Origin of the sequence: Cupriavidus sp. a3 (assembly GCF_051015765.1) — a bacterium.
GTDB classification, from domain to species: domain Bacteria; phylum Pseudomonadota; class Gammaproteobacteria; order Burkholderiales; family Burkholderiaceae; genus Cupriavidus; species Cupriavidus oxalaticus_A.
The window spans coordinates 685,412-741,159 of sequence record NZ_CP170643.1; the positions used below are offsets into that span (position 1 = coordinate 685,412).

Sequence of the window (55,748 nt, forward strand, 5' to 3'; positions counted from 1 at the left end):
CACTAGCCACATCGAACGGAAATCACCACCGCCCGAACCACCCACGCCGATAACTTGATAGCCAGCCGCTCAGGCGACACGTTTTTTGGTTACTTTTTGTCGCTCGGACAAAAAGTGACCCGCCCAGGAGGGCGGAACCAGGCGCTTCAACGGCCGCAGCATGTCACCAAGCGACAGCGGACACCTAAACGCCCGACAGCATGTCATCAGCAGCGAAAGCCCACGAGCACTAGTCCTTCCCAAACTCCCCCCCCATCTCCGCCCCCCGAGCCGCGGCAGCATGCATCGCGCGCACGAAAGCATCACCAATCCCAGCCGCCTCCATTGCCGTCAGCGCGGCATAAGTCGTACCGCCCTTTGAAGTCACCCGTTCCCGCAGCGTCGAAACCGCCTCCGAAGACTGCCCAGCCAGCGCCGCAGCACCGCGAAAAGTCTCAACCGCCAGCTCGCGCCCCTGCTCCGCACTCAGTCCCAGCTCAGTAGCTGCCCGCTGCATCGCCTCGATGAAATAGAAGACATAGGCCGGGCCACTACCGGAGATGGCGGTGACGCCATCGATCTGCGCATCATTCTCGACCCACACACACTTGCCCACAGCCTGCGCCACGGCGCTGGCAACATCCCGGTCAGCCGACGACAATCCTTCCGCCGCCGCCAGGCCAGTCATCCCCATCCCCGCCAGTGCCGGCGTATTCGGCATCGCCCGCACCAGCCGGTTGCGTCCACCCAGCCACCGCTGCATGTCCTGCAACCGGATCCCGGCCGCCACGCTGATCACCAGGTTGCCATCGCCCGCCGGCAGGTATGGCAGCAGCTGCGCCGCAGCCTCGCGGAACTGCTGCGGCTTGACCGCCAGCACCAGCACGTCACTGGCGCCGAATGCCGCATCCGGCGCCCCCGCGGCATGGACGCCGAGATCGCGCGACAGGCGCTGCTGCGCCTCCGGGAAAGGATCGACCACGCGGATCGAACCAGCGGGAACGCCGCGGGCGATCAGGCCGCCGATCAGCGCGGAGGCCATATTGCCGCCGCCGAGAAAGCCGAAGGTGAGGGTATCGAGCATGGGTGTCTCTGCAGTGTCTGGATTGATATTGGCGCCGGCTCAGCCGCGCGCACCGAAGATCGCGGTGCCGATCCGCACCAGGTTGGCGCCCTCGGCGATGGCGGCTTCCATGTCGCCCGACATGCCCATCGATAGCGTGTCGAGGTCCAGGCCGTTCTCCCGCAGCCCGCCCAGCAGCGCGCGCATGGCGGCAAACGGCCGCCGCTGGGCAACGGGATCGTCTTCAGGTTCGGGAATCGCCATCAGGCCCCGCAGCCGCAGGCCGGGCAGCGCGGCCACGGCCTGTGCCAGCGCCGGCACCTCAGCCGGCGCGACGCCGCTCTTGCTGGCTTCGCCACTGATATTGACCTGGAGGCAGACCTGCAGCGGCGCCATCCCGGCCGGGCGCTGCGCCGACAGCCGCTCGGCGATCTTGAGCCGGTCGATGGCATGCGCCCAGTCGAAATGCTCCGCCACCGGTCGCGTCTTGTTGCTTTGCAGCGGGCCGATGAAATGCCACTGCAACCGGCCCCGCAAATCGGCCAGCGCGGCGATTTTCTCCACCCCTTCCTGGACATAGTTCTCGCCAAAGGCGAACTGACCGGCCTCGGCGGCGGCGCGTACGCGGTCAGCGGATACGGTCTTGGAAACGGCCAGCAGGGCGATGTCGCCGGGCTGCCTGCCAGCCTGTTGTGCGGCCGCCGCAATGCGCTGGTTCACGGCTTGCAAGTTGGCGGCAATCACAGACATAATCCGGCGGACATATAAGAAGTACTTAAAGTACTGATAACTATTTCAGGGTGGGGTCATTATAGATGGACATCGCGCAGCTATTGGCTTTCGCCGTCAAGAACAAGGCGTCCGATCTTCATCTGTCATCGGACATGCCGCCGATGGTCCGGATCCACGGCGACATGCGCCGGATCAATGTCGCGGCGATGGCGCACAAGGATGTCCACGCCATGGTGTACGACATCATGAGCGACACCCAGCGCAAGCTCTACGAAGAACGGCTGGAAATCGACTTCTCGTTCGAGATTGCCGGCCTGTCGCGCTTCCGGGTCAATGCCTACAACACGCAGCGCGGCGCCGCCGCGGTGTTCCGTACCATTCCCTCCAAGGTCCTGACGCTGGAAGAGCTGCGCGCGCCGGCGGTGTTCGCCGACCTGTGCATGAAGCCGCGCGGACTGGTGCTGGTGACGGGGCCGACCGGTTCAGGCAAGTCCACCACGCTGGCGGCGATGGTCGACCATCGCAACGAAAACGACATGGGCCACATCCTGACGGTGGAAGACCCGATTGAATTCGTCCACAACTCCAAGAAAAGCCTGATCAACCAGCGCGAGCTGGGGCCGCACACGCATTCGTTCGCCAACGCGCTGCGCTCGGCGCTGCGTGAAGATCCGGACGTCATCCTCGTGGGCGAATTGCGCGACCTGGAAACCATCCGCCTGGCGCTGACCGCGGCCGAAACCGGCCACCTCGTCTTCGGCACGCTGCACACCAGTTCCGCGGCCAAGACCATCGACCGTGTGGTCGACGTGTTCCCGCCGGAAGAAAAGGACATGGTGCGCACCATGCTGTCCGAATCGCTGGAAGCGGTGATCTCGCAGACGCTGCTGAAGACCCGCGACGGCAACGGCCGCACGGCCGCGCACGAAATCATGATCGCCACGCCGGCAATCCGGCACCTGATCCGCGAGAACAAGATCGCGCAGATGTACTCGATGATGCAGACCAGCAGCGGGCTGGGCATGCAGACGCTGGACCAGTGCCTGTCGGACCTGATCAAGCGCAGCGCCATCAGCTACAACGACGCGCGCGCCATTGCCAAGAACCCCGACGCATTCATGGGCTGAGGCCCGCACCGACGCTTGCCTCCTGGCCGCCGCACGCATGCGGCTGCCGCACTCCTGCAGGACACCGCCATGCTCGATCGCGAATCCGCCGCCAAGTACATCAACGACCTGCTGGAGCTGATGGTCAGCAACCGCGGCTCGGACCTCTTCATCACCGCCGACTTCCCGCCGGCGATCAAGGTCGACGGCAAGATCACTCCGGTGTCGCAGCAGCCGCTGAACCCGACGCAGGCGCTGGGCCTGGTGCGCTCGGTGATGAACGAGCGGCAGGTGCAGGACTTCGACACCAGCCGCGAATGCAACTTCGCCATCACCGCGCCCAAGGCGGGGCGCTTCCGGGTGTCGGCGTTTATCCAGCAGGGGAAGGCCGGCATGGTGGTGCGGACCATCAATACGCGGATTCCGTCGGTGGCGGACCTGGACCTGCCCCCGACGCTGCATGACATCGTGATGTCCAAGCGCGGCCTGGTGATCGTGACCGGCGCGACCGGGTCGGGCAAGTCGACCACGCTGGCGGCGATGCTCGACCACCGCAACACGCATTCCTACGGCCACATCATCACCATCGAGGACCCGATCGAATACGTGCATGCGCACCAGAACTGCGTCGTCACGCAGCGCGAGGTCGGCATCGATACCGAGTCTTGGCACGTGGCGCTGAAGAACACGCTGCGCCAGGCGCCCGACGTGATCCTGATCGGCGAAATCCGCGACCGCGAGACCATGGAGTACGCGATGCAGTACGCGGAAACCGGCCACCTGTGCCTGGCCACGCTGCACGCCAACAACGCCAACCAGGCGATCGATCGCGTGGTCAACTTCTTCCCCGAGGAAAAGCGCCAGCAGTTGCTGATCGACCTGTCGCTGAACCTGAAGGCGATGGTGTCGCAGCGGCTGCTGCCGCGCGCCGGGCGCAAGGGCCGCGTGCCGGCGGTGGAGATCATGATCGGCACGCCGCTGGTGGCCGACCTGATCTTCAAGGGCGAGATCCACGAGCTGAAGGAAGTCATCAAGAAATCGCGCGAGCAGGGCATGATCTCGTTCGACCAGGCGCTGTTCGACCTGTACGAGGAAGGCAAGATCACCTATGAGGATGCGCTGCGCAATGCCGACTCGCTCAATGACCTGCGCCTGATGATCAAGCTGCACAGCGCGCGCGCCAAGGACACCGACCTGGGCGCCGGCACCGAGCACCTGAACGTGATCTAGAGTCCGGCTGCCGTGCACGCCAGCGCGCATGGGCGTATGCTTCGGCCACGAGCAAGCAGTCCGCAGGAGTCTGCCATGAGCAATATCTACCAGTTCGATGCCAATTCGCTGTCGGGGCAACCCGTGCCGCTGTCGCAGTTCCACGGCAAGGTGCTGCTGGTCGTCAATACCGCCAGCGAATGCGGCTTTACGCCGCAGTATGCCGGCCTGCAGAAGCTGTATGAGGAGTATCGCGAGCGCGGGCTGGAAGTGCTGGGCTTCCCGTGCAACCAGTTCGGCAAGCAGGAGCCGGGCGATGCGCAGCAGATCGGCCAGTTCTGCGAATCGCGCTTCAGCGTGAGCTTCCCGATGTTCGCCAAGATCGACGTCAACGGCGAGCAGGCGCATCCGCTGTACCGCTGGCTCACCACCGAGAAGCGCGGCGTGCTGGGCACGCAGGGCATCAAGTGGAATTTCACCAAGTTCCTGGTGCGGCGCGATGGCACGGTGTACGAACGCTACGCCCCGACCACCAAGCCGGAAGAGCTGCGCAAGGATATCGAGACGCTGCTGTCCGATCCGGCGGCCTGAGCTACGCGCCGCTGGCGCGCACCGCGCGCAGGAAGCCGTTGAGCGACCGGTCCGGGGTTTCATGGAAATGGTCGTCCAGCATGCGGATGGCGCGGCAGCGGTCGAGGCGGAAGCTGCGGTAGTCCGAGCGCGTGCTGCACCACGCCGCCAGCAGCCACGCATTGCCCCAGAAGAACAGGCCCAGCGGCATCACCACGCGTTCGGTGATGCGCTGCTGCGCGTCGCAGTAGTCGAGCAGCAGCAGCTTCTGCTCGCCCAGCGCGCCGTGCACCACGTCGAAGGCCTCGCGCACGTGCGACTGGTTGACGTACTCGGGTGCGAACACGCGGCTTTGTTGCGCCGCCAGCCGGCGCGGCGGGGGCAAGGCGGCGACCAGCTTCTCCAGCGCCGGATCGGCCGCGGCGGCGAGCGCGCCGCCGCCCCAGGCTTTCAGCAGCCGCAGGCCGGCCACCAGCGCTTCCACTTCCATGGCACTGAACATCAGCGGCGGGACATCGAAATCGGCGCGCAGCCGGTAGCCGATGCCGGCCTCACCCTCGACCGGCACGCCTGACAGCGACAGCGCCTGGATATCGCGATAGACCGTGCGCTCCGACACGCCGAGCCGCTGCGCCAGCAGCGCCGCCGTGGTCAGGCGGCGGCCGCGCAGGACCTGGACGATCTGGAAGAGGCGATCGGCGCGGCGGCTCATCCGTGGCGGCTTCCCTTATGTGGCACAGGTTCCCTTATCCGGCAAATGGCTCGTGCAGCCCGATGCGGTTGCCTTCGCTGTCGATGATATGCGCGATGCGGCCGATCTCGCCCGGCAGGCGCAGCGGCCCGAACACGGTCTTGCCGCCGGCGCGCGCGGCGCGCTCCAGCAGCGCGTCCAGCTCGGGTGCGTGCAGGTAGGGCACCGTGCCGTAGTAGTTGCTGGGACGGTAGCCTTCGCCGGCAACCAGCGCGCCGCCGGGATCGGGGTGCGGGAATACGGCCATGTCGACCTGGCTCATGGTCTCGCGGCGCAGCCTGGTATCGAAGACTTGTTCGTAGAATCCGATGGCGCGGACCATGTCGACGACAGGGATCTCCAGCCAGTTGATCAGACGGTTGCTCATGACGGGCTCCTTGGTTCCGGTTGATGGGGAGTGAGGAGCTCGCATCATGCGCGGGGGCTGCTGACAGCGTGCTGTCAGGAGGCTGTCAGTGTGGCATCCACGCCGCCATCACCGGCACCAGGATCGCGGTCAGCACGCCGTTCAGCCCCATGCCGAGCGCGGCGAAGGCGCCGGCTTCCTGGTTCACCTGGAACGCGCGCGCGGTGCCGATGCCATGCGCAGCCACGCCGGTGGCAAAGCCGCGCACGCTGTAGTCGCGGATGCGCAGCAGGTTCAGCAGGCTGGTGGCGCTGACCGCGCCGATGATGCCGGTTGCCATCACCAGCACCGCGGTCAGCGACGGCAGGCCGCCGATCTTCTCGGCCACGCCCATCGCAATCGGGATGGTCACGGATTTTGGCGCCAGCGAGCGCACGGTCTCGGGCGAGGCACCCAGCAGCCAGGCGATGCCGACCGCCGATACCACCGCGACCACCGAGCCGGCCACCAGGCCGGCCAGCAGCGGGAACACATGGGTGCGCAGCTTGGGCAGCTGCATGTACAGCGGCACCGCCAGTGCCACGGTGGCCGGCCCGAGCAGGAAGTGCACGAACTGCGCGCCGTCGAAGTAGGTCTTGTACGGCGTGCCGGTGACGGTCAGCACCGTGACCAGCAGCGCCACCGCGATCATCACCGGGTTGGCCAGCGGCGAGAACCGCGACTTCTCGTAGATGCGGAAGGCAAAGACGTAGGCGAGCAGCGTGGCGGTCAGCCCGACCAGCGGGCTCGCGGCCAGGTAGACCCAGATCTCGTTGAGGCGTGGCGTCATCATGCCTGCTCTCCCTCCGCACCGGCGTTGGGCGCGCCGGTGCGCTTGCGCATCAGCAGGCGCGTGACTACCGCGGTGGTGGCGATGGCGAGCCAGGTGGAAATCACCAGCGCCACCAGGATCGGCATCCATTCGCCTTCGATGCGGTTGGCGTGCACCATGATGCCGACGCCGGCGGGGACGAACAGCAGCGACAGGTGCTTGAGCAGTTCGCTGGTGGTGCCCTGGATGATGGGCAACAGGCGGTCGTCGAAGACGAGCCAGCCGAACAGCAGGATCATGCCGAGCACGGGGCCGGGTACGGGAAGGCGCAGCGCGTAGCTGATCACCTCCCCGACGGATTGGAAAACCAGCAGGATGGCAAAGGTCTGGAGCATGGGGGCGGTCGTGGTTGCGCATTTCGCCCCTCTCCCGCAAGCGGGAGAGGGGAGACAACCACGGCCTTGCTCCGGCCGGGGGATGTTATCCCAGCATCCGGTCGACCAGTTCGACCCAGTGCATTACCGGCGTATCGGTACCGCTTTGCAGGTGCGTGATGCAGCCGATATTGGCTGACACGATGGCTTCGGGCTGCGTGGCCTGCAGTTTGCCGAGCTTGTCGTCGCGCAGGCGGTAGGCCAGTTCCGGCTGCAGCACTGAATACGTGCCCGCCGAGCCGCAGCACAGGTGGCTGTCAGCGCAGAGTTTGACCTCCACGCCGAGGTCGGTCAAGAGTGCCTCCACCTTGCCGCGGATCTGCTGGCCGTGCTGCAGCGTGCAGGGCGGGTGGTAAGCGACGCGCCGGCTGTCGCGCGGCACCGCGCCGGCCAGGGCGTGCAGGTCGTCGGCAAAGTCCGGCAGGATCTCGGACAAGTCGCGCGTCAATGCGGAAACGCGTCGCGCGCGCTCCGCGTACTTTGGATCGTTGCGCAGCAAATGCCCGTAGTCCTTGACCATCGCGCCGCAGCCGGAGGCGGTCATCACGATAGCCTCGGCGCCGGCTTCGATATGCGGCCACCACGCATCGATATTGCGGCGCATATTGTCGAGGCCGCCGTCGTGGTCGCCGGTGTGGAAACGGATTGCCCCGCAGCAGCCCGCCTCGCGCGCCACCACCAGTTGCACGCCGACACGGTCGAACACGCGCGCGGTCGCGGCATTGATGTTGGGCGACATCGCCGGCTGCACGCAACCGTCGAGCAACAACATCTTGCGTGCGTGGACATTGCGGGGCCAGGTGCCGGCTTCGGCGGCTTGCGACAGCGCCGGCACCTTGTTGCGCAGCGCGCCCGGCAGCATCGGCCGCACCATCTGGCCAAGCCGCAGCGCGGTGCTGAACAGCTTCGGGCGCGTCAGCCCCTCGCGCAGCACCCAGCGCGCCATGCGCTGGCCGGCGGGGCGCTGGATGCCTTCGGCTTCGAGCTTGTCGTCGACCACCTTGCGGCCGATGTCGACCAGGCGCCCGTAGCGCACGCCCGACGGGCAGGTCGACTCGCAGTTGCGGCAGGTCAGGCAGCGGTCCAGGTGCAGGCGCGTGCTTTCGGTGATGGCATTGCCTTCCAGCACCTGCTTCATCAGGTAGATGCGCCCGCGCGGCCCGTCGAGTTCGTCGCCGAGCAGTTGATACGTCGGGCACGTGGCGGTGCAGAAGCCGCAATGCACGCATTTGCCGACGATGGATTTGGCTTCCTCGCCTTCGGGCGTGTTGCGGAGAAAATCGGCCAGGGTCGTTTGCATGGTGTGGGGAGGTCTTTGCCTGGGCGTGGGAACGCTTGGGTGGTCCGGATCAGAGTCCGGGATACATGCGCTGCGGATTGAAGATGCCGGCCGGGTCGAAGGTCGCCTTCAGGCGGCGGTGGATTGCCGCCAGCGGCGAGGCCAGCGGCGTGAACACGCCCACCGACTTGTCGCCGTTGCGGAACAGCGTGGCATGGCCGCCGGCGGCCTGGGCCACGGCGCGCACGCTTTCGGCATCGGTCCTGGTGGCGCCATCGGCGGGCAGCCACCAGCGCTGGCCGCCGCCCCATTCCACCAGTTGCTGGCCCGGCAGGTCCAGCGGCGCGGCGACCGGCGGCACCGCCAGGCGCCACAGCGCGCGGCCCGCGTGCGCCGGCGCGAAGAAGGCATGGGTCTGCTCGCGCAGCGATTGCCACAGCGCGGTGGCCACGGCGGCATCGACACGCTCGCCACCCAGTCGTGCGCATGCGGCGCGCACCGCCGCGGTGGCGCCTGCCAGGCGCACGTGCAGCACGCCGTCATGCCAGGCTGACGCGGCCAGCGGCAGCGGCTGGCCGCCCCACTGGTTCAGCTGCCGGATCGCATCGACCTGCGCCAGCTCGAAGCGCAGCGTGGCTTCGTCGAACGGCGCGGGCAGCACCTTGAGCGACACTTCCAGCACCAGCCCGAGCGTGCCCAGCGAGCCCGCCAGCAGCCGCGAGACATCGTAGCCGGCCACGTTCTTCATCACCTGGCCGCCGAAGTTCATCACCTCGCCCTTGCCGTCCATCAGCTGCGCCCCCAGCACGAAGTCGCGCAGCGCGCCGACCGACTGCCGGCGCGGGCCTGACAAGCCGGCGGCCACCGCGCCGCCCAGCGTGGCCGCGCTGGCCTGGCCGGGCAGCGCGAAGTGGGGCGGCTCGAAGGCCAGCACCTGGCGCTTCCCGGCCAGCGCGGCTTCGACTTCCGCCAGCGGCGTGCCGCAGCGCGCCGTGATCACCAGCTCGGCCGGGTCGTAGTCGACGATGCCGGCGTAGGCGCGCGTGTCCAGCACCTGGCCTTCAGGTGCCTGGCCGTAGAAGTCCTTGCTGCCGCCACCGCGCAGCCGCAGCGGCGTGCGGGTTTCGGTGGCTTGCCTGACGGCGTCGCGGAAGGCGTCGAGGGTGGCTTGCATATGCGTGGGTGGTGCGTGGCTGATGAGGAGGAGATTGTTTCCGTCGCGGCTCAGGATCCGGGCTTGCCGTCGCGGCCGCCGGGGACTTCAGGCCTGTCGTTCTGGTAATCCGGCAGCGCGCTGCCGCAGTGCTTGCAGTACATCGCGTCGGGCTCGTGGCCCTCGGTCAGGCAATGGGTGCAGGTGCGCGTGGTCAGCGGCTTCTTCAGGATGCTTGCGGCCAGCTCGGCGCCGACGATGCCGGTGGGGAAGGCGATGATGCCGTAGCCCAGCAGGATCGTCAGCGAGGTGATGAACTGGCCCAGCGGCGTCTTCGGCACCATGTCGCCGAAGCCGGTGGTGGTGAGCGTGACCACCGCCCAGTACATGGCGAGCGGAATGCTGTGGAAACCGTGCTCGGGACCTTCGACCACATACATCACCGTGCCCAGGATCACGGTGATGATGAACACCGTGCCCAGGAACACGAAGATCTTGCGCCGGCTGTTGATCAGCGCGTTGTACAGGATCTCCGCTTCCTCGAAATACACCGTCAGCTTGAGGATCCGGAAAACGCGCAACAGCCGCAGCAGGCGCACGTCGATCAGGAAGTGCAGTTCCGGCACGAAGAACGCGAGCCACGTCGGCATGATCGAAATGAAGTCGATGATGCCGTAGAAGCTGAAGACATAGCGCCATGGCCTGCGCACCACGAGGATGCGCATCACGTACTCGGCCGTGAAGATCAGCGTGAAGCCCCACTCCAGCACGGTGAACAGCGTGCCGAGCCGGTCATGGACGGCGGGCAGGCTGTCGAGCATCACCACCATTACGCTGGCGACGATCGCGATCAGCAGCGCGACGTCGAAAATGCGCCCTTCGCGCGTGTCGGCCTCGAAGATGATGGTGTACCAGCGCTGGCGCCAGCCGGTCTCGGGCTGGCCCAGGCGCTGGCGGACCACCGCTTCCTGGTACTGGCGTCGGCGTTCGTTGGCCATGGCGCGGGCTTCAGAAGCGCGGCAGGTCCGGATGCGGCAGCAGTCCCTTCCTGACGTGCATCTTGCCGTATTCCGCGCAGCGCGCCAGCGTGGGGATGGCCTTGTCGGGGTTCAGCAGGCGGGCCGGGTCGAAGGCTGCCTTGACGCCGAAGAACGCCTCGCGCTCGCTGGGCGAGAACTGCACGCACATCGAGTTGAGCTTCTCCACGCCCACGCCATGCTCGCCGGTGACGGTGCCGCCGAGCTCGACGCACGCTTCCAGGATGTCGGCGCCGAACAGCTCGGCACGGTGCCATTCGTCCTGGTCCGAGCCATCGAACAGGATCAGCGGGTGCATGTTGCCATCGCCGGCATGGAACACGTTGATGCAGCGCAGGCCGTACTTGCGCTCCATCTCTTCGATGCGGCGCAGCAGCGTGCCGATGTGCTTGCGCGGGATGGTGCCGTCCATGCAGTAATAGTCCGGCGAAATGCGGCCCGCGGCGGGGAAGGCATTCTTGCGCCCGCTCCAGAAGCGCAGGCGCTCGGCTTCGTTCTGCGAGACCACGATGCGGGTGCAGCCCGACGCCTTCAGCACCGCGCTCATGCGCTCGATCTCTTCCGCCACTTCCTCGGGCGTGCCATCGGATTCGCACAGCAGGATGGCGGCGGCATCGAGGTCATAGCCGGCGTGCACGAACTCTTCCACCGCGGCGGTGGCGGGCTTGTCCATCATCTCCAGCCCGGCCGGGATGATGCCGGCGGCGATCACGTCGGCCACCGCATTGCCGCCTTTCTCGACGTCGTCGAAGCACGCCATGATGACTTGCGCCAGCTGCGGCTTGGGGATCAGGCGCACGGTCACCTCGGTGACCACGGCCAGCATGCCTTCGGAGCCGATCACCGCGGCCAGCAGGTCCAGGCCGGGCGAATCGGGCGCATCCGAACCGAACACCACCACCTCGCCTTCCATGGTCACGGCGCGCACGCGCAGCACGTTGTGCACGGTCAGGCCGTACTTCAGGCAATGCACGCCGCCGGAGTTCTCGCTGACGTTGCCGCCTATGGTGCAGGCGATCTGCGAGGAGGGATCGGGCGCGTAGTAGAGGTTGTGGGGCGCGGCGGCATCGGAGATGGCCAGGTTGCGCACGCCGGGCTGGACCACCGCGGTGCGCGAATACGGGTCGACCGACAGGATGCGCTTGAACTTTGCCAGCGACAGCACCAGGCCCTCGGCGATCGGCATGGCGCCGCCGGACAGGCTGGTGCCGGCGCCGCGCGGCACCACCGGCACGCCCAGCTTGTGGCACAGGCGGAGGATTGCGCAGACCTGTTCCTCGGTGTCGGGCAGGGCCACGGCCATCGGCACCTGGCGGTACGCGGCGAGGCCGTCGCACTCGTAGGGCACGGTGTCCTCCGGCCTGGACAGCAGCGCGGCGTCCGGCAGGATCTGCGCCAGGCCGGCTAGCAGCGCATTGCGGCGGCCTTCGGCGGTGGCCTGCGCGCCTGCGGTGCCTTCGGTGGCGAGGGTGCGGGCTTCGTGCGGGGCATTCATGGCGACTCCTGGACTCTGGTCGGGCCGGCGGGCGGCCCGCCGTGGGGACGGCTGACGGGACGGCTGACTATAGCGCAGCCCTCATGCCGCGGGCACCACCAGGCACGTGAATTCCGCATGGCAAGCCGATCAAAAATGCTCATCATGGCCAGGCAGGCACCGGCCCCGGTTTCAGCGTAGCACCGGCCGGCGAGTGCAGGAAATGCGGCGCCCCCGCCTCAGCGTGCCGGGGCCGGCAGCCGCAGCACCATGTCGAGCTTGTCGTAGAAGTGCGGCGCGACATACAGCGCGTCGGGCTCCAGGCCGAAACGCTCGAAGCCAAGCGATTCGTACAGCCGCACCGCACCGGCGCTGCCGGCATTGACGCACAGGATCACCTGGCGCACGCCTTCCATGGCGGCGGCCTGCTCCAGCACGCGCTCCATCAGCGCGCGCCCGAGCTTCCTGTCGCGCCAGCCCGGCGCCACATACATGCCGAAGATCGATGCCTTGTGCCAGTGCTTGCGGCGCGGCTCGCGCATGATGCCGACCACGCCGGCCAGTGCGGTGCCGTCGAAGGCGCCGTATACGGCCTTGTCGGCGCTCGGCGCGAGGCGCTGCGCCACCACTTCCGGCGACAGGTCCCGTTCTTCTTCCAGGCTGGCGGCAAAGGCTTCCGGCGCCTCGGCCAGGCCCTGCAGGCGCAGCGCATGGAAGGCTTCGGCATCGGCGGGGGTCAGCAGCCGGATCTCCAGGTTCTGCATACGTGCGGTCTCCTACCAGTCCAGGCTTAGCAGCCAGTCGACGAAATAGCGTGCCTCGGGCTTCAGCGGCGCCTGCTCGCGCTCGACGATGTAATAGCCGTGCGGCGATACCGACTCGATATCGAGCAGCCGCACCATCTGCCCCAGCGACAGCCAGTGCCGCGCCATGCGCTGGCGCACCAGCGCCACGCCCTGGTTGGATGCGATCGCTTCCAGCATCAGGCCGATGTCGTTGAACTGCGGCCCGGTCTGCGGCTCGGGCCAGTCCAGTCCGGCGGTCTCGAACCACGGCTTCCACGGCTCCAGCGGGCTGCGCAAAAGCACCAGGCCATGAAGGTGCTCGGGTTTGGTGATGGCGCGGCCGTTGACGCGCTCGTAGTATTCGCGCCCGCATGCCGGGAACACCGGTTCGACCAGCAATTTCGTGGTCTTCAGGTCGGGGTAGCGGCCGGTGCCGTAGCGGATCTCGACGTCGGTGTCCTCGGCCTTGACGTCGAGGAACGGGATCGCCAGGTGCAGTTCCAGGTCGATATGCGGGTACAGCGCGCCGAACTCGGGCAGCCGCGGCACCAGGTGCTGGCGCCCGAACGTCGGCGGGATCGCCACGCGCAGCCGCGTGCGCAGCTTGTTGTACTCGGGCCGCGCCAGCTCGTTCAGCGACTTGAGCGCGTCCTGCACGTTGCGCAGGTAGCGCGTGCCGGCCGCGGTCAGCCGCAGCGCGGCGTTGGCGCGCACGAACAGGTCTTCGCCCCACAGCTCCTCGAGGTTCTTGATGCGGTGCGATACGGCGCTGGGCGTGACCGACAGCTCCTCGGCCGCGCGCGCGAAGCTGCCCAGCCGCGCGGCGGCCTCGAAGGCGATCAGCAGGTGCAGCGGCGGGACGCGGTTGAACATGGAAGCCATGCCGGCCGGTTCAGTGCGCGCCGCCGCGCGTGGCACTGAAGATCTTGCCCGGGTTGAGGATATGGTTGGGATCGAGCGCGTCCTTGATCACGCGCATCAGGTCGAGCGCATCCTCGCCGTGCTCCTTCACCAGGAAGCGCTGCTTGTGCAGCCCCACGCCGTGCTCGCCGGTGCAGGTGCCGCCCATCGCCAGCGCGCGTTCGACGATGCGCTGGTTGATGGCCTCGGCCTCGGCCATTTCCTCCGGCTTGTCCGGGTCGACCAGGATCGCCACGTGGAAATTGCCGTCGCCGACGTGGCCGACGATCGGGCAGGGCAGGGCGGAGGCGTTGAGGTCCTTTTCGGTTTCAGTCACGCACTCGGCCAGGCGCGAGATCGGCACGCACACGTCGGTGGTGACCGACTTGCAGCCGGGCTTGAGCTGCAGCATCGCAAAGTACGCGGTATGGCGCGCGTTCCACAGCCGGCTGCGGTCCTCGGGGCGCGTGGCCCACTCGAAGCCCTGGCCGCCGTGCTCGGCGGTGATCTGCTGCACGGTCTCGGCCTGCTCGCGCACGCCGGCCTCGGTGCCGTGGAATTCGAAGAACAGGTGCGGCGTCTCCGGCAGCGTCAGGTTGTCGTGGCGGTTGATGGCGCGGATCGCCAGCGCATCGACGAATTCAACACGCGCCACCGGCACGCCAAGCTGAATGGTCTGGATCACGGCCTGCACCGCGCTGCCCATGCTGGGGAAGGCGCACACCGCGGCCGAGATCGCCTCCGGCTGCGGGTAGAGCCGCACCGTGACCTCCGTGATGATGCCGAGCGTGCCTTCGCTGCCGATGAAGAGGCGGGTCAGGTCATAGCCGGCCGACGACTTGCGCGCGTGCGTGCCGGTGCGGATCACGCGGCCATCGGCGGTTACCACGGTCAGCGCCAGCACGTTCTCGCGCATGGTGCCGTAGCGCACCGCGTTGGTCCCGGAGGCGCGCGTCGCGCACATGCCGCCCAGCGACGCGTCCGCGCCCGGGTCGATCGGGAAGAACAGGCCGGTGTCCTTGATTTCCTGGTTCAGCTGCTTGCGCGTGACACCGGGCTGCACGGTCACGGTCAGGTCCTCGGGCTGCACCGCCAGCACGCGGTTCATCTGCGACAGGTCGAGGCTGACGCCGCCGGCGACGGCCAGCAGGTGCCCTTCCAGCGACGAGCCGGCGCCGTAGGGAATCAGCGGCACGCCGTGGTGGTTGCACAGGCGCGCCACCTCGGCGACTTCGTCGGTGCTGTGGGCGAACACGACCGCATCCGGCGCGGCCGGCGGGAACGGCGATTCATCGTGCCCATGGTGCTCGCGCACGCCGGCCGAGGTGGTGAAGCGCTCGCCGAAGCGCGCCGCGAGGGCGTCGCTGAAGGCGGGCGGCAGGGGGCGGCGTTCGAGCGCGGCGGGCGGCGTGGGGTGGTTCATGCGGGTCTCCGGCGGGTCGGCGCGGCGAGGTTGCCGGCGGTGGCGTTCCGGTTTTGTGGTCCGGAAAGGCAGGCGGGGCGCGACCCGGTTGGCGAATGGACGAATAACGGCATTCTACGCCGCGCGGCGGCTCATGCACCCTTGGCCGGCGCCGGGCTGGCCGATAGCCGCACAAGCGGGCGGAAGCGGGGGCAGCCCCTCGCGCGCATGGCGCATCCCTGCGCTCCGGCGCGATAATGCCCCATTTCCCCCCACACGCTTACCAGCCAAGAGGAGACCGGCATGGGCAACCGCCTGTCCAAGATTGCCACCCGCACCGGCGATGCCGGCACCACCGGCCTGGGCGACGGCACCCGCACCGGCAAGGACAGCCTGCGCATCGCCGCCATCGGCGACGTCGACGAACTGAACTGCCACGTCGGCGTGCTGCTGACCGAGACGCTTCCCGACGACGTGCGCGCCGCGCTGCTGCATATCCAGCATGACCTGTTCGACCTGGGCGGCGAGCTTTCCATCCCCGGCTACACCCTGCTCAAGCCCGAGCAGGTGGCGCAGCTCGACACCTGGCTGGCGGACTACAACGCCAACCTGCCGCGGCTGGCCGAATTCATCCTGCCCGGCGGCAGCCGCGCCGCGGCCCAGGCCCACGTGTGCCGCACCGTGTGCCGGCGCGCCGAGCGCGCGCTGGTGACGCTGGGCGCGGCCGAGCCGCTGAACGAGGCGCCGCGCCAATACCTGAACCGGCTGTCTGACCTGATGTTCGTGCTGGCGCGGGTGCTGAACCGGGCCGGCGGCGGCTCCGACGTTCTGTGGCAGCGCGACCGGCAGGGAGGCTGAGTCGCGGCCAGTTACGCAGCAAGCCAGGCAGGAAGCGGGGCGGCAAGTTAAGTCGGCGGCATTTTTTTGTCGCCGGCCGAGGGCTTGGGCTCAAGCCCCGGCCGCAAATGCCGTTGAGGAAACGCAAAATCCGAGAAATTTACTCGGATTTGCCGTTTCTGCCCTTGAAAAGACCCCGGGCGGCCACATTTCGGCCTCAGGTTGAATTGCAGCCGCGCGGATGGCGATGGCTCAAGAGGAGAGAATAATGGGTAAGATCATCGGTATCGACCTCGGTACCACCAATAGCTGTGTGGCGATCATGGAGGGCAATACCCCCAAGGTCATCGAAAACTCGGAAGGTGCCCGCACCACCCCGTCGATCATCGCCTACATGGAAGACGGCGAGATCCTGGTCGGCGCGCCCGCCAAGCGGCAGGCCGTGACCAACCCGCGTAACACGCTGTACGCGGTCAAGCGCCTGATCGGCCGCAAGTTCGAAGAGAAGGAAGTCCAGAAGGACATCGGCCTGATGCCGTACTCCATCGTCAAGGCCGACAACGGCGACGCATGGGTGTCGGTGCGCGACCAGAAGCTGGCGCCGCCGCAGGTGTCGGCCGAAGTCCTGCGCAAGATGAAGAAGACGGCCGAGGACTACCTCGGCGAGCCGGTGACCGAAGCCGTGATCACGGTGCCGGCGTACTTCAACGACTCGCAGCGCCAGGCGACCAAGGACGCCGGCCGCATCGCCGGCCTGGACGTCAAGCGCATCATCAACGAGCCGACCGCGGCCGCGCTGGCTTTCGGCCTGGACAAGAACGAGAAGGGCGACCGCAAGATCGCCGTGTATGACCTCGGCGGCGGTACCTTCGACATCTCGATCATCGAGATCGCGGACGTTGACGGCGAGAAGCAGTTCGAAGTGCTGTCGACCAACGGCGACACCTTCCTGGGCGGCGAAGACTTCGACCAGCGCATCATCGACTACATCATCGCCGAGTTCAAGAAGGACCAGGGCGTCGACCTGTCCAAGGACGTGCTCGCGCTGCAGCGCCTGAAGGAAGCCGCGGAAAAGGCCAAGATCGAACTGTCGAGCTCGCAGCAGACCGAGATCAACCTGCCGTACATCACGGCCGATGCCTCGGGTCCGAAGCACCTGAACCTGAAGATCACCCGCGCCAAGCTGGAGTCGCTGGTCGAAGAGCTGATCACCCGCACCATCGAGCCGTGCCGCACCGCGATCAAGGACGCCGGCGTCAAGGTCAGCGACATCGACGACGTGATCCTGGTCGGCGGCATGACCCGCATGCCCAAGGTGCAGGAGCAGGTCAAGGAGTTCTTCGGCAAGGAAGCGCGCAAGGACGTGAACCCGGATGAAGCCGTGGCCGTCGGTGCCGCGATCCAGGGCTCGGTGCTGTCGGGCGACCGCAAGGACGTGCTGCTGCTGGACGTGACGCCGCTGTCGCTGGGGATCGAGACCCTGGGTGGCGTGATGACCAAGATGATCACCAAGAACACCACCATCCCGACCAAGCATGCGCAGGTGTTCTCGACCGCCGACGACAACCAGCCGGCCGTGACCATCAAGGTGTTCCAGGGCGAGCGTGAAATGGCCTCGGGCAACAAGCTGCTGGGCGAGTTCAACCTGGAAGGCATTCCGCCCGCAGCGCGCGGCACGCCGCAGATCGAAGTCTCGTTCGACATCGACGCCAACGGCATTCTGCACGTGGGCGCCAAGGACAAGGCCACCGGCAAGGAAAACCGGATCACCATCAAGGCGAACTCGGGCCTGTCGGAAGACGAGATCCAGCGCATGGTCAAGGACGCCGAGGCCAACGCCGAGGAAGACAAGAAGGCCCGCGAGCTGGCTGATGCCCGCAACCAGGCCGACGCGCTGATCCACTCGACCAGGAAGGCCGTCACCGAATACGGCGACAAGCTGGAAGCCGGCGAGAAGGAAAAGATCGAAGCCGCGATCAAGGAACTGGAAGACGCCGCCCGCGGCGGCGACAAGGCCGAGATCGATGCCAAGGTCAACGCGCTGTCGGAAGTCAGCCAGAAGCTGGGCGAGAAGGTCTACGCCGACATGCAGGCCAAGGCCGGCGAGCAGGGCGCGGCGGGTGCGGCAGGTGCCGGCGCGCAGCAGCAGGCCCAGCCGCAGGACGACAACGTTGTGGACGCCGAATTCAAGGAAGTCAACGACAAGAAGTAATCGGGACACGCGGGCGGCGGTGCAGGCACTGGCCGGCACCGCTCCCGCCCCGACGCCGGGCGCGGCCATCGGACCCAGCGGGAAACCGCCGTCGGATGCCTCGCTCGGCTTTTTTGCTATTCGCCGGTGGAGCGCCGCATGCGCGTGCCGGCCAAAAAGGTTTGAGCCACCATGGCAAAACGTGACTATTACGAAGTGCTCGGGGTAGGCAAGAACGCGAGCGACGACGAAATCAAGAAGGCTTATCGCAAGCTCGCGATGAAGTACCACCCGGACCGCAATCCGGAGGGCAAGGACGGCAAGGTCGCCGAGGAAAAATTCAAGGAGGTCAAAGAGGCCTACGAGATGCTTTCCGACTCGGAGAAGAAAGCGGCCTATGACCAGTACGGCCACGCCGGCGTCGACCCCAACATGGCCGGCGGCTTCGGCGGCGCGCAGGGCTACGGCGGTTTCGCCGAAGCCTTCGGCGACATCTTCGGCGATATCTTCGGCCAGCAGCAGGGTGGTCGCCGCGGCGGCGGCGGCCCGCAGGCCTATCGCGGCGCCGACCTGCGCTACAGCATGGAGATCAGCCTGGAGCAGGCCGCGCACGGCCACGAGGCGCAGATCCGCGTGCCGCACTGGGACGACTGCGACCACTGCCACGGCAAGGGCGCGGAGCCGGGCTCCAGCGTCGAGACCTGCCCGACCTGCCACGGCGCCGGCCAGGTGCGCGTGTCGCAGGGCTTCTTCACCATGCAGCAGACCTGCCCGAAGTGCCACGGCAGCGGCAAATTCATTCCCAAGCCGTGCACCAAGTGCCACGGCCAGGGCAAGCTGAAGTCGCAGAAGACGCTGGAAGTGAAGATCCCGGCGGGCATCGACGAAGGCATGCGCATCCGCTCGTCGGGCAACGGCGAGCCGGGCATCAACGGCGGGCCGCCGGGCGACCTGTACGTGGAAGTCCACATCAAGCAGCACGCGGTGTTCGAGCGCGACGGCGACGACCTGCATTGCCAGATGCCGATCTCCTTTGCCACCGCGGCGCTGGGCGGCGACCTGGAAGTGCCGACGCTGAACGGCAAGGCCACCTTCCCGGTGCCCGAGGCGACGCAATCGGGCAAGACCTTCCGCCTGCGCGGCAAGGGCATCAAGGGCGTGCGCTCGGGCTATCCGGGCGATCTCTACGTGCATGTGAACGTGGAGACGCCGGTCAAGCTGACCGAGTCGCAGAAGGAACTGCTGCGCCAGTTTGACCGCTCGGTGCACGAGGGCGGTTCGCGGCATAGCCCGCAGGAGCAATCATGGCTGGATAAGGTGAAGAGTTTCTTCAGCTGATCCGGCCTGGCGGTATGAGACCGGCCACGTGAGAGCGTGGCCGGTTTTGTTTTTGGTGCGGCGCTGTCCCTCAAAAAGCCGCCGGTTTTCTCCCCTCTCCCGCCTGCGGGAGAGGGGCCGGGGGAGAGGGCAGGCGCCTCCATCGCCCACCACCCCGTCGCGCGCGATAATGCATCCTAGTACTTCATGCCGGCCGTGCCGGCAGTCCAGTTTTCCCTGACGATTTCCCGTGGTAGCCAGCATCCAGCCCCCGCTCTTACCCCTGGCCCCTCTCCCGCAAGCGGGAGAGGGGAGCACGCCCTCAGCCCAAGGAGAGGTCTTCGTCCTTCTCGATGACGCCACTGCCCCGGTGCCACAGGCCGCATCGCGTCTCTACACCAGCTTCCTCCACGAAGACGTACTGCCCGCTGGCAGCGATACCGCCCGGCTCGACGCGATGCTCGCCGAAGGTTGGCGACAAGGCTGGCACGCCACGCTGTTCGCCCCTTACGAGTTCGGCGGCGCGCTGGTCGACGCCCCGGTCCACACCGGCGGGACGATGCCGTGCCATGACGGTGCGCTGCGCCTGCTCTGGTTCCGCGAGCTGCGCCACCTCGACGGCGCGGCCGTGACTGAATGGCTCCAGGGTAACGCCACGCCTGCGCCTGCCGGCCTGATGGACGTCGCCTCCGATACTCCGCGCGAAGCCTTCGACGACGCCATCGCCCGCATCCACCAGTGGATCGAGGCCGGCGACACCTACCAGGTCAACTACACCCAGCGCCTGCGCTTCCATGCCTTCGGCGATCCGCTGGCGCTGTACGCCGCGCTGCGCGCCGCGCAGCCGGTGCCCTACGGCACGCTGGCACGGCTGCCGGGCGACGCCTGGGTGCTGTCGCTGTCGCCGGAGCTGTTCGTGCGCCACGACGGCGGCGGCCACCTGCTGACGCGCCCGATGAAGGGCACCGCGCCGCGTTCGGGCGATGCGCAGCGCGACGCGCAGGCCGCGGCCGCGCTCGCCGCCGATGCCAAGAACCGCGCCGAGAACGTGATGATCGTCGACCTGCTGCGCAACGACCTGGGCCGGATCGCGCAGCCGGGCAGCGTGGCGGTGCCCGAGCGCTTTGCCGTGCAGCCGTTCGGCGCGGTACTGCAGATGACCTCGACGGTCACCGCCACGGCGCGTCCAGGGACCGGCTTCGGCGCGCTGATGGCGGCGCTGTTCCCATGTGGCTCGATCACCGGCGCGCCCAAGCGCCGCACCATGGAGATCATCGCCGCGCTGGAAGGCACGCCGCGCGGCCTCTACACCGGCGCGATCGGCTGGATCGATGCCCCGCAAGCCGGTGCCGCCATGGGCCCGTTTGCGCTGTCCGTGGCAATCCGCACCCTGGTGCTGGCGCCGCCAGCGGCCAGCGGGCTGCGTTCCGGCGAGATGGGCGTCGGCGGCGGCATCGTCCACGACAGCGTGGCCGGCGAGGAATTCGCGGAATGCGGCTGGAAGGCGCGCTTCCTGAGGCGGCTCGATCCCGGCTTCACGCTGTTCGAGACCATGCGCGTGCAGGACGGTGAATGCCTGCACGCGGACCGCCACCTTGCGCGCCTCGGAAATTCGGCGCGTGCGTTTGGGTTTGCCTTCGATGCCGACGCTGCACGGGCAGCGGCGGTGACGCAGGCCGGGCAACTTGGCGCCGGTACCTGGCGCCTGCGCATGGCGCTGGACAAGGCGGGCACGCTGTCCTTCTCCAGCGGCGCGGTTGTGCCGTTGCCGGTGCCCGTCACGGTCGACCTGGCGCCCGAAACATTGCCCGACGTCGATCCGTTGCGCCGCCACAAGATCAGCGCCCGCGCCGTCTACGACGCCGGCTGGCAAGCCGCGGAGCGCGCCGGCGGCTTCGACCGCCTGTTCTTCAATGCCCGTGGCGAGTTGCTGGAAGGCGGGCGCAGTTCGGTCTTCGTCCGCATCGATGGCCGCTGGCTGACGCCGCCGCTGTCGGCCGACATCCTGCCCGGGGTGATGCGCGCGGTCGTGCTGGAGCAAGGCGGCGCGGCACTTGGCGCGCCCGGTGAAACGGTAGAGGAGGGCGTCATCACTCGCGCCATGCTGGCGCGTGCCGACGCCGTCGTGGTAGTCAATGCACTGCGCGGCGCAATGCCGGCAACGCTCATCTAGGCGCTACGGGTGATGCGTGTCCAGCACGCCGTCGCCCAGCTTCCAGCGCACCACGCCCGGCAGGTTGATCAGCTCGCGGTCGTGGCACACCATGATCACGGTGCGGCCTTCGGTGGCGAGGTCGCGCACCAACGCAATCACCTGTTCGCGTGCATGGCCGTCGAGACTCGAGGTCGGTTCGTCGAGCAACAACAGCTCCGGCTCCAGCACCTTGGCGCGCGCCAGCGCCACGCGCTGGATCTCGCCGCCCGACAGGTATTCGGGCGCGGTGTCCTGCAGGTGTGACACGCCGGCCCAGCCCAGCGCCTCGCCCACGCGCCGCGCGATCTCGTCGTGCGGCAGGCGGCGCGCATGCAGGCCGTAGGCGATGTTCGCGCGCACCGAAGTGCGGAACAGGTAGGGGTGCTGGTGCAGATAGGCAATGCGCTGGCGCACCGCCAGCGGCAGCGGATCGAGCGGCGCGCCATGGGTCTGGCCGTTGGCATCGGTCCATTGCACGGTGGCGCCGGGCGCGCGTTCCAGCCCGGCCAGCATGCGCAGCAGCGTGGTCTTGCCGGCGCCATTCATGCCGGTCAGCACGATCGCGGTGGCGCGCGGGATCAACAGCGTGTCGATGGCAAACAGGCGGCGCAGGCCGATGGTGCGGGCCAGCCCGCGCACGGTCAGCAACGGGGAGGCCGGTGGTTGGGATGCCGCTGTCATCGCCGGAACCCTCCTGCGCCCTGCAGCCACGCCATGCCGATATTGACCAGCAGCGCCAGCGCCACCAGCACGATGCCCAGCGCAATGCCCTGCGCGAATTCGCCCTTGCTGGTTTCCAGCGCGATCGCGGTGGTGATGGTGCGGGTCGAGCCTTCGATATTGCCGCCGATCATCAGCGCCGAACCGACCTCGGCGATCACGCGCCCGAAGCCCGCCACCACCGCCGCCATCAGCCCGAAGCGCAGCTCGCGCAGCACGGTAAAGAAGGTGCGCCAGCGCCCGGCGCCCAGCACCCACGCGGTTTCGCGCAGGCGTACATCGGCACCCTGCAGCGTCGACAGCGCAAACGCCAGCACCACCGGGAAGCCGATCACCGCCTGCCCCAGCACCATGCCCGACGGCGTGAACAGCAGGTGCAGGCTGCCCAGCGGCCCCTGGCGCGTCAGCAAGAGATAAAGGATCAGCCCGACCAGCACGGTCGGAAACGAGAGAAAAGCCTGCACCACCACCACCACCGCGCGCCGCCCCGGGAACTGCCGCGTGGCGATCAGCCAGGCGGCGGCGATGGCGGGCACGGTGGCGAGCGCCAGTCCCAGCACCGCGATGGCCAGCGAGGTCCAGACGATGAACCACAGCCCCGCGTCGCCGCTGCCGAGCAGGCGGAATGCGGCGGCGGTGGCGGCAGCGATCTCCACCGGGTCAGGCGGAGAAGGTGTGCTCGGGAGCGGGGAAGCTGCCGTCCTTGACCGCGGCCACGTAGGCACGCACGGCGCCTTCGATCGAGGTCTGGCCTTCCATGAAGTTGCGCACGAACTTTGCCTTGCGGCCGGGGTAGACATTGATCATGTCCTGCAGCACCAGCACCTGGCCGGTGCAGTCGGCGCCGGCGCCGATGCCGATGGTCGGCACCTTCAGCAGCTGCGTGATCTCGCCGGCGAGCTTGGCCGGCACCGCTTCCATCAGCACCACCTGCGCGCCCGCTTCCTGCAGCGCCAGCGCGTCGCGCTTGAGCTGCGCGGCGCCCGCGTCGGTCTTGCCCTGCACCTTGAAGCCGCCCAGCGCATGCACCGACTGCGGCGTCAGGCCGATATGCGCGCACACCGGGATGCTGCGCTCGACCAGGAATTTGACGATAGGCGCGAGCCAGTCGCCGCCTTCGAGCTTGACCATCTGCGCGCCGGCCTTCATCAGCGTGACGGCGCTGGCAAACGCGGTTTCCGGCGTTGGGTAGGTGCCGAATGGCAGGTCGGTCACCAGCATGGCGGTCTGGTTGCCGCGCGCCACGCATTCGGTGTGGTAGGCCATGTGTTCCAGCGTCACCGGCAGCGTGGTCTGCTGGCCCTGCATCACGTTGCCCAGCGAATCGCCGACCAGGATCATCTCGACGCCGCAGTAGTCGAGCAGCGCCGCGAAGCTGGAGTCGTACGCGGTCAGCATGGCGATTTTCTCGCCGGCGTCGCGCATCGCCTGCAATTTGGGGATCGTGATGGTCTTGCGGGAGGGGTCGAGGAGGTAACTCATGGCAGTGCCCGAAGGTGACGGCGGGTTGTGCCGCTAAACCACCCGCGATACCACGCAGGGCAACGGCTGCCGTCGTTATTGTGTTGTGGCTGGCAGGCGGGGCCTGTCAGGGCGCAGCGAGATTGAGAAAGGCCTTGCGGCCGCGCATGATTTCAATGCGCGACAGTAGTGTACGGAAATCGTTATCGTTGTCCACCGGATTGAAGTGGGCGGTATCGACGACCAGTACCGGGGCCTCGTCGTAGCGGTGGAACAGTTCGCCGTAGGCGTCGGCCAGCCGCTGCAGATAGTGTTCGTCGATGCCGGCCTCGCCCGGCTCGCCGCGGCGCACGATGCGCTCGCGCAGCAGCGACGGCGTGGCCTGCAGCACGATGACCAGGTCGACCCGCTGCGGCGGCAGGCTGAAACGCGCGGCAATGGCGTCGTACAGCGCCAGTTCGTCAGGCGCCAGCGTCAGGGCCGCGTGCAGGCGGTCCCTGGCCATCAGGAAATTGCTGACCATGCGCTGGCCGGCCAGCAGCGCGGCCTGCCATTGCTGCAGCTGCGCGGCGCGCTGCGTCAGGCACCACAGCTGCATTGCCAGCGCGTGGCGCGCGGGATCGCGGTAGAACGGTTCCAGGAAGGGGCTGCGGCGCGCGCAGTCAGGCAGCTCGTGCGCCTGCAGCGTGTGCGCCAGGCGCTGGGCCAGCGAGGTCTTGCCCGATCCGACGGGGCCTTCGACGACGATGCGGCGCAGGTGGTCGAGCATGGCGCTTTGCGCGGATGACCCGGGAGCCTCAGCCGTTGCTGCCGGCCCTGCCTTCGGCCTGCAGGCGCAGGCACTTGCAGGTGGAGACTTTCTCGATGCGCTGGGACGTCACGCCGGCCAGGAAGTCGGCGGCGCGGCCGCGCCCGGGGATCGACAGTTCGGCGTCCAGCTCCACCAGCGGCACCAGCGTGAAGGCGCGCTCGGTCACGCGCGGATGCGGCACGGTCAGGTGCTCGTCGTCGTATTGTTCGTTGCCGAACACAAGGAGATCCAGGTCGAGCGTGCGCGGCGCGTTGCGGAACGGGCGCTCGCGCCCGAACTGGTCCTCGATGTGGTGGCAGATGCGCAGGAGCTGCGACGCGGTGAACGAGGTCTGCACCTTGACCACCGCGTTGTAGTAGTCGTCGCCGCCGGCATCGACTGGCGCGGTGCGATAGAGCGAGGAACGCGCCAGCACCGTGATGCCGACCTGCTGGGCCAGGCACACGATGGCGTCCTTGATGGCCTGGCGGGCATCGCCCAGATTTGCGCCGATGCCGATGAAGGCGAGAGTCATTTACGTTTCCTCCGGCTGGCCGGGGCCGGCATGTGCTGCCTGGCCCGCGTCCGAGTCGCTCCGGGAAGAAACTTTATCCGATTTCCGCGGACTGCGTCGGCGGCGCTTCTTGCGCGCCGGGCCTTCGCCTTCCGCACCCTGGGCTCCGCCCTGGCCGCCACCCTGGCCCCGCGCGCCGCGCACGGCGTCGATCAGGTCTTCGCGCTCATGTGGCTCGGCGTTCTGGAAGTCCTGCCACCAGGCGGCCAGCTCTTCCGGCAGCTCGCCGGACTGGCAGCGCAGCTGCAGGAAATCGTAGCCGGCACGGAAGCGCGGCGACTCCAGCAGGCGGAACGGCATGCGGCCGACGCGCTTCTCGAAGCGCGGCTGCATGCCCCAGATATCGCGCATGTCGGTGACGAAACGGCGCTGGATCGCCAGCTGGCCGGTCTGCTTTTCGAGCACCGAATCCATGGCGCTGTTGAGCGCGGCGATGGCGTGCTCGCCTTCGTCGCGCAACTGGTTCCAGCGCTGCAGCACGTGGTGCCACAGCAGCGCGGCAAACAGGAAGCCCGGCGACACCGGCTTGCCGGCCTGCACGCGGCGGTCGGTGTTATCCAGCGCCAGCTGCACGAAGCGCTGGCCCATGGGCTGCTCCAGCGCCACGTCCAGCAGCGGCAGCAGGCCCTTGTGCAGGCCCGCCTTGCGCAGCTCCTGCAGCGAGGCCCAGGCGTGGCCGGACATCAGCAGCTTGAGCATCTCGTCGAACACGCGTGCGCTGGGCACGTTGTGGATCAGCTCGGCCAGGCTGGCGACCGGATGGCGCGTGGCCTCGTCGATATCGAAGCCGGTCTTGGCAGCAAAGCGCACCACGCGCAGCATCCGCACCGGGTCTTCGCGGTAGCGCGTGGCCGGGTCGCCGATCATGCGCAGCGTGCGGGCGCGGATGTCTTCCATGCCGTGATGGTAGTCATGCACGGTCTGCGCGGCCGGGTCGTAGTACATCGCGTTGATGGTGAAGTCGCGGCGTTCCGCGTCTTCGGCCTGCGAGCCCCACACGTTGTCGCGCAGCACGCGGCCCGAGGCGTCGATCGCATGGGTCTTGCTGTCGAGCTCGGCGCGCTTCAGGCGGCGGCCTTCGGGCAGGGTCTCGCTGGCGATGGCGTCGACCAGCGCACGGAAGGTCGAGACCTCGATGATTTCCTGCTCGCGCCCGCCGTAGAAGGTCACGTGCACGATCTGGAAGCGGCGGCCGATGATGCGCGAGCGGCGGAACAGCGACTGCACCTGCTCGGGCGTGGCATTGGTGGCGACGTCGAAATCCTTGGGCTTGATGCCGAGCAGCAGGTCGCGCACGGCGCCGCCGACGATATAGGCCTGGTAGCCGGCCTGCTGCAGCGTCGAAGTGACCTTGACGGCATTGCGCGACAACAGCGTGGGGTCGATCTGGTGCTCGTCCACGTTGACGATGCGCGGCGTATGGGCGCGGCCGGTGCGGCGCTGCTTGGGGCCGGGCTTGCCCAGCAGCCTGGTAATGAGCTTCTTGATCACGTCAGAACAGATCCATGATGCGCCAGCCGGCCGCGGCGGCGTGGTGGCGCAGGCGATCGTCCGGATTGGTGGCGATCGGCTCGGAGACTTTTTCCAGCAGGGGCAGGTCGTTGGCCGAGTCGCTGTAGAAGGTGGTGGTCTCGAAGTTGTCCCAGGTCGCGCCCTGGGCCTTGAGCCAGGCTTCGACGCGGGTGATCTTGCCTTCGCGGAAACTCGGCACGCCGAAGACATCGCCGGTGAACTGGCTTTCCGGCTTGCCGTCGACGGTGGCGGGCTCGGTCGCGATCAGGTGCTTGATGCCGAAGGCGGCGGCGATCGGCGCCGTGACGAAGCTGTTGGTGGCGGTCACCACCGCGCACAGGTCGCCGGCCTCGATGTGCTTGTAGACCAGCGCGCGCGCCTGCGGCGTGATCACCGGGTCGATCACCTCGTGCATGAACTGCGCGCGCATGGCGTCGAGCTTGTCGCGCGGGTTGGCCGCCAGCGGCCCCAGCGCAAAGCGCAGGAACGCCTGGATGTCCAGCGTGCCCGCCTTGTAGTGGTTGTAGAACTCGTCGTTCTTCTGCCGGTAAATTTCCTCGTCGACGATGCCCAGGCGGACCAGGAAGCGGCCCCATTCGTGGTCGCTGTCGGTCGGGATCAGGGTGTGGTCGAGGTCAAAGAGTGCCAGATTCATGGGGCGCGATTTTACCTTAAGGCAGGATGGGGTAAGGGAGCGGGCGGGGCGGGGCCGTCGCCTAGTCCCGGAATTCAGCGAACATCTCGCGCAGCAGCGGCAGCGTGACCGGCCGCTTGCGTTCGAGCGAGTAGGTATCGAGCGCGTCGAGCAGCGCCATCAGGCTGGGCATGTCGCGGTAGTGGCGCGTGACCAGCCAGTGCGTGATCTCGGGCGACAGCTGCAGGCCGCGCTCGCGTGCCGCTTGCAGCACCGCGGCCTTCTTGTCGTCGTCGGACAGCGGCGCGACCTGGTACACCAGGCCCCAGCCCAGCCGGGTGCGCAGGTCTTCCCGCACTGGCATGGCGCGCGGGGCCAGGCCGCCGGCGACCACCAGCGCGGTGCGCACGTGGGCGCGCACCTCGTTGTACAGCGAAAACACCGCGATCTGGCGCGCTTCGTCCAGCAGCTCGACATCGTCGACGGTGTAGAGCTGGCACCACGGGTCGAACAGGAAGTCGGACAACGGGTGGTGCGGGCTCAGGTAGCGCGAGCGGATGCCATGCTGTGGCGCTGCCTCGCAGACCGCGTGCAGCAGGTGGGTGCGGCCGCAGCCGACCTCGCCCCACAGGTAGACCAGCCGGTCGGTGGCGCGCTCCTGCGCGACCGCGGCGGGCAGCTCCTGCAGGCGCTGCACCGGCTCGCGGTTGGCCGCCACCACGAAATTCTCGAAGGTCGAAGGCGGCGGACTGCCCAGTTCGAGCGACAGTTGCTTGTTGGGACGCGGGGACATGACGTATGGCTAACTTGCGGGGTGGCGTCTGGGGGATGGGGTCGGGATAGTGGCAGCCGTTATTTTCGGTACAGGTCGCTGGCCACGTAAACCCGGCGCAGCTGCCGCGCGCCGACCAGCAGCACGGCGCACGTCGGCAGCGCCAGCAGCACGCCAAAGAAGCCGAACAGCTGGCCGAAGGCAAGCAGCGCGAAGATCACCACCAGCGGGTGCAGCCCGATGCGCTCGCCCACCAGGCGCGGCGTCAGGTAGAAGCTCTCGATGAACTGGCCGAAGCCGTACACCACCGCCACCGCACCCAGCCCATACCAGTTGCCGAACTGCAGCATCGCCGCCAGGATCGCCATGACCAGCCCGACACCGAAGCCGATATACGGGATAAAGACCGCCAGCCCGGTGAAGACCCCGACCGGCACGCCGATATCGAAGCCGGCAATGGTCAGCCCGATCGAGTAGATCGCCGCCAGGATCACCATCACCAGGATCTGGCCGCGCAGGTATTGCGACAGCAGGGCATCGGTCTCGTTGGTCAGCTCGCGCACCTTGGGCACCCAGCGGCGCGGCACCACGCCCTCGATGCGGCGCATCACCATGTGCCAGTCCATCATCAGGTAGAACATGACGATGGGCACGATAAAGATGATGCCCGCCACCTCGATCAGTGCCGAACCCGACATCTTGACGTAGTTCAGCAACACCACCAGCAGGTCTTCCGGGCTGGCCGAGAAGCGGTCCGACAGCATGCTGCGCAGCCCCGGGAAGTCAAAGCGCACGCGCACGCCGAACTCCGCCAGCCGCGGCGCCACCACGGAATTGAGCTTTTTCAGCAGGATCGGCAACTGCTCGCGCACCTGCGGGATCTCGCGCTGGAGCACCGCGATCAGCAGCAGCACCAGCATCACGCAGATCACCGTCAGCAGCAGGATCATCAGCGTCACGCCGATGGCGCGCGGCACCCGGCGCCGTTGCAGCCAGTCCACACCCGGGTTCAGGATATAGGCGAAGATGAACGCGAACAGGAACGGCGTCAGCACCGGCGCCAGCGCGATGATCGCGGCGAACAGCGCGGCGGCCACTGCGATCCAGAGCAGGATGCGTTTGGTCTCGTGGTTCAGCAGCGGGGCGTTCATCAAATAATCTGGGCAAGAGGCGGCAGGGCGGGTTTTCGGCATAGTTGGCCGGAAACTGGAAGCCGGGGGCCTCTATCCGTTAAAATTGCGATTCTACTGGACTCGCGCCCGCCTTCCGATGCCAAGCGGCGGAAGCTGCAACGGAAGCCCCGACTGCGCGAGCGCCGGATTTGTCACTTTAGTTCCTCCCTTTATTCCTCCAGGACAAGCAGGTTCCCATGAGCGCATCCCCGACCGACGGCCAGGCCGGCCTTTCCTACCGCGACGCCGGTGTTGACATCGATGCCGGCGACGCGCTGGTCGACCGCATCAAGCCGTTTGCCAAGCGCACCATGCGCGAAGGCGTGATGGCCGGCATCGGCGGGTTCGGTGCGCTGTTCGAGCTGTCGAAGAAATTCCAGGAGCCCGTGCTGGTGTCGGGCACCGACGGCGTGGGCACCAAGCTCAAGCTGGCGTTCCAGCTGAACCGCCACGACACCGTCGGCCAGGACCTGGTCGCGATGAGCGTCAACGACATCCTGGTGCAGGGCGCCGAGCCGCTGTTCTTCCTGGACTACTTCGCCTGCGGCAAGCTGGACGTCGACACCGCCGCCACCGTGATCCAGGGCATCGCCCGCGGCTGCGAACTGGCCGGCTGCGCGCTGATCGGCGGCGAGACCGCTGAAATGCCGAGCATGTACCCGGACGGCGAATACGACCTGGCCGGCTTTGCCGTCGGCGCGGTCGAGAAGAAGAAGATCATCGACGGCAGCACCATCACCCCGGGCGACGTGGTGCTGGGCCTGGCGTCGTCGGGCGCGCATTCCAACGGCTATTCGCTGGTGCGCAAGATCATCGAGGTGGCCAAGCCGGACCTGAATGCCGACTTCCACGGCCAGCGCCTGCAGGACGCCATCATGGCGCCGACGCGCATCTACGTGAAGCCGCTGCTGTCTCTGATCGAGACCCTTCCGGTCAAGGGCATGGCCCACATCACCGGCGGCGGCCTGACCGAGAACGTGCCGCGCGTGCTGGCGCAGAACGTGACTGCCGTGCTGCATCGTGATGCCTGGGCCCTGCCGCCGCTGTTCCAGTGGCTGCAGGCGCAGGGCCGCGTGGCCGACGACGAAATGCACCGCGTCTTCAACTGCGGCATCGGCATGGTGGTGATCGTGGCCAAGGAAGACGCCGAACGCGCCATCCGCCACCTGCAGGCCGCCGGCGAAGCCGTGTGGGAGATTGGTGAGATCCGCGAACGTGCCGAGGGCGAGGCCCAGACCATCGTGATCTGACGCGACCCCAGCGTTTCACACATACAGAAAACGGCGCTTGCCTTCGGGCATGCGCCGTTTTTTTTCGTCCGTGCCCTGGCGGATATGGTGGTTAGGTGTTTACCCGAACCCGCTGCCACCATTTGTGGCAGATATCGCTTTAGTGCATCGCACCAAATTCCAGCATGCATATGCACCACATCTGACAAACAATATTTTGCTTGATTGTATGGCGGTTTATGGCCTAATGTACTGAGCAAAGGCGAGGCGCATGCATGCCCCGTCGGAGACAACCCCGCGCGCAACCGGCGACCGATGCGCAGCGGGCAGGCCAGGGACCATTGGAGGAACACCATGCAAGCAGTCAGCATCGACGCCGCGGGAAAAGGCGCGTCGGCCAAGAAACAGTCAGTCGCGCGCGTCGCCGGGGCCAGCCTGGCCGGCACTACGCTGGAGTTCTACGACCACTTCATCTACGGATCGGCCGCGGCGCTGGTCTTCCCCAAGCTGTTCTTCCCGCAGAGCGATCCGCTGACCGCGACGCTGCTGTCCTTCGCCAGCTATGGCGTGGCATTCGTGGCGCGGCCGCTGGGCGCGGCCATCTTCGGCCACTTCGGCGACAAGATGGGCCGCAAGTCGATCCTGATCATCACGCTGCTGATGATGGGCCTGGCCACCTTCGGCATCGGCCTGCTGCCGACCTATGCCGCGGCTGGCGCGCTGGCGCCGCTGCTGCTGGTGCTGCTGCGCGTGGTGCAGGGCCTGGCGCTGGGCGGCGAGTGGGGCGGGGCCGCGATCATGGTCAACGAGCTTGATCCCGAAGGTAAGCGGCGCGGCATCCTCGGCAGCCTGGTGCAGCTGGCGGCGCCGATCGGCTTGCTGCTGGCCAACGGCATCTTTGCGCTGGTGACGTGGCAGGTGTCCGAAGAAGCCTTCCTCAGCTGGGGCTGGCGCGTGCCGTTCCTGCTGTCGGCGCTGCTGGTCGGGGTCGGGCTCTATATCCGCTCCAACGTGCGGGAATCCGGCATGTTCGAGAAGCTGGAGGAATCGCATGCCGAAGCGCGCGCGCCCATCATGGAAGTGCTGCGCAACTACAAGAAGCAGCTGTTGATCGCCTTCGGCGCGCGGCTGGGCGGCGACATCGCCTTCTATGTGTTCACGCTGTTCCTGCTGTACTTCGTGCCGACCAAGCTGGGCCTGCCCAAGAGCATCGCGCTTAACGCCGTGCTGCTGGGCGCGGTGGCGCAGATCCTGTTCATCCCGATCGCTGGGCTGCTGGCTGACCGCATCGGGCGCCGCCCGGTGCTGATGATCGGCGGTATCGGCGGCGCGGTGTGGGCCTTTGTCTTCTTTGCCATGGTCAAGACCGGCAGCCCTGCGCTGATTATGCTGGCCTCGTTCGTCGGCATGGTGCTGGTGTCGTTCATGTTCTCGCCGCTGGCCTCGTTCCTGCCCGAGCTGTTCGCCACCCGGGTGCGCGTCACCGGTGCCTCGCTTGGCTTCCAGTTCGCCGGCGTGTTCGGCGGCGCGCTGGCCCCGCTGATCGCGATCGGCCTGCTCGACCGCTTCGGCAGCACCGCGCCGGTGGCGATCTACCTGGCGGTGGTGTGCGCGCTGATCGCGGTCGCCGCGGCCGCCGCACGCGAAACCGCGCGGATGCACCTGTCCGACGCAGACCGTTGAAGACAACCTCGGGGGCGCCCGGCGCGCCCCTTCTTTTCCTTACGTGACGAACATCGTGAAACAGTTTGACCTGATCATCCGCAACGGCACCGTGGTGACTGCCAGCGACACCATGCAATGCGACATCGCCGTCAGGGACGGCCGGATCGTGCAGCTCGGCCTTGACCTGGGCGAAGCCACGGAGGTCATCGACGCCAGCGGCAAGCTGGTGCTGCCGGGCGGCGTCGATGCGCACTGCCACCTGGACCAGCCCATGCCGGACGGCCTCAGGATGGCCGACGACTTCCGCACCGGCTCGGTCTCGGCCGCGTGCGGCGGCACTACCACCGTGATCCCGTTTGCCGCGCAGGAAAAGGGCCATTCGCTGCGCGCGGCGGTGGACGACTACCATCGCCGCGCCGGCGGCAAGTCGGTGGTCGACTATGCCTTCCACCTGATCGTTGCCGACCCGACCCATGCCGTGCTGCAGGACGAACTGCCGGGGCTGATCCGCGAGGGCTATTCGTCGTTCAAGATCTACATGACCTACGACGACCTCAAGCTTAACGACCGCGAGATCCTCGAGGTGCTGTCGGTGGCGCGCCAGGAAGGCGCACTGGTGATGGTGCATGCCGAGAATTCCGACTGCATCGCGTGGCTGACCGACAAGCTCGAGGCCGCTGGCAACACCGCGCCGCGCTTCCATGCGCTGGCCCGGCCGATGGCGATCGAGCGCGAGGCCACGCACCGCGCCATCACCTTCTCCGAGCTGGTCGATGTGCCGATCCTGATCGTCCACGTCTCCGGCAAGGAAGCGGTGGAGCAGATCCGCTGGGCGCGCAACCGCGGCATGAAGATCTTTGCCGAGACCTGCCCGCAGTACCTGTTCCTGACCGCCGACGACCTGGACCAGCCCGACTACCACGGCGCCAAGTGCGTCTGCAGCCCGCCGCCGCGCGACCGCGGCAACCAGGAGGTGATCTGGGACGGGCTTGCCGACGGCCTGTTCACCATCTTCTCGTCCGACCACGCGCCGTTCCGCTACGACGATCCCGAGGGCAAGAAGCCCGGCGGCAAGGAAGTGCCGTTCCAGTACATCCCCAACGGTATCCCGGGCCTCGAGACGCGCCTGCCGCTGCTGTTCTCGGCGGGCGTCAACGGCGGCCGCATCTCGGTGAACCAGTTCGTGGCGCTGACCTCGACCAATCCCGCCAAGCTGTACGGCCTGCACCCGCGCAAGGGCACCATCGCCATCGGCGCCGACGCCGACCTGGTGCTGTGGGATCCGAAGCGCGAAGTGCAGATCCGCAATGCCGACCTGCACCACGCCGTCGACTACACGCCGTATGAAGGACAGCGCGTGACCGGCTGGCCGGTGACCACGCTGGTGCGCGGCAAGGTCATCGCGCATGAAGGCGAAGTGCGCGCCGAGGCCGGCCATGGCGAGTTCCTGCCGTGCGCGCTGCCGGAGATGGCGCGGCCGCGCTACCGCACCTCGGGCGGCAGCCTGTGAATGCGGTGGTTTTTTCGATGATCTGACCGACACTGCCGATATGGAACTGACCAACAGCCTGGACGCCGCCACCATCGCCGGGCGCGTGGCCGCCGGCCGCCTCGATCCCGCCGAGGTGGTGGCCGCGTTCCAGGCCCGCATCGCGGCGCGCAACGACCAGCTCAACGCCGTCTTCGAACAACGCCAGGAGCTGGTCGACGCCGACCTGGCGCAGCTGCGCGCACGGCTGGCGCAGGGCGAGCGCCCGCTGCTGGCGGGCGTGCCGGTGATCGTCAAGGACGTGATCTGGAGCCAGGGCCGCCGCGTCACGCAGGGCTCGCAGCTGTACCGCGACTTTATCGCGCCGGCCGATGCGATCGCGGTCGAGCGCCTGCGCCGCGCCGGCGCGATCGTGCTCGGCATGGGCAATACCTCGGAGTTCGCCTGCAAGGGCCTGACCACCAACAAGGTCTACGGCCTGACGCGCCATCCGCTCGACGCCACGCTGACCGCCGGCGGGTCGTCCGGCGGCTGCGCGGTGGCGGTGGCTGCCGGCATGGCGCCGCTGGCGCTGGGCACCGACGGCGGCGGCTCCAGCCGGCGCCCGCCCGCGCATGCCGGCGTGGTCGGCTTCAAGCCGTCCTATGGCGCGATTCCCGATTCGATCGGCTTTGCCCACGCCTTCAACGGCATCCAGGTGATCGCGCCGATCACGCGCACCGTGTCCGATGCGGCGCTGATGTTCGATGCGCTGGCCGGCGCCGATGCGCGCGATCCGGATACGCTGGGCTTCAGCCTGGCGGCAGAGCGCCCGCTGCATACGCTCAGGATCGCGCTGAGCCCGCGGCTGGGCTTCGATACGCCGGTCGACGATGACGTCGCCGAAGCCTGCGCGCAGGCCGTGGCGCGGCTGCAGGCGGCAGGCCTGAGCATCGAGATGGCCGACCCGGCCTGGCCCCGGGGCGCCGACGAGGCAGCACTGATGCCGCTGCAGCACGTGGGGCTGGCCAATCTCTACGGCGACCCCTGGCGCCGCGATCCCGATGTATTCGATCCGGATGTCGCGCGCCAGATCGAGCGCGGGCTGGCGTGGACCGGCGCCGACGTGGCGCGTGCGCGCGAAGCCAGCCACCAGATCGCGCTGGCCATGGCGGAGTTCTTTACCCGCTACGACTTGCTGCTGTGCCCGACCACGCCGTGCGTGGCGTGGCGTAACGACCGGCTCGGGCCCGAACGGATCGGCGGCGTTGCCGTCGAGCCGCGCGCCCATGCGGTCTTCACCCCTTTCTTCAACCATGCGCTGGCACCGGCGATCTCGGTGCCTTGCGGCAGCGGCCGCGACGGCCTGCCGGTGGGCCTGCAGATCGCCGGCCCGCGCGGCGCCGACCGCACCGTGCTGGCCGCGGCCAGGCTTGCCGAACGCGTGCTCGCGGCGCGGCCCGGCGCTAACGGATAACTACGGATAACAACGATATGCGAATTCTTGTCCTCAATCCCAATACCAGCGAAGGCATCACCGCGCGGCTGATGGCCGCGGCCACGCCGGTGGCATCGCCCGGCACCGAGCTGGTGCCGCTGACCGCCAGCCGTGGCGTGCCCTATATCGCCACGCGCGCCGAGGCGCAGGTCGGCGGCGCCATTGCGCTGGAGATGCTGGCGGAACGCCACACGGAATTCGACGCCGCGATCATCGCCGCCTTTGGCGATCCCGGCCTGATGGGCGCGCGCGAGCTGTTCGACCTGCCGGTGGTAGGCATGGCCGAGGCGGCCATGCTGTCGGCCTGCATGCTGGGCCGGCGCTTTTCGATCGTTACTTTCGCGCGCGCCCTCGGCCCCTGGTACGAGGAATGCGTGGACATGCACGGCCTGCGCGGCCGGCTGGCCGGCATCCGCATGCTCGACGGCAGCTTTGCCTCGGTCTCGGACGTGCAGGAAGAAAAGGAAGCGGTGCTGGTGGAACTGGCCAACCGCGCCGTGGTGGAAGACGAGGCCGACGTGGTGATCCTGGCCGGCGCGCCGCTGGCGGGCCTGGCCGCGCGCGTGCGCGATCGCATCCCGGTGCCGGTGGTCGACCAGATGGCTGCCGCGGTCAAGCAGGCCGAGGCGCTGGTCGCGTTGCAGCCGCGCAAGGCCAGCGCGGGCACGTTCCGGCGTCCGGATGCCAAACCGACGATCGGCCTGGCGCAGGCGCTGGCGGCGCGCATCGAGCACCGCTGAACACTGTCTGTCCAACACCGCGTCATTTCCGCGCGCAGCGGGAATGACGCCGGCCTTACACCGCGGCGAACACCGCTTCCAGGTCCACTTTCTCTTCAGCCGGCAATTCCAGCCGCAGTGTGCTCTCGACATGCTCGAGGTGCTCGTCCATCAGCTGCGCCACGCGCTCGCCATCGCCGGCTTCCAGCGCATCGACGATATCGTCATGCTCGTGATGCGGGCACGACGGCACGCCCGGCGCGTCGTACAGCGCGATGATCAGGCATGTCAGCGAGCACAGCTCGCGCATGTACTTGCCCAGGTACTGGTTGCCGGTCAGCTCGGCCAGCCTGCAGTGGAATTCGCCTGACAGCCGGATGATGGCGCGCCGGTCGTTGCTGTCGCGCGCCTGCGCTTCCTCGCGCGTGGTCGCGCGCAGCGCCTTCAGCCCGGCCGCATCGATCGCGCCGGCAAGGTCGCGCACCAGCGCCGGTTCGAGCAGGCGGCGCGAATGCAGCACCTGCCTGGCTTCGGCCACGCTCGGGCTCGACACGAAGGTGCCGCGGTTCGGGTGCACCGTCAGCACGCCTTCATGGGCCAGCTTGCCGAAGGCGAGCCGCACCTTGGTGCGGCTGACGCCGAATACGCTGCCCAGTTTTTCCTCGACCAGCTTGGTGCCGGGCGGCAGCCGGTGTTCCCAGATCGCGGTCAGGATACGGTCGGCGATTTCCTCCACCGACGCACCGCGCGCGTTGTCCGCATCGTTTTCGTTGGCATTGCCCAGGGCAGGCGCGGGCTGGTCGGTTCTGGTTCGTGGCATGGCGGGTCGGCGCGGGTGGTCCGAAAAAGACATTCGGTGCCGTCATTGTATGGCGGCTTGCCAACAAGTGTATAACACCGGCGGTGGACCGGTTGCCAGCGCCGGCGGATTTACTTCGCCTTGTTCAGCCTGGCCAGCGCGTCGCCGGTGACGCGGCAAATGCGCCAGTCGGGCAGCACTTCGGCGCCCATGGCCTGGTAGAAGTCGATCGACGGCTGGTTCCAGTCCAGCACCGACCACTCGAAGCGGCCGCAGCCACGCTCGACCGCCAGCGCGGCGAGGTGCTGCAGCAACGCCTTGCCCAAGCCGTGGCCACGCCAGGCCGGGTCGACGTAAAGGTCTTCCAGGTACAGGCCGGGTTTGGCGAGGAAGGTGGAGAAGTTGTGGAAGAACAGGGCGAAGCCGACCGCCTTGGGCGCGCCATTGGCGTCAACTTCAACCAGCACCGCTTCGGCGTGCGGCGTGGCGCCGAACAGCGCTTCCTCGATCTTTTGCGGCGTGGCTTCGACGATATGCGTCAGCTTTTCGTACTCGGCCAGCGCCAGGATCAGGTTGAACAGGGTTTCGCTGTCGGCAGCGGTGGCGGGGCGCAGGGTGAAGGCGGATCTGGACATGTCCGTGAGTAGGCAAGAACAGGATCCGCGATTATCGCCTGTGCATCACGTTGCCGTCAGTGGCCAAAGTCCGCCAGCTTGCGCACCTCGTCAACATAGCCCGGCGCCAGGCAGTCCACCACCAGCCGCTCCGGCGTGCTGCGCAGCCAGGTCAGCTGGCGCTTGCACAGCTGGCGCGTGGCAGCGATGCCGCGCTCGCGCATGGTGTCGAAATCGCACTCGCCGTCGAGGTATTCCCACACCTGCCGGTAGCCGACGCAGCGGATCGACGGCAGCCCCGGATGCAGGTCCTCGCGTGTGCGCAGGCGGCGGACTTCGTCAATAAAGCCGTTGGCCAGCATGGCGTCGTAGCGCTGCGCGATGCGCGCATGCAGCGCCAGCCGGTCCGAGGGCTCGAGCGCGATCACGCGGTAGCGCTGGTCTGCGGCACCGGCAAAGGTGCGGCCCTCGGCCTGGCGGGCCAGCAGCGCCGACATCGGCTGGCCCGAAAGCCGGTGGATTTCGAGCGCGCGCTGGATGCGCTGCGCATCGTTGGGCGCCAGGCGCGCCGCGGTGACGGGGTCGACCTGCGCCAGCATCGCATGCAGCGCCGGCCAGCCGCGCTCGGCGGCGAGCTGGTCCAGCTCGGCGCGCACCGCGGGGTCGGCCTGCGGCAAGTCGTTCAGCCCCTGCGTCAGCGCCTTGTAGTAGAGCATGGTGCCGCCCACGATCAGCGGTACGTTGCCGCGCGCGCGGATCTCGCCGATCAGCCGCCCGGCATCGGTGACGAACTGCGCCGCGGAATAGCTCTCGACCGGATCGATGATGTCGATCAGGTGGTGCGGCGCCGCGGCCAGTTCTGCGGGCGTGGGTTTGGCCGTGCCGATGTCCATTTCGCGGTACACCAGCGCTGAGTCCAGGCTGATGATCTCCACCGGCGCATCGGCCGCCAGCGCCAGCGCGGCGGCGGTCTTGCCCGAGGCGGTGGGCCCGAGCAGGCAGACCACGGGTGCAGGCGTGGCGGAATCGTCAGGTACGGCGGACATCGTCGGCAGAGTCGTAAAGAGGCGGTGGCGCTTACTGGCCGCGCAGGAACAGGCGGTCCAGCTCGGTCACGGTCAGTTGCACCCAGGTCGGGCGGCCGTGGTTGCACTGGTCGGCGCGCTCGGTCTGCTCCATCTGGCGCAGCAGCGCGTTCATTTCCTCGACGGTGAGCTTGCGGTTGGCGCGCACCGCGCTGTGGCAGGCCAGCGTGGCCAGCAGCTCGTTGCGGCGCTCGGCCAGCACGCGCGAGCCGCCGTAGGCGTGCAGGTCGCGCAGCACGTCGCGCGCCAGCGCTTCGGCGTCGGCCTGTTGCAGCAGCGCGGGCACCGCGCGCACCGCCAGCGTGGTCGGCGATACCGGCGTGATGTCGAAGCCGAGCAGCGCCAGCGTTTCCTGGTGCTCCTCTGCCGAGCCGATTTCCACCGGGCTGGCGGGCAGCGTGACCGGGATCAGCAGCGGCTGCACGGCCAGGTCGCGCGCGTCCAGGCCGGCCTTGATCTGCTCGTAGAGGATGCGTTCGTGCGCGGCGTGCATGTCCACCAGCACCAGCCCGCGCGCATTCTGCGCCAGCACATAGATGCCGTGCAGCTGGGCGATGGCATAGCCGAGGGGGTGGTCGTCGGTGGTGTCTGCCGCGTCGGCGGAGGCCGGCGGCAGGCGGTCGAGCAGGCCTGGCGGCTCGTCGGCGCGCGCGGCCTGCGCATCGGCCAGCCAGGCGGGCGGCTGCGCCGAAGCGCCGGGAAAATTGCCACCTGGAGCGCCATACGGGCGCGGCGTCGGCGCGGTCGCGTCGCGCACCATGCCGAGGTAGGCCTGGCGCGGCTGCGCAATGCCGAGCTCGGTCTGCCGCGCCGCGGAGTAGTTGACCCACTGGCTGCCACCACCGCCGCTGCCGCCGCCAAATGACGGTCGGGCGCCCGCAGGCGCCGCAGCCGGCAGCCGGATCTCGCCGTCCTCATCGGTATGCAGGCTGTCGCCGTTCTCGCCGGCCTGGCGTGCCAGGCTGCGCTGCACCGCGTGATAGATGAACTGGTGCACCGCGCGCGATTCGCGGAAGCGCACTTCGATCTTGGAAGGGTGCACGTTGACGTCAACCATCTCCGGCGGCAGGTCCAGGCACAGCACGTACGACGGGAAACGGTCGCCGTGCAGCACGTCCTGGTAGGCGCTGCGCACCGCGTGGTTGAGCAGCTTGTCGCGCACGAAGCGGCCGTTGACGAAGAAGTACTGCTGGTCGGGCCGCCCCCGCGACGCGGTGGGCAGGCCGGCAAAGCCGTACACGTGCAGCGTGTCGGCCTGTTCGTCCAGCGGCAACCGCGCCCGCGCGAAGTCGGCGCCCAGTACCTGCGCGGTGCGGTTGGCGACGTCGCCGGCGTTCCAGTGCTCCAGCGGCTTGCCGTTGTGGTGGACCGAGATGGCCACGTCCGGCCGTGCCAGCGCCACCCGGCGCACCATCTCCAGGCAATGCCCGAGTTCGGTCTGCTCCGATTTCAGGAACTTTCGGCGCGCCGGCGTGTTGAAGTAGAGATGCTGCACGTCGACCGTGGTGCCGACTCCGCCAGACGCCGGTTGCACGGTGCCGGTATCGGCACTGACCTGCGTGGCATGGGCGTCGGCAGCGGTGCGGCTGGTCAGCGCAAGCTGGGAGACGGAAGCGATCGAGGCCAGCGCCTCGCCGCGGAAGCCCAGCGTCAGTACCGATTCCAGTTCGTCGAGCGACGCAATCTTGCTGGTGGCGTGGCGCATCAGCGCCACCGGCAGCTCGGCGGCGGGGATGCCGCAGCCGTTGTCGGTGATGACGATGCGCCGCACGCCGCCTTCTTCCAGCCGGATGGCCAGCTGCGTGGCACCGGCGTCCAGCGCGTTTTCCAGCAGCTCCTTGACCACCGACGCCGGGCGCTCCACCACTTCGCCGGCGGCGATCTGGCTGATGAGCTGGTCCGGCAGCGGACGGATCGGACGCGGCAGCTGGGAGGTGCGAAGGGTGGCGCGAAGGGTGGTGCGAACGGGGCTCTGGCTGGCGGAATCGGGCATCCGGCGATTATACGTGGCCGTCCACGCAGAGTCGGCGCCACCGGCCCGCGACAAGTGGCGGAAGGGCACGCCGGCTCTTGTATGATTCATGCCAGGGCGGCACGCGCCGCGTGGACTTGTGCAGTCAACCAAACCATATCGGGGAACGACTTGGAATTCGCTTTGCAGCTCATCGACATGCTGGTCCATGTCGACAAATACCTCGGCACCGTCATCGACCAGTATGGCCACTGGGTCTATGCCATCCTGTTCCTGATCGTGTTCGCCGAAACCGGGCTGGTGGTCCTGCCGTTCCTGCCGGGCGACTCGCTACTGTTTATCGCCGGCGCCTTCTGCGCTACCGGCGCCATGAACGAATGGGCGCTGGTGGGCCTGCTGCTGGTGGCGGCCGTCACTGGCAATACCGTCAACTACTGGGTGGGCAGCTGGATCGGGCCCAAGGTGTTCGACCACCAGTGGCGCTTCCTGGACCAGGATGCGCTGCGCCGCACCCATGATTTCTACGAGCGGCATGGCGGCAAGACCCTGGTGATGGCGCGTTTCGTGCCGATCGTGCGCACCTTTGCGCCGTTCGTCGCCGGCGTGTCGCAGATGACCTTCGCGCGCTTCCAGATGTTCAACGTGCTGGGCGCGCTTGCCTGGGTGGTCGGGCTGGTCTTTGCCGGTTACTTCTTCGGCAACCTGCCGTTCATCAAGCAGTACCTGAACCTGATCGTGCTGGCGGGGATCGGCGCGGCGGTGGTGCCGCTGGTGCTGGGCGGACTGTGGAAGCTGGTGCGCGGCAATCGCCGCCGGCCCTCGCGCGTGGAGCGCTGAAGCGCCTGTAATATCTGACGCAGCCCCGTCAGTTGAGGCTGCGGCTCATCATGCGCAGTGCCGGCATGCGCTCGCGGATCTGGCCGATATCGGCGGCATCGGGGCGTGCCTGCACATAGGCTTCCAGGTCGGCCAGCGCCGGTCGGAAGCACTCCAGGTTGGCATACGCCAGCCCGCGGTCGCGCACTTCCTCGATCGAACCCGGCAGCAGGATCACCAGGCGGTTCTGCACCGCCAGCAGCCGCTGCCAGCGTGACTCCTGCAGGTAGATCGCCTTCAGGTTGCGCAGCATGCGCGCGACGATCTCGCGATGGCTGGCCGCGCGCAGGAACAGGCCCAGCGGCACCTGCCCGGAATCGGTGATGCCTTCGCGCTCCAGGTACGGATCCAGCATTTCCTGCAACTGCTCCTTCGAGAGCGTTTCGCCGGTCAGCGGGTCCAGGATCACCTCGCCCGCCGGGATGGTCATGCGCAACAGGAAATGGTTGGGGAACGACACCCCCTTGAGGGGCAGGCCGATCTGTTGGCCCAGTTCCATGAACAGCACCGCCAGCGAGATGGGGATGCCGCGCCGCTGCCGCACCACCACGTTCAGGTACGAGTTGTCCGGATCGTAGTAGTCGTTGGCGTTCGGGCCAAAGCCAAGGTCGCGATAGAAGAAATGATTCAGCAGCCGCAGCCGCTGGATTGCCGGCGTGCCTTCGGCGATCCGGCGCTTCAGGCGCAGCGCCAGCACGTCCAGTGCGGCCAGCTCGGCCTGCAGGTCCAGGTCCGGATAGGCATCCTGCGCGATGGACAGTGCGGTCTCGGTCAGCGGGATGCCGTTTTCGTCAGCCACGAGGCTGGCGAAGTAATCCAGGACTTTGGTGGATGTCATATCGGATTCCCGGTGCCGCCAGGGGCGCCGCGCGCAGCGTGGGTCACCACGCCTAGGCGGCGCGCCGCTTGAAGGCGGAATAGCGCAGTCCCATGAGCCACAGTGTACCGAAGTAGACCACCGCTGCAAGTACCAGGCACGACGCGAGCAGCGCGATGCGCAGCAGCGGCGTGGCGCCCAGGCCGATCCAGTCGAAATTGCGCGCGAACCAGAGCAGCATGCCCGACAACAGCAGCACCGAGGTGCCCAGCCGCGCCAGGAACAGCCACCAGCCCGGCGCCGGCTTGTACAGGCCGCGCCGGCGCAGGCCGAAGAACAGCAGCAGCGCATTGATGGTGGCGCCGGCACTGATCGACAGCGCCAGGCCCGCATGCCCGAGCCACGGCACGAACACGACGTTGCATGCCTGCGTGATCACCAGCACCAGCAGCGCGATCTTGACCGGCGTGCGGATGTCCTGGCGCGCATAGAAGCCGGGGGCCAGGATCTTGATGGCGATCAGCCCCAGCAGGCCGGTGCCGTACGACACCAGCGCCTGGCGCGTCATCTCGACGGCGTGGGCGTCGAACTTGCCGTAGTGGAACAGCACCGCGGTCAGCGGTGCGCCGAACACGAACAGCCCCACCGCGCAGGGCACCGCCAGCAGGAAGGTCAGCCGCAGGCCCCAGTCGAGCAGGCCGGAGTACTCCGCATGGTCTTCCTTGGCGCTCGCCTTCGACAGGCTCGGCAGCAGGATCGTGCCGAGCGCCACGCCCAGCAGCGCGGTCGGAAATTCCATCAGCCGGTCGGCATAGGTCAGGTACGAGACGCTGCCCGCGGCCAGGTGCGAGGCGATGTTGGTATTGATGATCAGGCTGATTTGCGCCACCGACACCGCCAGCAGCGCCGGCCCCATCTGGCGCAGGATGCGGCGCACGCCGGGATCGGACCAGGCAGTGCGCACATTGAAGCCCAGGCGCGGCATCACGCCCAGGCGGCGCAGCGCCGGCACCTGGATCGCCAGCTGCAGCACGCCGCCGACCAGCACGCCCCACGCCTGCGCATAGATCGGCTGGTCCATGTGCGGGCCGACGAACAGGGCGGCCACGATCAGGCACAGGTTCAGCAGTACCGGCGTAAACGCCGGCACGGCAAACTTGCGCCATGTGTTCAGGATGCCCGAGGCCAGCGCCACCAGCGAGATCAGGCCGATGTACGGGAACATCACCCGCGTCATGAAGACAGCGGCGGTATAAGTCTCGCTCTGCCCGCGGAAGCCGGTCGCCACCGCCGTCATCACCAGCGGCGCGCCGATCACGCCCAGCAGCGACACGCCCATCAGCACCCAGGTCATTACCGTGGCGACGGCGTCGATCAGCGCCTTGGTCTGCTCCTCGCCACGCTTGCTGTGGTATTCGCCGAGGATGGGCACAAACGCCTGCGAGAACGCGCCCTCGCCGAAGATGCGGCGCAGCAGGTTGGGGATGCGGAAGGCGACGTTGAACGCATCGGTCATCTCCGACGCGCCGAACGCGCGGGCGATCAGGATCTCGCGCACGAGGCCGGTGATGCGCGACAGCATCGTCAGGCTGCTGATGGTGGCGAGCGCTTTGAGCAGGTTCAAGGTGTGGATCGGAGCGGGACGGTGGATCGGTGCGGGCGCGGGCCGCGGGGCGGCGTGTGCCGGACGTGGCGCCCGGGACGCCTTTCAGACGTGGGCAACGCGGTAAAGTTGCCGGCTCGCCACGCGCACCGGCGCGATGTGGCGCATATTATACGGATCGCCTGTGACAGGCCCCGCACGCGTCGGCAAAGTCCCAGCAGTCTTGCGCCGTGTGTCGGCATCTGTGTATAATTGCCGATTCACAAGGACAGTTGCGTTCCGGATTCGTGTGTCAGTGCATCCCGGGTCGCTCGATATGACTTAATTGTTGTGTCCCCCGCGGCACGCATCTGAATTCAGGATATTTTCGAAATGGCAAATTCCGCACAAGCTCGCAAGCGCGCCCGCCAGGCCGTCGCCCAGAACGCTCACAACTCCAGCCTGCGCTCGCGTCTGCGCACCGCCGTCAAGGCCGTCCGCAAGGCCATCGACGCCGGCGACAAGGCTGCTGCCGCTGAAGTGTTCAAGAACTCGCAAGCTGTGATCGACAGCATTGCCGACAAGAAGATCGTGCACAAGAACAAGGCTGCACGTCACAAGTCGCGCCTGTCGGCCGCCATCAAGGCCATGGCTGCTGCCTGATTGTTGTGTGGGTCGCCCCGGCGGCCCGGCAGCGGCGGAACTTCGGTTCCGCCAGACAAAAAAGCTCGTCATCCGACGAGCTTTTTGCTTTTGCGGCGCCTGTAGTTTGGCGACCTACCGCGATGTCATTCCAGCGAGCAGGCCTCGACCAGTTGCAGGTTGTTGTCGCGCGCAAAGTTCAGCACGAAATCCAGCGCCTTCGGTTCGATATCGCGCAGCCGCACATCCACCACCACGCATTTGACGTTGCCGGCGAAGATGGGGCGCACGTAGGGGGAATAGGTCAGCCGGGGATCGCCGGTGTCGCCTTCGGGGCGGAACTGCGCCATCACGCCGCACAGCCGCTCGGCCCAGTCGCTCGGGCGGAAGGTCTTGCCTTCCTTGGTAATGCCTTGGATAAAGTATTCGCGAACGTTGGGGTTCATGAGGCTGGACACTGCGGGTGAGGCGACGACTCGACGGTTAAGCCCGCGGAAACGTGCGCCCGTTTGACGCGGCTGGTGCGCGTTTGGTTCGCGCTTTTTCCGGCCGGGAAGGCGGGGCGTCGGTGTCTGCGGGGGCACTTTTGATGCCGGCGGCGCGCAGCGGCAAGGGTATGCCGGGGCCCCGCGTGAATCAGCCAGTATTATATCTTATATAAGACTTGCGCATAAGGGCGGAATCCTGTCGGGAACCTGTCAACGCGCTCGGCGCGGCGCCCGTCACGGGTTGTCCCGGGCTGGGCAAAGCAGAAATAATCCCTTATGATTCCTGCAGTTAAATTGCGTATGCGACGCGAAAGGCGGCTCCGCGGCGCGCTCAGGTCATGGCACTTCATGACGGCGCGTCCCCACCGAGCCGCCTTCTTTGTTTTATGAGCCCAACCCCGATCAAGCATTACCTCCAGTTCAGCGACTTCACTCCCGACGAGTACGAGTACCTGCTGGACCGCGCGCGGATCCTGAAGGCCAAGTTCAAGAACTACGAGACCTGGCACCCGCTGCACGACCGCACGCTGGCCATGATCTTCGAGAAGAATTCCACGCGTACGCGCCTGTCGTTCGAAGCCGGCATCCACCAGCTGGGCGGCCATGCGGTGTTCCTGAACACCCGCGATTCGCAGCTGGGCCGCGGCGAGCCGATCGAGGATGCGGCGCAGGTGATCTCGCGCATGGTCGACATCATCATGATCCGCACCTTCGGCCAGGACATCATCGACCGCTTTGCCGCGCACTCGCGCGTGCCGGTGATCAACGGGCTGACCAACGAATACCACCCGTGCCAGGTGCTGGCCGATATCTTCACCTACATCGAGCAGCGCGGCAGCATCCGCGGCAAGACGGTGGCGTGGATCGGCGATGCCAACAACATGGCCTATACCTGGATCCAGGCTGCCGAGCGGCTGGGCTTCAATTTCCATTTCTCGGCGCCGCCGGGATACCAGCTCGATCCCGCCATGGTGCCGGCGACCGCCGCCAGCCTGGTCAAGGTCTTCGAGGATCCCCTCGCCGCCTGCCAGGGCGCCAGTTTGGTCACCACCGACGTTTGGACCAGCATGGGCTTCGAGGCCGAGAACGAAGCCCGCAAGCGCGCCTTCAAGGACTGGATGGTCACCACCGCGATGATGGACCGCGCCGAGCCCGACGCGCTGTTCATGCACTGCCTGCCGGCGCACCGCGGCGAGGAAGTCGAGGCCGCCGTGATCGACGGTCCCAAGAGCGTGGTCTGGGACGAGGCGGAAAACCGCCTGCACGTGCAGAAGGCGCTGATGGAATACCTGCTCTGCGGCCGCTACTGAGCGCGCGCGGAGTGAACAGGGGAGGGGCCGCGATGGCCCCTCTTTTTACGTCTGATTCAAGACAGTGAAGGAGATGGAAGTGAGCCAGTTCGACAACGTATCGGTCGTCAAGAAAGCCAACCTGTATTTCGACGGCAAGTGCGTGAGCCACACCGTGCTGTTCCCGGACGGTACCCGCAAGACGCTGGGCGTGATTTTCCCGGCTTCGCTGACGTTCAACACCGGCGCGCCGGAAATCATGGAAATCAACGGCGGCAGCTGCCGCGTGCGCCTGGCCGGCGCGGAAGACTGGCAGGCCTACGGCGCTGGCCAGCAGTTCGACGTGCCGGGCAACAGCAGCTTCGACATCGAGGTGCTGGAGACGCTGGACTACGTCTGCCACTTCGGGTGATCGCTGGGCCAGCAGGCGCTACAGGCGCTACAGCACTACCGGCTCGGGCTCGATCCGCACGCCGAAGCGCGCTTCGACGGTATCCGCGATGCGGTTGGCCAGCGCCAGGAGCATCGCGCCGGTTCCGCCGCCGCGGTGCACCAGCACCAGTGCCTGCTTGCCATAGACACCCACCGGGCCGTCGCTGACGCCCTTGAACCCGCAGCGGTCGATCAGCCAGCCCGCGGCGAGCTTGTAGCTGCCGTCCGGCTGGGGATAGCTCACCAGGTCGGGATTGGCCTGCAGCAGCGTATCGCGCTGCGCGGCGCTGACCAGCGGGTTCTTGAAAAAGCTGCCGGCGTTGCCGATCTGCGCGGGGTCGGGCAGCTTGCGCGTGCGGATCGCCACCACCGCGTCGCGGACCGTGGCGGCGTCCGGCGCGAGATTGCCGGACAGCTCGCGCGCCAGTTCGCCGTAAGACAGGACCGGTTGCCATGCCTTGGGCAAGCGCAGCGTCACCGCGGTAATGATGTAGCGGCCCGCGCCGGCCTGCTTGAACAGGCTGTCGCGGTAGCCGAACCCGCATGCGCGTAAATCAAGCCAGACGAACAAGTCGGCATGGCGGTCATAGGCGCGCACGCCTTCGAAGCGGTCACGCAGTTCCACCCCATAGGCGCCGATATTCTGGATCGGCGCGGCGCCCGCAGTGCCGGGAATCAGCGCCAGGTTCTCGAGGCCCGGCTTGCCGTCGGCAATGGTGCGGTCGACCAGCGCATTCCAGTTCTCGCCCGCGCCCGCGGTGACCAGCCAGGCGTCATCGGCATCCTCGACCTGGTAGCCCGGGATCTCCATCAGCAGCACCAGCGCGTCGAGGTCGCGCGTCAGCACCACGTTGCTGCCGCCGCCCAGCACTACCAGCGGCAGGCCATTGGCGCGCGGGTCCGCGAGTGCCTCGGTCAGGTCGGCTTCGCTGCGCACATGCACGGCGAAGCGCGCGCGCGCATCGAATCCGAATGTATTGTGGCGGCGCAGGGGATAAAATTCGTGGAAATCTGCCATGCAAGGGGATAGGTGACGCGGCCGCCGCTGGTGGTAAGCGTTGCGGCCCCTGGCTGCGAGGTAGGCCTGAATTATACGGAAGGCGTCGCCAACGGCCGCCTTCCGGGCATATGGATCACAAGGAGAATGCAATGCCGTCGTTTGACGTAGTGTGCGAAGCGAACATGGTCGAGGTGAAGAACGCCGTCGAGCAATCCAACAAGGAAATCTCGACCCGCTTCGATTTCAAGGGCTCGGACGCCCGGGTCGAGCAGAAGGAAAACGAACTGACCGCCTTTGCCGACGACGATTTCAAGCTGGACCAGGTGAAGGATGTGCTGATCAACAAGATGGCCAAGCGCAATGTCGACGTGCGCTTCCTGGACTACGGCAAGACCGACAAGATCAGCGGCGACAAGGTCAAGCAGGTCATCACCATCAAGAAGGGGGTGACGGGCGACCTGGCCAAGAAGATCGTGCGCATGATCAAGGACAGCAAGATCAAGGTGCAGGCCAGCATCCAGGGCGATGCGGTGCGCGTCTCGGGAACCAAGCGCGACGACCTGCAGAACGTGATCGCCATGCTGCGCAAGGACGTCTCGGAAGCGCCGCTGGACTTCAACAACTTCCGCGACTAAGCCGGATTCTCCCGGTGCCGGCGTCCATGCCGGCACCGCATGCCGCCGCGGCGCGTCAGCGCGCCTGCGGCAGCCCGCCGATCTTCGCGCCGGCGCGAATGCCCTTCTGCGTGAACCAGCCCTGGTTCATTTCCAGCGCATAGCGGATCGCCGTCTTCGGGCAGTGGTTGCTCTCGGTACGCGGTGCCATGTCCTCGATATTGACGATGGTCCCGTCGTCGGCAAGAAAAGCGATCGACAGCGGCAGCTCGGTATTGCGCATCCAGAAGCAATGACCGGCCTTTTGCTCGAACACGAACAGCATGCCGCTGTTGACCGGCATGCTCTTGCGGTACATCAGCCCCTGTTCGCGCGCCGCCGGCGTGGCGGCAACCTCGGCGTGGATCGCGTACATGCCCGCGGTCAACGGCACTACCGGCAGCGCGGCTTGCGCCTGGGCCTGGCCGGCGGCGAGCACGGCGAGCGCCGCGGCAATCTGGAAGCAGCGTGACAACGGCGTCTTGAGCAGGAAGGACATGGTGTTCGGTCTGGAAGGGCGCGGACGGCAGCCGCAAGCATAGCGCAGGTGCCGCGCCGATGGATGGCGGCGGCCAAAACGAAAAAGGCAGGCGCCTGGTGGCAGCCTGCCTCTTTCTTCGCCGGCGCGTGGCCGGCACGGCGGCTTACTGCGCGGCCGGGGCCGAAGCCGTGGCGGCCTTCTTGTGGGTGGTCTTCTTGTGGCTGGTCTTCTTCTTTGCGGGCTTCGGGGCTTCCTTGGTGGCCGCGGGCGCTGCAGCGTCGGCAGGGGCCGAAGCCTGGGCGAAGGCGCCGGTGGCGAACAGGCCGACAACCAGAGCAGCGATCAGTTTTTTCATGGCGATTACCTCGAAGGATAAGAACAGTCGGAAGTTGTGACGCGTGATTGGACGTGTCACCGACAAGAACGAGGCGTCCGGACGGCGCGTTGACGCGCCATTTGTTAGCTTTTGTAACGAGAACGCCGCTTGGCGTCGTTCGCCTGTCTGGTCTTTGAGACATGGGTGGCCGGCGCGCGTGTCGCCGTCAAGCCCAGTACATCGAGCTCGACCTCGCACGATTCCCCAGGGGCGAGACCGAGCGTGCGCAGGTCGAGCGGCCCGATGCCCACGCGGACCAGCCGCAGCGTGGGGAAGCCGACGGCAGCGGTCATGCGCCGCACCTGCCGGTTCTTGCCTTCGCGAATCTTCAGCTCCAGCCATGACGTCGGGATCGCGGCGCGATAACGCACCGGCGGATGGCGCGGCCAGAGCCAGTCGGGCTCACCGATCGCACGCGCCCGCGCCGGCTGCGTGACGAAGTCGCCAAGGTCGACTCCGGCGCGCAGCCGCGCCAGCGCGGCCGCATCGGGAATGCCCTCGACCTGGGCGAGGTAAGTCTTTTCCAGCTTGTGGCGCGGGTCGGCAATGCGCGCCTGGAGCGCGCCGTCGTCGGTCAGCAGCAGCAAACCTTCACTGTCCGCATCGAGCCGGCCGGCCGGGTACACGCCCGGCACGTCCACGCAAGCGGCCAGCGTGGGGCGCGTGGGATGTTCCGAGAACTGGCTCATGGTGCCGTACGGCTTGTTCAGGGCGATCAGGGTCATGGGGCGCAAGTATGCCCCAGCCGCGCGCCGCGGTTGGCGGATGATGAAAGATTGCTGCATAATACGAAATCAGTCTTGTGTCTTATATAAGACTAAGACTTGCCTGAATGTACGCCAAGGTGGTGCAATGCAGTGCTGGGCGGGCCGCGATGCCCGCTACAATGCCAGCGCCACCTCGCGAATCTCGCCGTCGGCCAAGCCCCGGCGGCCGTCTAAACCGTTCCGTACTGGAGACGTCATGTATCAACACATCAAGGTTCCGGCCGGCGAAAAGATCACGGTCAACCAGGATTTTTCGCTGAATGTCCCGGACAACCCCATCATTCCTTATATCGAAGGCGACGGTACGGGCGTCGATATCACGCCGGTGATGATCAAGGTCGTCGACGCGGCCGTGGCCAAGGCCTACGGCGGCAAGCGCAAGATCTCCTGGATGGAGATCTACGCCGGCGAGAAGTCGACCAAGGTCTACGGCCCGGACGTGTGGCTGCCGGACGAAACCCTGGATGTGCTCAAGGAATACGTGGTCTCGATCAAGGGCCCGCTGACCACGCCCGTGGGCGGCGGCATCCGCTCGCTGAACGTGGCGCTGCGCCAGCAGCTGGACCTGTATGTCTGCCTGCGCCCGGTGCGTTACTTCAAGGGCGTGCCTTCGCCGGTGCGCGAGCCGGAAAAGACCGACATGGTGATCTTCCGCGAGAACTCGGAGGACATCTACGCCGGCATCGAATGGGCCGCGGAAAGCGAGCAGGCGAAGAAACTCATCAAGTTCCTGCAGGACGAGATGGGCGTGAAGAAGATCCGCTTCCCGGCCACCTCGGGCATCGGCGTCAAGCCGGTTTCGCGCGAAGGCACCGAGCGCCTGGTGCGCAAGGCGATCCAGTACGCCATCGACAACGACAAGCCGTCGGTGACGCTGGTGCACAAGGGCAACATCATGAAGTTCACCGAGGGTGGCTTCCGTGACTGGGGCTACGAGTTGGCGCAGAAGGAATTCGGCGCCGAGCTGGTTGATGGCGGCCCGTGGTGCAAGTTCAAGAACCCGAAGACCGGCAAGGACATCGTCGTCAAGGACGCGATTGCCGACGCCTTCCTGCAGCAGATCCTGCTGCGTCCGGCCGAATACTCGGTGATCGCCACGCTGAACCTGAACGGCGACTACGTTTCGGATGCCCTGGCCGCGCAGGTCGGTGGCATCGGCATTGCCCCGGGCGCCAACATGTCCGACTCCGTCGCCATGTTCGAGGCCACCCATGGCACCGCGCCCAAGTACGCCGGCAAGGACTATGTCAACCCGGGCTCGGAAATCCTGTCGGCGGAAATGATGCTGCGCCACATGGGCTGGACCGAGGCCGCGGACCTGATCATCGCGTCGATGGAAAAGTCGATCCTGTCCAAAAAGGTCACGTACGATTTCGCCCGCCTGCTGGAAGGCGCGACCCAGGTTTCGTGCTCGGGCTTTGGCCAGGTGATGATCGAAAATATGTAAGCACAGACTCCCGCTGTAGCGGGCGACCTGCCTTGGAAGAACCCCGCTGCCGTGCCCCGGCTGCGGGGTTTTTTCTTGCGCCGGCCAGCGCCGTTGCCTAGAACTTCAGGGATTGCAACGGACGGGCGGGCTGGCCCGGGGAGACTGCCATGGACGATCCTTTCCGCCGCACCGCCTTCGGCGCGGCCGTCTTTTACAAGGACCCTTTGGCCGCGCTGGACTGGCTCGAACGCGCCTTCGGCTTCCAGCGGGTGATGGTGATCCGGGACCAGCAGGACCAGCTGGTGCACTCGGAAATGCGCTTCGGCGATAGCTACCTGATGGTCGGCAGCGAGTGGGCTGACTTTACAGCCAGCCCGGCGTCGATCGGCGGCAAGAATACGCAGACGGTGCATGTGCACCTGCGGGATGGGATCGACCAGCACTGCGAGCGGGCCCGTGCCGCGGGCGCGGTGATCGTGCGCGAGCCGCAGGACGAGTTCTATGGCGACCGCTCCTACACTGCCAGGGACCCGGAAGGTCATGTCTGGACCTTCGGCCAGACTGTGCGGCAGGTCACAAAGGAAGAGGCCGAGCAGGCCAGCGGGTTGAAGATCGACGGCTGGGCCTGAGCTGGCCAGCCCCCATGGCCGGCCCGCGCAAAGCAGAAAGCCCGGCACGAGGCCGGGCTTTCCGTCGGATGCGGTGCGTGCAGCTGATATGCGCCACAACCTGCCCGGCTGCCTGAGACAGCGTGGCCGGCACTGGCGCCGATCCCGTCCCGGGGGAGCTCCCCCCGCACCCTCGTAGACCGCTCCACGGCTCTGCCGGCCGGGATACGGTCGCGGCGCAGCTTAGCTGGCGTCCTGGATATTGGTGGCTTGCTTGCCCTTGGGGCCCTGGACCACCTCGAACGAGACGCGTTGACCTTCCTTCAGCGTCTTGAAGCCCGACATCTGGATAGCCGAAAAGTGCGCAAACAGTTCTTCTTCGCCCTCGTCCGGCTTGATAAACCCGAAGCCCTTGGCGTCATTGAACCATTTGACGATACCGCTTGCCATATACTCCCCCAACGAAATAGCAGATTTCAAAGCGGGGAAGCCGATGCCGGCCGGATGGCTCGGACTGCAGCGCACGCACTGCGACGCCATGACCGGCCGCGTCCCGAGGTGCGGCCGGCGATGACGCGCGGCGAGGTGCAATCGCGTGGCGGCCAGTCTGGATGCTGACTCGCCGCCGCCAGGCCGTGGGCCTCCCTGCTCACGGATCACCCGCTCATTGGCCTTTTGCTTTGGCTCGCGGCTTCAGGCGGGTGTGCGAACGATTCTTCTGTCAAACATACATACTGTCAAGCTGGCGGAATCCCCACTGCGGGCAGGGTGTGGCGGGAAACGGACGGCGCGGGATGGTACCTTGGCGGCAAGCATCGGGTATTGTCCGGATCAGTCCTGCGGTCTCCCGTCACGTGCATTGCAATGCCTCTGGCGTGCGGTTCCGCGCTTTTTCATAACCGGAAACAGGTAGCCCGGCCCTTGAATCCGGCGCCTTTTCCCCAAATTGCAGAGTTGCGAGTAAGGGTTAGAATAAAGCCATGGCTACACGGCTTGCGAATGTCCCACAACGCGAAGCGGGCACCATCCTGGAGCGTAAAGAGCAGGCGCTAAAACCGCCTGCCATGTTCAAGGTGGTGCTGCTTAACGACGACTACACTCCGATGGAGTTTGTCGTGATGATCCTGCAGCAGTATTTCAGCAGGGACCGGGAAACGGCGACGCAGATCATGCTGACCGTGCACCGGGAAGGAAAGGGCGTCTGCGGTATCTACACCAGAGATATCGCGGCGACAAAAGTCGAGCTGGTGTCAACGCACGCGCGGCAGGCGGGGCACCCCTTGCAGTGCGTGATGGAGGAAGCATGATTGCGCAAGAATTGGAAGTGAGCCTGCATATGGCTTTTGTCGAAGCCCGGCAGGCACGCCACGAGTTCATTACCGTGGAGCATCTGCTGCTGGCATTGCTCGACAATCCCACGGCAGCTGAAGTCTTGCGCGCCTGCGCGGCCAATATCGAGGACCTGCGCACCAGCCTTAAGAACTTCATCGCGGATAACACGCCGGTGGTGCCGGGGACCGACGAGGTCGATACCCAGCCCACGCTCGGCTTCCAGCGCGTGATCCAGCGCGCGATCATGCACGTACAGTCCACTTCCAATGGCAAGAAGGAAGTGACCGGTGCCAACGTGCTGGTCGCCATCTTTGGCGAGAAGGATTCGCACGCGGTCTACTACCTGCAGCAGCAGGGCGTGACGCGCCTTGACGTGGTCAATTTCATCAGCCACGGCATCCGCAAGGACCAGTCCGAGCCCGCCAAGCATGGCGACAATGCCGGCGAAGGCGAGGGCGGCGACGGCAAGGAAAGCCCGCTCGAGCAATACACCCAGAACCTGAACGCGCTGGCCAAGGCCGGCAAGATCGATCCGCTGATCGGCCGCGAAAGCGAAGTCGAGCGCGTGGTGCAGGTGCTGTGCCGCCGGCGCAAGAACAACCCGCTGCTGGTGGGCGAGGCCGGCGTCGGCAAGACCGCCATTGCGGAGGGGCTGGCCTGGCGCATCACCAAGAACGAAGTCCCGGACATCCTGGAAAAGGCCACCGTCTACTCGCTCGACATGGGCGCGCTGCTGGCCGGCACCAAGTACCGCGGCGACTTCGAGCAGCGCCTGAAGGGCGTGCTGAAGTCGCTCAAGGACAACCCGAACGCGATCCTGTTCATCGACGAGATCCACACGCTGATCGGCGCGGGCGCCGCATCGGGCGGGACACTGGACGCCAGCAACCTGCTCAAGCCGGCGCTGTCATCGGGCCAGCTCAAGTGCATCGGCGCGACCACCTTCACGGAATACCGCGGCATCTTCGAGAAGGACGCGGCGCTGTCGCGGCGCTTCCAGAAGATCGACGTGGTCGAGCCGTCGGTCGACCAGACCGTGCAGATCCTGCGCGGCCTGAAGTCGCGCTTCGAGGAGCACCATGGCGTCAAGTACGCGGCTTCGGCGCTGACCGCCGCGGCCGAGCTGTCGGCCCGCTTCATCACCGACCGGCACCTGCCGGACAAGGCGATCGACGTGATCGACGAAGCCGGCGCGGCGCAGCGCATCCTGCCGAAGTCCAAGCAGAAGAAGACCATCGGCAAGGGCGAGATCGAGGACATCGTCTCGCGCATCGCGCGCATCCCGCCGCAGAGCGTGAACCAGGACGACCGCAGCAAGCTGCAGACGCTGGAACGCGACCTGAAGTCGGTGGTGTTCGGCCAGGATCCCGCGATCGAGGCGCTGGCCTCGGCGATCAAGATGTCGCGCGCCGGCCTGGGCAAGACCGACAAGCCGATCGGCTCGTTCCTGTTCTCGGGTCCCACCGGCGTGGGCAAGACCGAGGTCGCCAAGCAGCTGGCCTTCATCATGGGCATCGAGCTGCTGCGCTTCGACATGTCCGAATACATGGAGCGCCACGCGGTGAGCCGACTGATCGGCGCGCCGCCGGGATACGTCGGCTTCGACCAGGGCGGCCTGCTGACCGAGGCCGTCACCAAGAAGCCGCACTGCGTGCTGCTGCTGGATGAAATCGAGAAAGCGCATCCGGATATCTTCAATATCCTGCTGCAGGTGATGGACCATGGCTCGCTGACCGACAACAACGGCCGGCGCGCCGACTTCCGCAACGTGATCATCATCATGACCACCAACGCGGGAGCGGAGACCATGAACCGCGCCACCATCGGCTTCACCAGCACGCGCGAGCAGGGCGACGAGATGGCCGACATCAAGCGCATGTTCACGCCGGAGTTCCGCAACAGGCTGGATGCCACCATCAGCTTCCGCTCGCTGGACGAGGAAATCATCCTGCGCGTGGTCGACAAGTTCCTGATGCAGCTGGAAGAGCAGCTGCACGAGAAGAAGGTGGAAGCCAGCTTCAGCGAGAAGCTGCGCAAGTTCCTGGCGCACAAGGGCTTCGACCCGCTGATGGGCGCGCGTCCGATGCAACGCCTGATCCAGGACATGATCCGCAAGGCGCTGGCCGACGAGCTGCTGTTCGGCAGGCTGGTATCCGGCGGCAAGGTCGTGGTCGACCTGGACGAGCAGGACCAGATCAAGCTCGATTTCTCCGAGATCGAGCCGGAACCGCCCGAAGCGCCGGAAGAGCAGCGCGCCGAGGCCTGAGCGGCGACCGTCGCTCCGGCCTGAAAGGGCCGGAGACGGCCGAAAATCGCACCGGATCGTGGCGATCCGGGCGCGGTTCGGCGGGGGTCGCCTGCAACGCGGCCGATCATCGGGCAAAATACAGGGGGCGGCAGTGATGCCGCCCCTTCTTTTTTGTCCCGGCGGCCGCCGGCATTGCGGTCGCCAACGCCCGAATACCCGATGTCCTCTGCCGAACGCACGCGGCGCCGCCGCCTGCTGCTCAAGATCCTGCCGCTGGGCGCCATGCCTGTCCCGATGATGCACGCCGCCGCCGAGGCGCCGGCCGGCAACCGTCCGCTCGCGCTGGTGCTGCCGTTCCCGCCCGGCGGCAGTGTCGATATCGTCGCGCGCCAGCTGCAGCCGGGGCTGAAGGCGGCGCTGGGGCAGACCGTGGTGGTCGACAACAAGCCGGGCGCCGGCGGCCTGATCGCGTCC

At 67.1% G+C, this 55,748-nt stretch carries 56 protein-coding genes (1 of these 56 cut by a window edge); 22 read left to right on the top strand and 34 right to left on the bottom strand.

Going from position 1 to position 55,748, the window contains the following annotated elements; all coding sequences use genetic code 11:
* Positions 1 to 229 precede the first annotated feature (229 nt).
* The gene (gene proC / locus ACAD63_RS03250; protein ID WP_135705899.1) at positions 230 to 1,063 is read right to left on the bottom strand and encodes a pyrroline-5-carboxylate reductase; all 834 of its coding nucleotides are present in this window, start codon (positions 1,061 to 1,063) and stop codon (positions 230 to 232) included.
* A 39-nt stretch (positions 1,064 to 1,102) separates the two neighbouring features.
* Positions 1,103 to 1,792, bottom strand: a complete 690-nt coding sequence (locus ACAD63_RS03255) for a YggS family pyridoxal phosphate-dependent enzyme (RefSeq protein ID WP_133092278.1) — start codon at positions 1,790 to 1,792, stop codon at positions 1,103 to 1,105.
* Between the two features lie 65 nt (positions 1,793 to 1,857).
* Between ACAD63_RS03255 and ACAD63_RS03260 the strand changes: the two genes are divergently transcribed.
* The 3 genes from ACAD63_RS03260 to ACAD63_RS03270 all read left to right on the top strand — a co-directional run bounded on the left by ACAD63_RS03260 (position 1,858) and on the right by ACAD63_RS03270 (position 4,680).
* Entirely contained in the window at positions 1,858 to 2,901 is a 1,044-nt protein-coding gene (locus tag ACAD63_RS03260; protein ID WP_063240245.1) for a type IV pilus twitching motility protein PilT, read from the top strand.
* Between the two features lie 69 nt (positions 2,902 to 2,970).
* Positions 2,971 to 4,110 (top strand): PilT/PilU family type 4a pilus ATPase, encoded by a 1,140-nt coding sequence (locus ACAD63_RS03265; RefSeq protein ID WP_434033413.1) that lies wholly within the window; start codon positions 2,971 to 2,973, stop codon positions 4,108 to 4,110.
* Between the two features lie 75 nt (positions 4,111 to 4,185).
* Entirely contained in the window at positions 4,186 to 4,680 is a 495-nt protein-coding gene (locus ACAD63_RS03270; RefSeq protein ID WP_135705898.1) for a glutathione peroxidase, read from the top strand.
* A gap of 1 nt (position 4,681) precedes the next feature.
* On the opposite strand, the gene ACAD63_RS03275 is transcribed toward ACAD63_RS03270, so the two are convergent.
* The 11 genes from ACAD63_RS03275 to ACAD63_RS03325 form a co-directional block, all read right to left on the bottom strand.
* Complete coding sequence (locus ACAD63_RS03275; protein WP_135705897.1) at positions 4,682 to 5,371, bottom strand: helix-turn-helix transcriptional regulator; 690 nt, start codon at positions 5,369 to 5,371, stop codon at positions 4,682 to 4,684.
* A gap of 34 nt (positions 5,372 to 5,405) precedes the next feature.
* Positions 5,406 to 5,777 carry a VOC family protein gene (locus tag ACAD63_RS03280; protein ID WP_205751636.1) on the bottom strand — a complete coding sequence of 124 codons (372 nt, stop codon included), beginning with the start codon at positions 5,775 to 5,777 and terminating at the stop codon, positions 5,406 to 5,408.
* 85 nt (positions 5,778 to 5,862) lie between these two features.
* Positions 5,863 to 6,588, bottom strand: coding sequence for an LrgB family protein (locus tag ACAD63_RS03285; protein WP_116318081.1), 726 nt, complete (start codon positions 6,586 to 6,588; stop codon positions 5,863 to 5,865).
* The gene (locus ACAD63_RS03290; RefSeq protein ID WP_434033414.1) at positions 6,585 to 6,962 is read right to left on the bottom strand and encodes a CidA/LrgA family protein; all 378 of its coding nucleotides are present in this window, start codon (positions 6,960 to 6,962) and stop codon (positions 6,585 to 6,587) included. The genes ACAD63_RS03285 and ACAD63_RS03290 overlap by 4 nt, the downstream gene beginning before the upstream one ends.
* 85 nt (positions 6,963 to 7,047) lie before the next feature.
* Positions 7,048 to 8,301 (bottom strand): glycolate oxidase subunit GlcF, encoded by a 1,254-nt coding sequence (gene glcF, locus ACAD63_RS03295; protein WP_135705895.1) that lies wholly within the window; start codon positions 8,299 to 8,301, stop codon positions 7,048 to 7,050.
* A gap of 49 nt (positions 8,302 to 8,350) precedes the next feature.
* Positions 8,351 to 9,454 carry a glycolate oxidase subunit GlcE gene (gene glcE / locus ACAD63_RS03300; protein WP_434033415.1) on the bottom strand — a complete coding sequence of 368 codons (1,104 nt, stop codon included), beginning with the start codon at positions 9,452 to 9,454 and terminating at the stop codon, positions 8,351 to 8,353.
* 50 nt (positions 9,455 to 9,504) lie between these two features.
* On the bottom strand, positions 9,505 to 10,431 hold the full coding sequence (locus ACAD63_RS03305; RefSeq protein WP_135705894.1) for an ion transporter: 927 nt from the start codon (positions 10,429 to 10,431) through the stop codon (positions 9,505 to 9,507).
* Between the two features lie 10 nt (positions 10,432 to 10,441).
* Positions 10,442 to 11,965, bottom strand: coding sequence for an FAD-linked oxidase C-terminal domain-containing protein (locus tag ACAD63_RS03310; protein WP_135705893.1), 1,524 nt, complete (start codon positions 11,963 to 11,965; stop codon positions 10,442 to 10,444).
* A gap of 218 nt (positions 11,966 to 12,183) precedes the next feature.
* Entirely contained in the window at positions 12,184 to 12,699 is a 516-nt protein-coding gene (locus tag ACAD63_RS03315) for a GNAT family N-acetyltransferase (RefSeq protein ID WP_135706305.1), read from the bottom strand.
* Positions 12,700 to 12,720: 21 nt separating this feature from the next.
* Positions 12,721 to 13,611 (bottom strand): LysR substrate-binding domain-containing protein, encoded by an 891-nt coding sequence (locus ACAD63_RS03320; protein WP_022536516.1) that lies wholly within the window; start codon positions 13,609 to 13,611, stop codon positions 12,721 to 12,723.
* Between the two features lie 10 nt (positions 13,612 to 13,621).
* Positions 13,622 to 15,052, bottom strand: a complete 1,431-nt coding sequence (locus ACAD63_RS03325) for an FAD-binding oxidoreductase (RefSeq protein ID WP_434033416.1) — start codon at positions 15,050 to 15,052, stop codon at positions 13,622 to 13,624.
* A 282-nt stretch (positions 15,053 to 15,334) separates the two neighbouring features.
* Between ACAD63_RS03325 and ACAD63_RS03330 the strand changes: the two genes are divergently transcribed.
* The 4 genes from ACAD63_RS03330 (at position 15,335) to ACAD63_RS03345 (ending at position 21,549) form a co-directional block, all read left to right on the top strand.
* Positions 15,335 to 15,889 carry a cob(I)yrinic acid a,c-diamide adenosyltransferase gene (locus tag ACAD63_RS03330; protein ID WP_434033417.1) on the top strand — a complete coding sequence of 185 codons (555 nt, stop codon included), beginning with the start codon at positions 15,335 to 15,337 and terminating at the stop codon, positions 15,887 to 15,889.
* Between the two features lie 247 nt (positions 15,890 to 16,136).
* A complete protein-coding gene (gene dnaK, locus ACAD63_RS03335) occupies positions 16,137 to 18,080 on the top strand; it encodes a molecular chaperone DnaK (protein ID WP_133092263.1) in 1,944 nt (647 codons plus the stop codon).
* Positions 18,081 to 18,251: 171 nt separating this feature from the next.
* The gene (dnaJ, locus tag ACAD63_RS03340; protein ID WP_135705891.1) at positions 18,252 to 19,397 is read left to right on the top strand and encodes a molecular chaperone DnaJ; all 1,146 of its coding nucleotides are present in this window, start codon (positions 18,252 to 18,254) and stop codon (positions 19,395 to 19,397) included.
* Positions 19,398 to 19,626: 229 nt separating this feature from the next.
* Positions 19,627 to 21,549, top strand: a complete 1,923-nt coding sequence (locus ACAD63_RS03345) for a chorismate-binding protein (protein WP_434033418.1) — start codon at positions 19,627 to 19,629, stop codon at positions 21,547 to 21,549.
* A gap of 3 nt (positions 21,550 to 21,552) precedes the next feature.
* On the opposite strand, the gene ACAD63_RS03350 is transcribed toward ACAD63_RS03345, so the two are convergent.
* The 9 genes from ACAD63_RS03350 to ACAD63_RS03390 all read right to left on the bottom strand — a co-directional run bounded on the left by ACAD63_RS03350 (position 21,553) and on the right by ACAD63_RS03390 (position 29,184).
* Entirely contained in the window at positions 21,553 to 22,251 is a 699-nt protein-coding gene (locus ACAD63_RS03350; RefSeq protein ID WP_133092260.1) for an ATP-binding cassette domain-containing protein, read from the bottom strand.
* A complete protein-coding gene (locus tag ACAD63_RS03355; RefSeq protein WP_133092259.1) occupies positions 22,248 to 22,946 on the bottom strand; it encodes an ABC transporter permease in 699 nt (232 codons plus the stop codon). The genes ACAD63_RS03350 and ACAD63_RS03355 overlap by 4 nt, the downstream gene beginning before the upstream one ends.
* A 4-nt stretch (positions 22,947 to 22,950) precedes the next feature.
* Entirely contained in the window at positions 22,951 to 23,772 is an 822-nt protein-coding gene (panB, locus tag ACAD63_RS03360) for a 3-methyl-2-oxobutanoate hydroxymethyltransferase (protein ID WP_434033419.1), read from the bottom strand.
* Between the two features lie 106 nt (positions 23,773 to 23,878).
* Positions 23,879 to 24,520 (bottom strand): deoxynucleoside kinase, encoded by a 642-nt coding sequence (locus ACAD63_RS03365; protein WP_434033420.1) that lies wholly within the window; start codon positions 24,518 to 24,520, stop codon positions 23,879 to 23,881.
* A 28-nt stretch (positions 24,521 to 24,548) separates the two neighbouring features.
* Positions 24,549 to 25,076 carry a 2-amino-4-hydroxy-6-hydroxymethyldihydropteridine diphosphokinase gene (gene folK, locus ACAD63_RS03370; protein WP_133092256.1) on the bottom strand — a complete coding sequence of 176 codons (528 nt, stop codon included), beginning with the start codon at positions 25,074 to 25,076 and terminating at the stop codon, positions 24,549 to 24,551.
* The gene (gene pcnB, locus ACAD63_RS03375) at positions 25,077 to 26,606 is read right to left on the bottom strand and encodes a polynucleotide adenylyltransferase PcnB (protein WP_135705887.1); all 1,530 of its coding nucleotides are present in this window, start codon (positions 26,604 to 26,606) and stop codon (positions 25,077 to 25,079) included.
* Between the two features lies 1 nt (position 26,607).
* Positions 26,608 to 27,282, bottom strand: coding sequence for an HAD family hydrolase (locus tag ACAD63_RS03380; protein WP_133092254.1), 675 nt, complete (start codon positions 27,280 to 27,282; stop codon positions 26,608 to 26,610).
* A 61-nt stretch (positions 27,283 to 27,343) separates the two neighbouring features.
* Positions 27,344 to 28,054, bottom strand: coding sequence for a DnaA regulatory inactivator Hda (gene hda, locus ACAD63_RS03385; RefSeq protein WP_133092253.1), 711 nt, complete (start codon positions 28,052 to 28,054; stop codon positions 27,344 to 27,346).
* Between the two features lie 59 nt (positions 28,055 to 28,113).
* Positions 28,114 to 29,184, bottom strand: a complete 1,071-nt coding sequence (locus ACAD63_RS03390; protein WP_133092252.1) for an AI-2E family transporter — start codon at positions 29,182 to 29,184, stop codon at positions 28,114 to 28,116.
* Positions 29,185 to 29,402: 218 nt separating this feature from the next.
* Between ACAD63_RS03390 and purM the strand changes: the two genes are divergently transcribed.
* From purM to ACAD63_RS03415, 5 genes are all read left to right on the top strand, one after another.
* Positions 29,403 to 30,455 (top strand): phosphoribosylformylglycinamidine cyclo-ligase, encoded by a 1,053-nt coding sequence (gene purM / locus ACAD63_RS03395; RefSeq protein WP_133092251.1) that lies wholly within the window; start codon positions 29,403 to 29,405, stop codon positions 30,453 to 30,455.
* 333 nt (positions 30,456 to 30,788) lie between these two features.
* The gene (locus tag ACAD63_RS03400; protein ID WP_133092250.1) at positions 30,789 to 32,117 is read left to right on the top strand and encodes an MFS transporter; all 1,329 of its coding nucleotides are present in this window, start codon (positions 30,789 to 30,791) and stop codon (positions 32,115 to 32,117) included.
* A 55-nt stretch (positions 32,118 to 32,172) separates the two neighbouring features.
* On the top strand, positions 32,173 to 33,609 hold the full coding sequence (gene hydA, locus ACAD63_RS03405; protein WP_195431931.1) for a dihydropyrimidinase: 1,437 nt from the start codon (positions 32,173 to 32,175) through the stop codon (positions 33,607 to 33,609).
* A gap of 40 nt (positions 33,610 to 33,649) precedes the next feature.
* Complete coding sequence (locus tag ACAD63_RS03410) at positions 33,650 to 35,044, top strand: amidase (protein WP_434033421.1); 1,395 nt, start codon at positions 33,650 to 33,652, stop codon at positions 35,042 to 35,044.
* Between the two features lie 17 nt (positions 35,045 to 35,061).
* Positions 35,062 to 35,805 carry an aspartate/glutamate racemase family protein gene (locus tag ACAD63_RS03415; protein WP_434033422.1) on the top strand — a complete coding sequence of 248 codons (744 nt, stop codon included), beginning with the start codon at positions 35,062 to 35,064 and terminating at the stop codon, positions 35,803 to 35,805.
* Between the two features lie 55 nt (positions 35,806 to 35,860).
* On the opposite strand, the gene ACAD63_RS03420 is transcribed toward ACAD63_RS03415, so the two are convergent.
* From ACAD63_RS03420 to mutL, 4 genes are all read right to left on the bottom strand, one after another.
* Positions 35,861 to 36,604, bottom strand: coding sequence for a GntR family transcriptional regulator (locus tag ACAD63_RS03420; protein ID WP_135705883.1), 744 nt, complete (start codon positions 36,602 to 36,604; stop codon positions 35,861 to 35,863).
* A 110-nt stretch (positions 36,605 to 36,714) separates the two neighbouring features.
* Positions 36,715 to 37,218, bottom strand: coding sequence for an N-acetyltransferase family protein (locus tag ACAD63_RS03425; protein WP_434033423.1), 504 nt, complete (start codon positions 37,216 to 37,218; stop codon positions 36,715 to 36,717).
* 56 nt (positions 37,219 to 37,274) lie between these two features.
* Entirely contained in the window at positions 37,275 to 38,243 is a 969-nt protein-coding gene (miaA, locus tag ACAD63_RS03430; protein ID WP_135705881.1) for a tRNA (adenosine(37)-N6)-dimethylallyltransferase MiaA, read from the bottom strand.
* Positions 38,244 to 38,274: 31 nt separating this feature from the next.
* Positions 38,275 to 40,275, bottom strand: a complete 2,001-nt coding sequence (mutL, locus tag ACAD63_RS03435; protein ID WP_434033424.1) for a DNA mismatch repair endonuclease MutL — start codon at positions 40,273 to 40,275, stop codon at positions 38,275 to 38,277.
* Between the two features lie 162 nt (positions 40,276 to 40,437).
* On the opposite strand from mutL, the gene ACAD63_RS03440 reads away from it, so the two are divergent.
* Positions 40,438 to 41,091, top strand: coding sequence for a VTT domain-containing protein (locus ACAD63_RS03440; RefSeq protein WP_133092380.1), 654 nt, complete (start codon positions 40,438 to 40,440; stop codon positions 41,089 to 41,091).
* 28 nt (positions 41,092 to 41,119) lie between these two features.
* On the opposite strand, the gene ACAD63_RS03445 is transcribed toward ACAD63_RS03440, so the two are convergent.
* Entirely contained in the window at positions 41,120 to 41,968 is an 849-nt protein-coding gene (locus ACAD63_RS03445; RefSeq protein WP_133092242.1) for a SirB1 family protein, read from the bottom strand.
* Between the two features lie 52 nt (positions 41,969 to 42,020).
* Complete coding sequence (gene murJ, locus ACAD63_RS03450; RefSeq protein WP_133092241.1) at positions 42,021 to 43,571, bottom strand: murein biosynthesis integral membrane protein MurJ; 1,551 nt, start codon at positions 43,569 to 43,571, stop codon at positions 42,021 to 42,023.
* Positions 43,572 to 43,922: 351 nt separating this feature from the next.
* Between murJ and rpsT the strand changes: the two genes are divergently transcribed.
* A complete protein-coding gene (gene rpsT, locus ACAD63_RS03455) occupies positions 43,923 to 44,192 on the top strand; it encodes a 30S ribosomal protein S20 (RefSeq protein ID WP_063240209.1) in 270 nt (89 codons plus the stop codon).
* A 125-nt stretch (positions 44,193 to 44,317) separates the two neighbouring features.
* On the opposite strand, the gene ACAD63_RS03460 is transcribed toward rpsT, so the two are convergent.
* Positions 44,318 to 44,617, bottom strand: coding sequence for a DUF3579 domain-containing protein (locus ACAD63_RS03460; RefSeq protein WP_063240208.1), 300 nt, complete (start codon positions 44,615 to 44,617; stop codon positions 44,318 to 44,320).
* Positions 44,618 to 45,045: 428 nt separating this feature from the next.
* On the opposite strand from ACAD63_RS03460, the gene argF reads away from it, so the two are divergent.
* Positions 45,046 to 45,969, top strand: coding sequence for an ornithine carbamoyltransferase (argF, locus tag ACAD63_RS03465; RefSeq protein WP_133092240.1), 924 nt, complete (start codon positions 45,046 to 45,048; stop codon positions 45,967 to 45,969).
* Positions 45,970 to 46,048: 79 nt separating this feature from the next.
* A complete protein-coding gene (locus ACAD63_RS03470; RefSeq protein WP_135705879.1) occupies positions 46,049 to 46,360 on the top strand; it encodes a pyrimidine/purine nucleoside phosphorylase in 312 nt (103 codons plus the stop codon).
* A 27-nt stretch (positions 46,361 to 46,387) separates the two neighbouring features.
* On the opposite strand, the gene murB is transcribed toward ACAD63_RS03470, so the two are convergent.
* Positions 46,388 to 47,398, bottom strand: a complete 1,011-nt coding sequence (murB, locus tag ACAD63_RS03475; protein WP_135705878.1) for a UDP-N-acetylmuramate dehydrogenase — start codon at positions 47,396 to 47,398, stop codon at positions 46,388 to 46,390.
* A gap of 131 nt (positions 47,399 to 47,529) precedes the next feature.
* Between murB and ACAD63_RS03480 the strand changes: the two genes are divergently transcribed.
* Positions 47,530 to 48,015 carry a YajQ family cyclic di-GMP-binding protein gene (locus ACAD63_RS03480; RefSeq protein WP_063240205.1) on the top strand — a complete coding sequence of 162 codons (486 nt, stop codon included), beginning with the start codon at positions 47,530 to 47,532 and terminating at the stop codon, positions 48,013 to 48,015.
* 55 nt (positions 48,016 to 48,070) lie between these two features.
* Here the strand turns inward: ACAD63_RS03480 and ACAD63_RS03485 are convergent, their stop codons facing one another.
* From ACAD63_RS03485 to ACAD63_RS03495, 3 genes are all read right to left on the bottom strand, one after another.
* Positions 48,071 to 48,532: a DUF192 domain-containing protein gene (locus ACAD63_RS03485; protein ID WP_135705877.1), complete on the bottom strand. Its 462-nt coding sequence runs from the start codon at positions 48,530 to 48,532 to the stop codon at positions 48,071 to 48,073.
* Positions 48,533 to 48,677: 145 nt separating this feature from the next.
* Positions 48,678 to 48,869 carry a hypothetical protein gene (locus ACAD63_RS03490; RefSeq protein ID WP_133092236.1) on the bottom strand — a complete coding sequence of 64 codons (192 nt, stop codon included), beginning with the start codon at positions 48,867 to 48,869 and terminating at the stop codon, positions 48,678 to 48,680.
* Between the two features lie 104 nt (positions 48,870 to 48,973).
* Complete coding sequence (locus ACAD63_RS03495; RefSeq protein WP_434033425.1) at positions 48,974 to 49,615, bottom strand: pseudouridine synthase; 642 nt, start codon at positions 49,613 to 49,615, stop codon at positions 48,974 to 48,976.
* Positions 49,616 to 49,853: 238 nt separating this feature from the next.
* Here ACAD63_RS03495 and icd point away from each other — a divergent pair, with 238 nt between their 5' ends.
* Positions 49,854 to 51,104, top strand: coding sequence for an NADP-dependent isocitrate dehydrogenase (gene icd / locus ACAD63_RS03500; protein WP_133092234.1), 1,251 nt, complete (start codon positions 49,854 to 49,856; stop codon positions 51,102 to 51,104).
* 149 nt (positions 51,105 to 51,253) lie between these two features.
* Complete coding sequence (locus ACAD63_RS03505; protein ID WP_135705876.1) at positions 51,254 to 51,715, top strand: VOC family protein; 462 nt, start codon at positions 51,254 to 51,256, stop codon at positions 51,713 to 51,715.
* 222 nt (positions 51,716 to 51,937) lie between these two features.
* Here ACAD63_RS03505 and ACAD63_RS03510 read toward each other — a convergent pair whose 3' ends face one another.
* A complete protein-coding gene (locus ACAD63_RS03510) occupies positions 51,938 to 52,144 on the bottom strand; it encodes a cold-shock protein (protein ID WP_010814999.1) in 207 nt (68 codons plus the stop codon).
* Positions 52,145 to 52,674: 530 nt separating this feature from the next.
* Here ACAD63_RS03510 and clpS point away from each other — a divergent pair.
* The 3 genes from clpS to ACAD63_RS03525 all read left to right on the top strand — a co-directional run.
* On the top strand, positions 52,675 to 53,001 hold the full coding sequence (clpS, locus tag ACAD63_RS03515) for an ATP-dependent Clp protease adapter ClpS (protein ID WP_010814998.1): 327 nt from the start codon (positions 52,675 to 52,677) through the stop codon (positions 52,999 to 53,001).
* Positions 52,998 to 55,292: an ATP-dependent Clp protease ATP-binding subunit ClpA gene (clpA, locus tag ACAD63_RS03520; protein ID WP_133092232.1), complete on the top strand. Its 2,295-nt coding sequence runs from the start codon at positions 52,998 to 53,000 to the stop codon at positions 55,290 to 55,292. Before clpS ends, clpA begins: the two co-directional genes overlap by 4 nt.
* A gap of 201 nt (positions 55,293 to 55,493) precedes the next feature.
* Positions 55,494 to 55,748 carry the start of a tripartite tricarboxylate transporter substrate binding protein gene (locus tag ACAD63_RS03525; RefSeq protein ID WP_434033426.1) on the top strand. The gene runs 741 nt beyond the window's last position, so 255 of the gene's 996 nt are visible here — the first part of the coding sequence; its start codon is at positions 55,494 to 55,496; its stop codon lies beyond the right edge, outside the window.

Coding starts and splice junctions, on each gene's coding strand:
- glcF (WP_135705895.1), bottom strand. CDS start 8,301: ATGCAAACGACCCTGGCCGATTTTCTCCGCAACACGCCCGAAGGCGAG.
- clpS (WP_010814998.1), top strand. CDS start 52,675: ATGGCTACACGGCTTGCGAATGTCCCACAACGCGAAGCGGGCACCATC.
- ACAD63_RS03510 (WP_010814999.1), bottom strand. CDS start 52,144: ATGGCAAGCGGTATCGTCAAATGGTTCAATGACGCCAAGGGCTTCGGG.
- ACAD63_RS03365 (WP_434033420.1), bottom strand. CDS start 24,520: ATGCTCGACCACCTGCGCCGCATCGTCGTCGAAGGCCCCGTCGGATCG.
- ACAD63_RS03490 (WP_133092236.1), bottom strand. CDS start 48,869: ATGAAAAAACTGATCGCTGCTCTGGTTGTCGGCCTGTTCGCCACCGGC.
- ACAD63_RS03265 (WP_434033413.1), top strand. CDS start 2,971: ATGCTCGATCGCGAATCCGCCGCCAAGTACATCAACGACCTGCTGGAG.
- ACAD63_RS03320 (WP_022536516.1), bottom strand. CDS start 13,611: ATGGCTTCCATGTTCAACCGCGTCCCGCCGCTGCACCTGCTGATCGCC.
- glcE (WP_434033415.1), bottom strand. CDS start 9,454: ATGCAAGCCACCCTCGACGCCTTCCGCGACGCCGTCAGGCAAGCCACC.
- ACAD63_RS03350 (WP_133092260.1), bottom strand. CDS start 22,251: ATGACAGCGGCATCCCAACCACCGGCCTCCCCGTTGCTGACCGTGCGC.
- ACAD63_RS03285 (WP_116318081.1), bottom strand. CDS start 6,588: ATGATGACGCCACGCCTCAACGAGATCTGGGTCTACCTGGCCGCGAGC.
- ACAD63_RS03485 (WP_135705877.1), bottom strand. CDS start 48,532: ATGTCCTTCCTGCTCAAGACGCCGTTGTCACGCTGCTTCCAGATTGCC.
- ACAD63_RS03305 (WP_135705894.1), bottom strand. CDS start 10,431: ATGGCCAACGAACGCCGACGCCAGTACCAGGAAGCGGTGGTCCGCCAG.
- ACAD63_RS03325 (WP_434033416.1), bottom strand. CDS start 15,052: ATGAACCACCCCACGCCGCCCGCCGCGCTCGAACGCCGCCCCCTGCCG.
- ACAD63_RS03460 (WP_063240208.1), bottom strand. CDS start 44,617: ATGAACCCCAACGTTCGCGAATACTTTATCCAAGGCATTACCAAGGAA.
- icd (WP_133092234.1), top strand. CDS start 49,854: ATGTATCAACACATCAAGGTTCCGGCCGGCGAAAAGATCACGGTCAAC.
- murB (WP_135705878.1), bottom strand. CDS start 47,398: ATGGCAGATTTCCACGAATTTTATCCCCTGCGCCGCCACAATACATTC.
- ACAD63_RS03445 (WP_133092242.1), bottom strand. CDS start 41,968: ATGACATCCACCAAAGTCCTGGATTACTTCGCCAGCCTCGTGGCTGAC.
- ACAD63_RS03290 (WP_434033414.1), bottom strand. CDS start 6,962: ATGCTCCAGACCTTTGCCATCCTGCTGGTTTTCCAATCCGTCGGGGAG.
- purM (WP_133092251.1), top strand. CDS start 29,403: ATGAGCGCATCCCCGACCGACGGCCAGGCCGGCCTTTCCTACCGCGAC.
- mutL (WP_434033424.1), bottom strand. CDS start 40,275: ATGCCCGATTCCGCCAGCCAGAGCCCCGTTCGCACCACCCTTCGCGCC.
- hda (WP_133092253.1), bottom strand. CDS start 28,054: ATGTCCCCGCGTCCCAACAAGCAACTGTCGCTCGAACTGGGCAGTCCG.
- ACAD63_RS03505 (WP_135705876.1), top strand. CDS start 51,254: ATGGACGATCCTTTCCGCCGCACCGCCTTCGGCGCGGCCGTCTTTTAC.
- ACAD63_RS03400 (WP_133092250.1), top strand. CDS start 30,789: ATGCAAGCAGTCAGCATCGACGCCGCGGGAAAAGGCGCGTCGGCCAAG.
- ACAD63_RS03270 (WP_135705898.1), top strand. CDS start 4,186: ATGAGCAATATCTACCAGTTCGATGCCAATTCGCTGTCGGGGCAACCC.
- miaA (WP_135705881.1), bottom strand. CDS start 38,243: ATGTCCGCCGTACCTGACGATTCCGCCACGCCTGCACCCGTGGTCTGC.
- ACAD63_RS03330 (WP_434033417.1), top strand. CDS start 15,335: ATGGGCAACCGCCTGTCCAAGATTGCCACCCGCACCGGCGATGCCGGC.
- rpsT (WP_063240209.1), top strand. CDS start 43,923: ATGGCAAATTCCGCACAAGCTCGCAAGCGCGCCCGCCAGGCCGTCGCC.
- ACAD63_RS03280 (WP_205751636.1), bottom strand. CDS start 5,777: ATGAGCAACCGTCTGATCAACTGGCTGGAGATCCCTGTCGTCGACATG.
- argF (WP_133092240.1), top strand. CDS start 45,046: ATGAGCCCAACCCCGATCAAGCATTACCTCCAGTTCAGCGACTTCACT.
- ACAD63_RS03275 (WP_135705897.1), bottom strand. CDS start 5,371: ATGAGCCGCCGCGCCGATCGCCTCTTCCAGATCGTCCAGGTCCTGCGC.
- ACAD63_RS03425 (WP_434033423.1), bottom strand. CDS start 37,218: ATGTCCAGATCCGCCTTCACCCTGCGCCCCGCCACCGCTGCCGACAGC.
- clpA (WP_133092232.1), top strand. CDS start 52,998: ATGATTGCGCAAGAATTGGAAGTGAGCCTGCATATGGCTTTTGTCGAA.
- proC (WP_135705899.1), bottom strand. CDS start 1,063: ATGCTCGATACCCTCACCTTCGGCTTTCTCGGCGGCGGCAATATGGCC.
- panB (WP_434033419.1), bottom strand. CDS start 23,772: ATGAGTTACCTCCTCGACCCCTCCCGCAAGACCATCACGATCCCCAAA.
- folK (WP_133092256.1), bottom strand. CDS start 25,076: ATGACTCTCGCCTTCATCGGCATCGGCGCAAATCTGGGCGATGCCCGC.
- ACAD63_RS03260 (WP_063240245.1), top strand. CDS start 1,858: ATGGACATCGCGCAGCTATTGGCTTTCGCCGTCAAGAACAAGGCGTCC.
- ACAD63_RS03390 (WP_133092252.1), bottom strand. CDS start 29,184: ATGAACGCCCCGCTGCTGAACCACGAGACCAAACGCATCCTGCTCTGG.
- dnaK (WP_133092263.1), top strand. CDS start 16,137: ATGGGTAAGATCATCGGTATCGACCTCGGTACCACCAATAGCTGTGTG.
- ACAD63_RS03310 (WP_135705893.1), bottom strand. CDS start 11,965: ATGAATGCCCCGCACGAAGCCCGCACCCTCGCCACCGAAGGCACCGCA.
- ACAD63_RS03415 (WP_434033422.1), top strand. CDS start 35,062: ATGCGAATTCTTGTCCTCAATCCCAATACCAGCGAAGGCATCACCGCG.
- ACAD63_RS03420 (WP_135705883.1), bottom strand. CDS start 36,604: ATGCCACGAACCAGAACCGACCAGCCCGCGCCTGCCCTGGGCAATGCC.
- ACAD63_RS03410 (WP_434033421.1), top strand. CDS start 33,650: ATGGAACTGACCAACAGCCTGGACGCCGCCACCATCGCCGGGCGCGTG.
- ACAD63_RS03495 (WP_434033425.1), bottom strand. CDS start 49,615: ATGACCCTGATCGCCCTGAACAAGCCGTACGGCACCATGAGCCAGTTC.
- ACAD63_RS03480 (WP_063240205.1), top strand. CDS start 47,530: ATGCCGTCGTTTGACGTAGTGTGCGAAGCGAACATGGTCGAGGTGAAG.
- ACAD63_RS03255 (WP_133092278.1), bottom strand. CDS start 1,792: ATGTCTGTGATTGCCGCCAACTTGCAAGCCGTGAACCAGCGCATTGCG.
- ACAD63_RS03380 (WP_133092254.1), bottom strand. CDS start 27,282: ATGAATCTGGCACTCTTTGACCTCGACCACACCCTGATCCCGACCGAC.
- dnaJ (WP_135705891.1), top strand. CDS start 18,252: ATGGCAAAACGTGACTATTACGAAGTGCTCGGGGTAGGCAAGAACGCG.